The organism is Rhizobium sp. PK7-22, assembly GCF_056530405.1.
Window position 1 is genome coordinate 845,263 of the sequence record NZ_CP096513.1, and the last position, 57,671, is coordinate 902,933.

Annotated in this window: 50 protein-coding genes and 7 pseudogenes (1 of these 57 running past the window's edge); 27 read left to right on the forward strand and 30 right to left on the reverse strand. The window is 57.5% G+C overall.

Annotation, left to right across the window (positions count from 1 at the left end; all coding sequences use genetic code 11):
* Nucleotides 1–485: 485 nt before the first annotated feature.
* The 3 genes from M1E10_RS04280 (at nt 486) to M1E10_RS04290 (ending at nt 2,071) form a co-directional block, all read left to right on the forward strand.
* Complete coding sequence (locus M1E10_RS04280; RefSeq protein WP_499172886.1) at nt 486–788, forward strand: DUF982 domain-containing protein; 303 nt, start codon at nt 486–488, stop codon at nt 786–788.
* Between the two features lie 268 nt (nt 789–1,056).
* A complete protein-coding gene (locus M1E10_RS04285) occupies nt 1,057–1,503 on the forward strand; it encodes a MerR family transcriptional regulator (protein ID WP_499172887.1) in 447 nt (148 codons plus the stop codon).
* Nucleotides 1,493–2,071: a PIN domain-containing protein gene (locus tag M1E10_RS04290; protein ID WP_499172888.1), complete on the forward strand. Its 579-nt coding sequence runs from the start codon at nt 1,493–1,495 to the stop codon at nt 2,069–2,071. Before M1E10_RS04285 ends, M1E10_RS04290 begins: the two co-directional genes overlap by 11 nt.
* A 569-nt stretch (nt 2,072–2,640) precedes the next feature.
* On the opposite strand, the gene M1E10_RS04295 is transcribed toward M1E10_RS04290, so the two are convergent.
* Nucleotides 2,641–3,681, reverse strand: a complete 1,041-nt coding sequence (locus M1E10_RS04295; RefSeq protein WP_499172889.1) for an IS110 family RNA-guided transposase — start codon at nt 3,679–3,681, stop codon at nt 2,641–2,643.
* A gap of 311 nt (nt 3,682–3,992) precedes the next feature.
* On the opposite strand from M1E10_RS04295, the gene M1E10_RS04300 reads away from it, so the two are divergent.
* The gene (locus tag M1E10_RS04300) at nt 3,993–5,030 is read left to right on the forward strand and encodes an IS110 family RNA-guided transposase (RefSeq protein WP_499172832.1); all 1,038 of its coding nucleotides are present in this window, start codon (nt 3,993–3,995) and stop codon (nt 5,028–5,030) included.
* A 265-nt stretch (nt 5,031–5,295) separates the two neighbouring features.
* On the opposite strand, the pseudogene M1E10_RS04305 reads toward M1E10_RS04300, so the two are convergent.
* From M1E10_RS04305 to M1E10_RS04350, 10 genes and pseudogenes are all read right to left on the reverse strand, one after another.
* Nucleotides 5,296–5,757: pseudogene (locus M1E10_RS04305) on the reverse strand (transposase); the annotation flags it as partial.
* Nucleotides 5,758–5,812: 55 nt separating this feature from the next.
* A pseudogene (locus tag M1E10_RS04310) lies at nt 5,813–7,135 on the reverse strand (ISL3 family transposase); the annotation flags it as partial.
* A 2,367-nt stretch (nt 7,136–9,502) separates the two neighbouring features.
* Nucleotides 9,503–10,393, reverse strand: coding sequence for a DMT family transporter (locus tag M1E10_RS04315; RefSeq protein WP_499172890.1), 891 nt, complete (start codon nt 10,391–10,393; stop codon nt 9,503–9,505).
* Between the two features lie 76 nt (nt 10,394–10,469).
* On the reverse strand, nt 10,470–11,009 hold the full coding sequence (locus tag M1E10_RS04320; RefSeq protein WP_499172891.1) for a GreA/GreB family elongation factor: 540 nt from the start codon (nt 11,007–11,009) through the stop codon (nt 10,470–10,472).
* Nucleotides 11,010–11,156: 147 nt separating this feature from the next.
* Entirely contained in the window at nt 11,157–11,606 is a 450-nt protein-coding gene (rnk, locus tag M1E10_RS04325) for a nucleoside diphosphate kinase regulator (protein WP_499172893.1), read from the reverse strand.
* Nucleotides 11,607–11,878: 272 nt separating this feature from the next.
* Nucleotides 11,879–12,315, reverse strand: a pseudogene (locus M1E10_RS04330) (group III truncated hemoglobin).
* Between the two features lie 94 nt (nt 12,316–12,409).
* Nucleotides 12,410–13,771 (reverse strand): glutamate dehydrogenase, encoded by a 1,362-nt coding sequence (gdhA, locus tag M1E10_RS04335; protein ID WP_499172894.1) that lies wholly within the window; start codon nt 13,769–13,771, stop codon nt 12,410–12,412.
* Between the two features lie 234 nt (nt 13,772–14,005).
* Nucleotides 14,006–14,760, reverse strand: a protein-coding gene (locus M1E10_RS04340) for an IS5 family transposase (protein WP_499172895.1) whose coding sequence is annotated in 2 segments (ribosomal slippage) — nt 14,006–14,427 and nt 14,427–14,760 — 756 coding nt in all. Because the reading frame shifts where the segments join, the coding sequence is not laid out codon by codon here.
* Nucleotides 14,761–15,197: 437 nt separating this feature from the next.
* The gene (locus M1E10_RS04345; protein WP_499172896.1) at nt 15,198–15,506 is read right to left on the reverse strand and encodes a hypothetical protein; all 309 of its coding nucleotides are present in this window, start codon (nt 15,504–15,506) and stop codon (nt 15,198–15,200) included.
* Nucleotides 15,507–15,514: 8 nt separating this feature from the next.
* Entirely contained in the window at nt 15,515–16,216 is a 702-nt protein-coding gene (locus tag M1E10_RS04350) for a 5-formyltetrahydrofolate cyclo-ligase (RefSeq protein ID WP_499172897.1), read from the reverse strand.
* A gap of 119 nt (nt 16,217–16,335) precedes the next feature.
* Here M1E10_RS04350 and M1E10_RS04355 point away from each other — a divergent pair, with 119 nt between their 5' ends.
* From M1E10_RS04355 to M1E10_RS04370, 4 genes are all read left to right on the forward strand, one after another.
* Entirely contained in the window at nt 16,336–17,244 is a 909-nt protein-coding gene (locus M1E10_RS04355) for a LysR family transcriptional regulator (protein ID WP_499172898.1), read from the forward strand.
* An 18-nt stretch (nt 17,245–17,262) separates the two neighbouring features.
* Entirely contained in the window at nt 17,263–18,387 is a 1,125-nt protein-coding gene (locus tag M1E10_RS04360; protein ID WP_499172899.1) for an HPP family protein, read from the forward strand.
* Nucleotides 18,388–18,485: 98 nt separating this feature from the next.
* The gene (gene metB, locus M1E10_RS04365; protein WP_499172900.1) at nt 18,486–19,658 is read left to right on the forward strand and encodes a PLP-dependent aminotransferase family protein; all 1,173 of its coding nucleotides are present in this window, start codon (nt 18,486–18,488) and stop codon (nt 19,656–19,658) included.
* Between the two features lie 24 nt (nt 19,659–19,682).
* The gene (locus M1E10_RS04370) at nt 19,683–20,027 is read left to right on the forward strand and encodes a DMT family transporter (RefSeq protein WP_499172901.1); all 345 of its coding nucleotides are present in this window, start codon (nt 19,683–19,685) and stop codon (nt 20,025–20,027) included.
* A gap of 266 nt (nt 20,028–20,293) precedes the next feature.
* On the opposite strand, the gene M1E10_RS04375 is transcribed toward M1E10_RS04370, so the two are convergent.
* Entirely contained in the window at nt 20,294–21,472 is a 1,179-nt protein-coding gene (locus M1E10_RS04375; protein WP_499172902.1) for an MFS transporter, read from the reverse strand.
* Nucleotides 21,473–22,805: 1,333 nt separating this feature from the next.
* Nucleotides 22,806–23,090 carry a helix-turn-helix transcriptional regulator gene (locus M1E10_RS04380; protein ID WP_499172904.1) on the reverse strand — a complete coding sequence of 95 codons (285 nt, stop codon included), beginning with the start codon at nt 23,088–23,090 and terminating at the stop codon, nt 22,806–22,808.
* 79 nt (nt 23,091–23,169) lie between these two features.
* Here M1E10_RS04380 and M1E10_RS04385 point away from each other — a divergent pair, with 79 nt between their 5' ends.
* Genes M1E10_RS04385 through mnhG form a run of 6 tightly spaced genes read left to right on the forward strand, consistent with a single transcriptional unit; the run spans nt 23,170 to nt 29,185 of the window.
* Nucleotides 23,170–26,091 (forward strand): monovalent cation/H+ antiporter subunit A, encoded by a 2,922-nt coding sequence (locus M1E10_RS04385; RefSeq protein WP_499173474.1) that lies wholly within the window; start codon nt 23,170–23,172, stop codon nt 26,089–26,091.
* On the forward strand, nt 26,091–26,429 hold the full coding sequence (locus M1E10_RS04390) for a Na+/H+ antiporter subunit C (RefSeq protein WP_029619844.1): 339 nt from the start codon (nt 26,091–26,093) through the stop codon (nt 26,427–26,429). Before M1E10_RS04385 ends, M1E10_RS04390 begins: the two co-directional genes overlap by 1 nt.
* Nucleotides 26,426–28,054, forward strand: a complete 1,629-nt coding sequence (locus M1E10_RS04395) for a monovalent cation/H+ antiporter subunit D (RefSeq protein WP_499172906.1) — start codon at nt 26,426–26,428, stop codon at nt 28,052–28,054. Before M1E10_RS04390 ends, M1E10_RS04395 begins: the two co-directional genes overlap by 4 nt.
* Nucleotides 28,054–28,530: a Na+/H+ antiporter subunit E gene (locus tag M1E10_RS04400; protein ID WP_499172907.1), complete on the forward strand. Its 477-nt coding sequence runs from the start codon at nt 28,054–28,056 to the stop codon at nt 28,528–28,530. Before M1E10_RS04395 ends, M1E10_RS04400 begins: the two co-directional genes overlap by 1 nt.
* Nucleotides 28,527–28,808: a cation:proton antiporter subunit F gene (locus M1E10_RS04405; RefSeq protein ID WP_499172909.1), complete on the forward strand. Its 282-nt coding sequence runs from the start codon at nt 28,527–28,529 to the stop codon at nt 28,806–28,808. The genes M1E10_RS04400 and M1E10_RS04405 overlap by 4 nt, the downstream gene beginning before the upstream one ends.
* Nucleotides 28,805–29,185, forward strand: a complete 381-nt coding sequence (gene mnhG, locus M1E10_RS04410) for a cation:proton antiporter (RefSeq protein ID WP_499172911.1) — start codon at nt 28,805–28,807, stop codon at nt 29,183–29,185. Before M1E10_RS04405 ends, mnhG begins: the two co-directional genes overlap by 4 nt.
* Nucleotides 29,186–29,213: 28 nt before the next feature.
* On the opposite strand, the gene M1E10_RS04415 is transcribed toward mnhG, so the two are convergent.
* On the reverse strand, nt 29,214–29,396 hold the full coding sequence (locus M1E10_RS04415; protein ID WP_499172912.1) for a hypothetical protein: 183 nt from the start codon (nt 29,394–29,396) through the stop codon (nt 29,214–29,216).
* Nucleotides 29,397–29,512: 116 nt separating this feature from the next.
* On the opposite strand from M1E10_RS04415, the gene M1E10_RS04420 reads away from it, so the two are divergent.
* Nucleotides 29,513–29,752, forward strand: coding sequence for a hypothetical protein (locus M1E10_RS04420; protein WP_499172913.1), 240 nt, complete (start codon nt 29,513–29,515; stop codon nt 29,750–29,752).
* 263 nt (nt 29,753–30,015) lie between these two features.
* Here the strand turns inward: M1E10_RS04420 and M1E10_RS04425 are convergent, their stop codons facing one another.
* Complete coding sequence (locus M1E10_RS04425; protein WP_499172915.1) at nt 30,016–31,470, reverse strand: TrkH family potassium uptake protein; 1,455 nt, start codon at nt 31,468–31,470, stop codon at nt 30,016–30,018.
* 692 nt (nt 31,471–32,162) lie between these two features.
* On the opposite strand from M1E10_RS04425, the gene M1E10_RS04430 reads away from it, so the two are divergent.
* Nucleotides 32,163–33,248, forward strand: coding sequence for a DUF475 domain-containing protein (locus M1E10_RS04430; RefSeq protein ID WP_499172917.1), 1,086 nt, complete (start codon nt 32,163–32,165; stop codon nt 33,246–33,248).
* Between the two features lie 257 nt (nt 33,249–33,505).
* On the opposite strand, the gene M1E10_RS04435 is transcribed toward M1E10_RS04430, so the two are convergent.
* Both M1E10_RS04435 and M1E10_RS04440 read right to left on the reverse strand, forming a co-directional pair.
* Nucleotides 33,506–33,820, reverse strand: coding sequence for a winged helix-turn-helix transcriptional regulator (locus M1E10_RS04435; RefSeq protein ID WP_499172918.1), 315 nt, complete (start codon nt 33,818–33,820; stop codon nt 33,506–33,508).
* A 147-nt stretch (nt 33,821–33,967) separates the two neighbouring features.
* On the reverse strand, nt 33,968–34,243 hold the full coding sequence (locus M1E10_RS04440; protein WP_499172919.1) for a hypothetical protein: 276 nt from the start codon (nt 34,241–34,243) through the stop codon (nt 33,968–33,970).
* A 74-nt stretch (nt 34,244–34,317) separates the two neighbouring features.
* On the opposite strand from M1E10_RS04440, the pseudogene M1E10_RS04445 reads away from it, so the two are divergent.
* A pseudogene (locus M1E10_RS04445) lies at nt 34,318–34,815 on the forward strand (helix-turn-helix domain-containing protein); the annotation flags it as partial.
* Between the two features lie 39 nt (nt 34,816–34,854).
* On the opposite strand, the pseudogene M1E10_RS04450 reads toward M1E10_RS04445, so the two are convergent.
* The 7 genes and pseudogenes from M1E10_RS04450 to M1E10_RS04480 form a co-directional block, all read right to left on the reverse strand.
* Nucleotides 34,855–34,971, reverse strand: a pseudogene (locus M1E10_RS04450) (DNA helicase); the annotation flags it as partial.
* A 248-nt stretch (nt 34,972–35,219) separates the two neighbouring features.
* Entirely contained in the window at nt 35,220–35,633 is a 414-nt protein-coding gene (locus M1E10_RS04455) for a VOC family protein (RefSeq protein WP_499172921.1), read from the reverse strand.
* A 608-nt stretch (nt 35,634–36,241) separates the two neighbouring features.
* Nucleotides 36,242–37,240, reverse strand: a complete 999-nt coding sequence (locus tag M1E10_RS04460; RefSeq protein ID WP_499172922.1) for a zinc-dependent alcohol dehydrogenase — start codon at nt 37,238–37,240, stop codon at nt 36,242–36,244.
* Nucleotides 37,241–37,419: 179 nt separating this feature from the next.
* Nucleotides 37,420–38,927: pseudogene (locus M1E10_RS04465) on the reverse strand (tripartite tricarboxylate transporter permease).
* Nucleotides 38,924–39,385 carry a tripartite tricarboxylate transporter TctB family protein gene (locus M1E10_RS04470; protein ID WP_499172923.1) on the reverse strand — a complete coding sequence of 154 codons (462 nt, stop codon included), beginning with the start codon at nt 39,383–39,385 and terminating at the stop codon, nt 38,924–38,926. Before M1E10_RS04470 ends, M1E10_RS04465 begins: the two are co-directional and overlap by 4 nt.
* 4 nt (nt 39,386–39,389) lie before the next feature.
* On the reverse strand, nt 39,390–40,367 hold the full coding sequence (locus tag M1E10_RS04475) for a tripartite tricarboxylate transporter substrate binding protein (protein WP_499172924.1): 978 nt from the start codon (nt 40,365–40,367) through the stop codon (nt 39,390–39,392).
* A gap of 26 nt (nt 40,368–40,393) precedes the next feature.
* Entirely contained in the window at nt 40,394–41,110 is a 717-nt protein-coding gene (locus M1E10_RS04480) for a FadR/GntR family transcriptional regulator (protein WP_499172925.1), read from the reverse strand.
* Between the two features lie 194 nt (nt 41,111–41,304).
* Here M1E10_RS04480 and M1E10_RS04485 point away from each other — a divergent pair, with 194 nt between their 5' ends.
* Entirely contained in the window at nt 41,305–41,847 is a 543-nt protein-coding gene (locus M1E10_RS04485) for a 2,4'-dihydroxyacetophenone dioxygenase family protein (protein WP_249407683.1), read from the forward strand.
* Nucleotides 41,848–41,942: 95 nt separating this feature from the next.
* On the forward strand, nt 41,943–42,668 hold the full coding sequence (locus tag M1E10_RS04490) for an SDR family NAD(P)-dependent oxidoreductase (protein WP_499172926.1): 726 nt from the start codon (nt 41,943–41,945) through the stop codon (nt 42,666–42,668).
* A 661-nt stretch (nt 42,669–43,329) separates the two neighbouring features.
* Here M1E10_RS04490 and M1E10_RS04495 read toward each other — a convergent pair.
* On the reverse strand, nt 43,330–43,923 hold the full coding sequence (locus M1E10_RS04495; protein WP_499172927.1) for a TetR/AcrR family transcriptional regulator: 594 nt from the start codon (nt 43,921–43,923) through the stop codon (nt 43,330–43,332).
* 144 nt (nt 43,924–44,067) lie between these two features.
* On the opposite strand from M1E10_RS04495, the gene M1E10_RS04500 reads away from it, so the two are divergent.
* From M1E10_RS04500 to M1E10_RS04520, 5 genes are all read left to right on the forward strand, one after another.
* Complete coding sequence (locus M1E10_RS04500; protein WP_499172928.1) at nt 44,068–44,481, forward strand: RidA family protein; 414 nt, start codon at nt 44,068–44,070, stop codon at nt 44,479–44,481.
* A gap of 32 nt (nt 44,482–44,513) precedes the next feature.
* On the forward strand, nt 44,514–45,122 hold the full coding sequence (locus M1E10_RS04505) for an NAD(P)H-dependent oxidoreductase (RefSeq protein ID WP_499172929.1): 609 nt from the start codon (nt 44,514–44,516) through the stop codon (nt 45,120–45,122).
* A 102-nt stretch (nt 45,123–45,224) separates the two neighbouring features.
* Nucleotides 45,225–45,401 (forward strand): hypothetical protein, encoded by a 177-nt coding sequence (locus M1E10_RS04510; RefSeq protein WP_499172930.1) that lies wholly within the window; start codon nt 45,225–45,227, stop codon nt 45,399–45,401.
* 660 nt (nt 45,402–46,061) lie between these two features.
* Nucleotides 46,062–47,882: an ABC transporter ATP-binding protein gene (locus M1E10_RS04515; RefSeq protein ID WP_499172931.1), complete on the forward strand. Its 1,821-nt coding sequence runs from the start codon at nt 46,062–46,064 to the stop codon at nt 47,880–47,882.
* Between the two features lie 276 nt (nt 47,883–48,158).
* Complete coding sequence (locus M1E10_RS04520) at nt 48,159–48,662, forward strand: GNAT family N-acetyltransferase (RefSeq protein ID WP_499172932.1); 504 nt, start codon at nt 48,159–48,161, stop codon at nt 48,660–48,662.
* 88 nt (nt 48,663–48,750) lie between these two features.
* Here the strand turns inward: M1E10_RS04520 and M1E10_RS04525 are convergent, their stop codons facing one another.
* The 4 genes from M1E10_RS04525 to M1E10_RS04540 form a co-directional block, all read right to left on the reverse strand.
* A complete protein-coding gene (locus tag M1E10_RS04525; protein ID WP_499172933.1) occupies nt 48,751–49,650 on the reverse strand; it encodes an agmatinase in 900 nt (299 codons plus the stop codon).
* Nucleotides 49,651–49,845: 195 nt separating this feature from the next.
* Nucleotides 49,846–50,940: a nucleotidyltransferase family protein gene (locus tag M1E10_RS04530; RefSeq protein ID WP_499172934.1), complete on the reverse strand. Its 1,095-nt coding sequence runs from the start codon at nt 50,938–50,940 to the stop codon at nt 49,846–49,848.
* A 306-nt stretch (nt 50,941–51,246) separates the two neighbouring features.
* Nucleotides 51,247–53,178 (reverse strand): hybrid sensor histidine kinase/response regulator, encoded by a 1,932-nt coding sequence (locus tag M1E10_RS04535; protein WP_499172935.1) that lies wholly within the window; start codon nt 53,176–53,178, stop codon nt 51,247–51,249.
* 260 nt (nt 53,179–53,438) lie between these two features.
* On the reverse strand, nt 53,439–55,367 hold the full coding sequence (locus M1E10_RS04540) for a methyl-accepting chemotaxis protein (RefSeq protein WP_499172936.1): 1,929 nt from the start codon (nt 55,365–55,367) through the stop codon (nt 53,439–53,441).
* A gap of 425 nt (nt 55,368–55,792) precedes the next feature.
* Between M1E10_RS04540 and M1E10_RS04545 the strand changes: the two genes are divergently transcribed.
* Together M1E10_RS04545 and M1E10_RS04550 are read left to right on the forward strand one after the other, a co-directional pair.
* Nucleotides 55,793–56,005, forward strand: coding sequence for a beta/alpha barrel domain-containing protein (locus tag M1E10_RS04545; RefSeq protein ID WP_499172937.1), 213 nt, complete (start codon nt 55,793–55,795; stop codon nt 56,003–56,005).
* A 15-nt stretch (nt 56,006–56,020) separates the two neighbouring features.
* A pseudogene (locus M1E10_RS04550) lies at nt 56,021–56,413 on the forward strand (beta/alpha barrel domain-containing protein); the annotation flags it as partial.
* Between the two features lie 274 nt (nt 56,414–56,687).
* Here M1E10_RS04550 and M1E10_RS04555 read toward each other — a convergent pair.
* The gene (locus M1E10_RS04555) at nt 56,688–57,233 is read right to left on the reverse strand and encodes a dihydrofolate reductase family protein (protein WP_499172938.1); all 546 of its coding nucleotides are present in this window, start codon (nt 57,231–57,233) and stop codon (nt 56,688–56,690) included.
* A 45-nt stretch (nt 57,234–57,278) separates the two neighbouring features.
* Between M1E10_RS04555 and M1E10_RS04560 the strand changes: the two genes are divergently transcribed.
* Nucleotides 57,279–57,671 carry the 5' portion of a TetR/AcrR family transcriptional regulator gene (locus M1E10_RS04560; RefSeq protein ID WP_499173475.1) on the forward strand. It continues 162 nt past the right edge of the window, so only the first 393 of its 555 coding nucleotides appear in the window; the start codon lies at nt 57,279–57,281; the stop codon falls past the right edge of the window.

Consider the following 57,671-nt stretch of genomic DNA (forward strand, 5'->3'; position numbering starts at 1 on the left):
GGAGCCACAACTTGCACGGGACGGCGAACCGGGCGTTGCGACGCGAAGGGGTTCCGCTGGTCCATCAAAACAACTCCCCTCTGGCTCTGCGCCTCGTCGAATGCTGGGCCTCGGAGGCGACGCCGGCGGAAGGGTTTTGGTCACTTGAAGGGATGAAAAAGATGAACTTCATAAACGACGCATGAGGCTGCTCCGGCGTCTTTCGCTGACAAAGCCGCTTCGAAGATCCTCGGGCCACGTTCTCCGCTTCGCTCAGAAAAGCAGGATTGCAAAAGTGAGCCAGACGCAGGATCCGGCTTGCCTTGTGGCCGCGATTTCTCTGCGAACGTGGCGCTGACCAGTTGACCATCCCTGAACAGGCGCCGCCCGTAAATATTCGAGCAAACCTCCTCTTGAATGGATCTTCAAGACACCACAGATCGGTACGTGGCGCTGACCCCAGCGCTTTCCTTGTTGATCACCAACCAAAATCAGTGAGGGTAAAAATGATCTCAACGCTGTTCGATCGACCGGTCTATCTGAAGGAGAAGAGGGACTTGGTTCGGGAGATAGCATCTTTGGAAGATGCAATTGATTATCTGGAGGATTGGCCTGAACGGGAGCGCGACATGCTCCACGATGTAACGTTGAAGACGTGCTACATGGCACATGACGGGCATAAGCCCTTGAGTGTGGCTCGGGACGCTATCCGTGCCTTCGGACAGAAGAAGGGCATCCTCGTCAAGCAGCCAGCCGTTCAGCCTTGGATGATCAAGACGCCAACTGGTGGTGGCCGAGTATCCCCTTAGATCATCAGCCGAGCAAGGGAGGCCGTGGAGGCGGCCTCTTCTTGTTTGAGGAATGGGTTGGCGTGCCATAGCTGCAGCCTGGTGAGTCCGCATCTCCGGTTTCCTCGGCCAAGGTCTTACTTTGTTCTGCAATCTGACGCCTTGATGGGAATCGAACCAGCGTTCCGAAGAACGGCCCCTCCATTCCCACCATTGCAACCAATCCGCACTTTCAGTTATTGCAGTTAGAGGCCTTGTTCGCTATATTGACGGCTAAGGAGATATCGTCATGGCCAGCCAGATTGTTCATTTCGCCAGACTGTCAGATCGCGACCGAAAAATAGCAACGCCCTTACCAAAGCTGGTTGCCGGCGACAGGCTGGAACTCCACGTTCGTGATGCAGGTGGCAAGGAGCGGACGCTCCCGATCCCGCCCTCGGCCGCCGCGGCTGTTGAAGCCCTTCTGGCGCACATGCTGCGGGGAGAGCGCGTTGCCGTGCTGGCCGAGGACCAGGAACTGAGCCCGAGCGAAATTTCAGCGATTCTCGGCATCTCCCGCCCGCTCGTCGTCTTGCGCATGGACCGGGGCGATCTGCCATTCCGCTACGTGGGCAAACACCGCCGCGCCCTCCTTAAGGATGTGCTCGCGTTGAAGTCGAATCTAGACAAACGACAGACGGCGATGGATGCGCTAGCCGAGGACACAGAGGACCTGCTCGAGACCTATGGCCTCTAATCCGCCCGTCGCGGTCTACGATGCCTGCGTCCTCTACCCCTTCCACCTGCGCAACATTCTGATCCAGTGCGCCTTCGACGGTCTCGTCGAGGCGCGCTGGACCGACGATATACATGATGAGTGGATGCGCAATCTCGCCGCCAACACTCCAGGTTTGTCCATCGACCGCCTTGAAGCCACGCGCGACCGGATGAACGCAGTCCTCCCAGAGGCAGTCGTGGCGGACTATCGCCCGTTGATGCACGAGCTCACGTTACCGGATCCCGACGATCGGCATGTTCTGGCAGCCGCCATTTCAGCGAAGGCCTCCGTTATCGTCACCTGGAACCTGAAGGACTTTCCCGCGAGAAACCTTCTCGCCCATGGTGTGACCAGCAAGTCGCCAGATGATTTCCTTACCGATCTCCATGCGGCGTTTCCGGAAGCGCTAATCTCCAGTGTCAGAAGTGCGAGGCATAATCTGCGCAAGACAATCCCATCGGTTGAGGCGTTCGTCGATGCGCTTCATCAAGGCGGGTTGAAGGAGTTTTCAGGCATGCTTCGCCGGAACATCACCGAACTGAAGTGAGCCGGCGTCAACCTATAGAAAATTCACGAGAACGTCCGACGACTTCTTTTGATTACCGGGTCGTCCTCGCCAGCTTTACGGATTCTTAACCGCCTGCCCCTAATTCCGCACGCCCTCGGTCTGAGGCCCCGAGAAAATATGGAATGACACATGCCAAACGAAGACCTTTCCAGACGCCATTTCCAGAAAAAGATCTCGACCTACTGCGATGTCCGCATTGTCCCCGTCGCACCGGATTGGGTGGTGGACAACCTCCGCCCCTATCTTCTGGCGTTGATCACATTTCGAAAGACACCCGCTCTCGCAAACAACGATCGTGTCCCGAAGCGTTCTCTAATCGCGGTTGTCAAGCTGGTCGCAGTGGGCATCGCAGGTCAGGCTCATGGTTCTCTTCGAGGTCGGCACTTTGACCGCCTCATCATGGCGTTGGATAGGCTCAGTCGACCAATGTGGTGTTCGCGGTTATCTGGACGAACCAGCACTCGCATTCGTAGGATCGGTCTCGACTGCGCCATCGTCCTGACCGGACGATCTCGCTGGTCTCAGCTAACCAGAATATTCGGTGTAGCTCATGCGACCTCGCTCGGGTCGTGCGATGACCAACGGAACGGCTCGCCGGAGACCCACATGGCATGAAGGATGACGGCGAGTTTTCGAGCCACGGCAACTTTAGCTTTGCGATAGCCGCCGCGCCGCGCGATGCGCAATCCCCAACTCTTCAAAGCGGAGAACTGCGGGATCCTTGTCAGGAGCGCGTTGGCAGCCTCAAATAGACTGCGTCGAAGAAAGTCGTCACCCCGCTTTGAGACCCGGCCGGATCTCATAGTCTCACCAGAGGCGTAGATGCGAGGTGTCAGCCCAAGATAGGCTCCGGCGCTGGATGATCGTTTGAATCGTGTCGGGTCATCAATGGTTGCGGCGAAGCCGAGCGCAGTGATTACACCGACACCAGGGACCGACATCAGCCGTCTGACGACGATGTTCTGCCGCGCTAGCGAGCGAACCTTCGCCTCGAGATGACGGATCTGCTCAAGGATGTTGGCACGTGCCCGCATCAGTGCTTCCACGACAGCCTGGATTGTCGGCGACGCATGGAGCTCGCCGTCGATGATTTCCTCGGCTCGCTTGGCGAACCCACCAACCCGTTTACCAAACAGGATACCAAAGGTGCGAAGGACACCTCTGATCTGGTTCTCCAGGTCACAGCGGGTTCGTACAAGTTGGCTACGAGTGGCAAGGAGCGCCCGAGCTTCGTGGCTTGCCGTTGACTTGACATGAACGCTCTTGCACCAACCCGTACGAACGATCTGCGCCAGGCCGATGGCGTCGTTGCGGTCCGTCTTGGCAGGCATCATCTTTAAGGCCGCATTGGCATGGCGAGCATCCATGCAGACGATGGGAACGCCGCGTTCCTTCAATCCATTCCATAGCCAGACCGACAGGGGACCGGTCTCAAGTCCTGCACGAGTTACTGCATACGGCTCCAGCGCCTCAGCAATGGCGTCCGGGCACGATGCTACCTTTCGTTCGGCAACAACAGTGCCCTCGTCATCAACGATGCAGACTGAGGTCGTTTGCTGGCTGACATCCAGTCCGGCATAATACTTCATGGCGGTTCTCCTCATAGCTTCGGCACACTGGCCACAGTTGACAAGGGACAGTGTGGAGAGCCGCCGCCTGGAAGGCTAGGCCCTGAGCGATTACGCTATGTGGTGTAGCTTCGGCGGTCGCCGTGCCTTCCGGACAGAGCCGGGATCGGATCAGCTTGCGGCTGGCAGGCTGATGAGAGGATCATCGCTCATCGTGGCGATGGTCTCAAGTGTCATGTAGCCGGATCGTTGGACCGCCCATTTGATGGTATGGACCGCTCCCTTTCCCTCAGCGAATATAGCGGTGTCTTTTAGCCAGAAGGAGCGTTTCCATGCCTGTTGTTACCGTTGGTCTCGACCTTGCAAAAACAGTCTTTCAAGCGCACGGCGTTGACGAGGCCGGTCAAACCGTTCTGCGCCGTCGCCTTGGACGAAGTGAATTGGTCGCGTATTTTGCCAAGCTGCCTCCTTGCCTGATCGCGATGGAAGCATGCTCCAGCGCCCATCACTGGGCTCGCGAGCTGGTTATTCTTGGACATGACGTTCGGCTCATTCCGCCGCAATACGTCAAACCCTATGTCAAACGGAATAAGACCGACGCGGCAGACGCAGAGGCGATATGTGAAGCGGCGGGTCGGCCAAGCATGCGTTTTGTTCCAATCAAGACCCGAGATCAGCAGGCGGTGCTTGTTCTGCACCGGTCTCGTTCATTGCTGGTTCGGCAACGAACAGCATCGATAAACGCGGCGCGGGGACTGGTTGGTGAGTTTGGGCTGATCGCATCAAAAGGCCGCTACCGCATATCAGAGTTGCGGCAGCGCATGAACGCAATGACGTCAGACCAAATACCAGCAATCGCCTGCCAAGCGATCAATACCCTATTTGATCATATCGATGTACTCGAAGAACAGATCGCTGCTGTCGAACGACAGATTGTCGAGTGGCATAGGAACAACGAAGATAGCCTTCGGCTGGCGACCGCACCAGGCGTGGGCCCGATCACTGCAAGCGCTATCGTCGCAGCTGTGGGAGACGGCCGTCAGTTCCAATCAGCACGACACTTTGCGGCCTGGCTCGGGCTGACTCCCAGGATGCATGCCAGCGGCAAGAAGGAGCGTATTGGCAGGATCAGCAAGGGAGGGGACAGATATCTGCGGGCGCTTCTTATCCATGGCGCGAGAGCGATTGTCGGAACGCTGTTCCGAAAAAACGTGACGCCTCGTCCATGGTTGCTTGCGCTCGCGGCACGCAGGCCGACCAACGTCACCGCTGTCGCCGTCGCGCACAAAACGGCACGCGCCTTGTGGGCAATGCTGACGCGTGAAGAGAAGTACCGCAAACCAATTGCTGCGGCACCGTCTGCAGCATAACAGCTCCAGCACTGTTCCTATGATCAGTGCTGGCTTGCGAGGGTAAGCGAATGTGATGGCAAACCGGTATGATCCGGGTTCGGCAAAGGCCCATGAAACGATGCGAGCCATATGAGCTCGTCCATTTGTCTGGCCGCCGATCCGCGAATACCATCAAGGCCAGCGGCCTAGCGGCTCGCACAGACAGGCCGGATACACGACCGCAAGCACCGTGTCTGCCGTGACGTTCAAATTACTCCTTGCAAACCGGGAGCGGTCCATACACGTCGTTTTGTTCGAGGAGCAAGGCACCGACCAGTCTGACGATGGCGTCATCGTTGGGAAAGATGCCGACTACCTCCGTTCGCCGTTTGATCTCGCCGTTGAGGCGCTCGATCGGGTTTGTGGAATGTAGCTTGGCCCAGTGCGGCTTGGGAAAGGTCATGTAGGCGAGCACGTCCTGCTCGGCGCTGTCCATGAGCGTGGCGAGTTTCGGCACCTTAGGCCTGATCTGATCGGCGACATTGCGCCATTGACTGCTTGCCGCCTCCGGTGTGTCCTGAGCAAAAGCCGTGGCGATAAAGGCGGAGACGACACGGCGTCCGCTTTTTCCGGCATGAGCCAGAGCGTTGCGCATGAAGTGGACTCTGCAGCGCTGCCAGGTGGCGGCAAGAACCTTGGATACAGCCGCCTTGATGCCTTCATGGGCATCGGAAACAGCCAGCTTGACGCCGCGCAGGCCTCTTCTTGTCTGTGTTTCGGCGTGCAAAATTGGCTCTGACGCACTTTTGCTGGCGTCAGACTTACGAAGCACCGATCAATCGGGCCTGCAGCAGATCGAGTTTGGCTCGCCCATACATTTGGCGTTTGATAAGCTTCAATCGCGTGATCTGACCTTCCGTTTGTCCGTTCGACCAAGGTGATATGATTGCGTTTCTCACGGCATTGAGGTCTTTCGCAACACCACCGGCGAACGATCCGACCAGGCTGTCCTTTGCAACTTCAAGCCATTCATCGAGCTTTCGCGCCGTCCTCAAGCGGATCATCGATTGGAAGTCGCCAATGGCCGTACGGGCGACTATCAGTTCCGGAACGTTCACTTCGATAGCTGCAACGAGGATCGCTTCAGGTTTCGTCAAGTCATCGCGTAAGGTTGTCATCAGCCGGGCGATGACCCGCGAGGATGGCGTTCGCACAAGCCCGCTCTGGTTGGCCTTCTCCGCAAGGCGTCGCCTCTGGGCCCATTGCGAGACGACCCCACTCTGTCCCGGAAAGCCCTTCGCTTTCATCTCCCGCCAGAGCGCCAATGCATTCCGCACGCCTTCATCCCAGCGGCTGTTGAGCCACGGCAGCCAGCTATCCAGAGAACTGGGCCGTGTCCGGAAGACATCGAGGCGCTGACCCCTCAAAACGTCGCGGACAATCTTCCGGCTATGGCCGGTTTGCCGGACGATTTGTCGAATCGACGTTCCCTTCTTCGACAGTTCCCGGATCGCCTCGTTCGTCTCCTGGCGGCGCAGATATCCCTCGTACTGCAGTTTCTCAGCATAGGTCAAAAGCTTGGGATCAACGACATTGCTGCCGACCGCCTGCCTGATCTGGCGCATCGACTTGCCGACGGCATCGAGAAAGGCCCGGCTGGAATTCTCCATCAAATGCCAACGATCAGCGACCTGCTCAGCATCAGGCAAAGCCTTCGCGATGGCCTCACCATAGCCACCGCCTCGATCGCGAGCGACGATTGATATCGACGGATGCTTGGCAAGCCAGGTCCGAGACGTATCCAGCGCACGATCCGGTAACAGGGTGACAGGCCTCCGCCGCTCCAGATCGCAAACGATCGTTCCGTAGGTTTGGCCGCGCCTGAAGGCAAAATCATCAATGCCTATGACGGTGAGTTCATTGTTCTGGTGAGCAGTGCGGCGGCGCACCACCCGCAGCAGCGTGTCGTTGCTCACTGGAACCATCAGACGAGTGGCGAAGGCCGCAGCGGGTCTGCCGCCGAGCGCCAAGCCGAGGTGGTGGACAATTGTCTCGAGCCTCTGGGTGCGCCGACCGTAACGAGCCAACACGCTACCATCGAACTGTTCGCTGAAGATGCGCCGTCCGCACAGAACGGCATCGCACCAAAGAACCTTCACTTCGTCTACGGCAAAGCCGGGCGGAGCGAGGCTCGTGCGCTGAAATCGATGTTGCATTGCTGATCCTCCGGTGAATCAGCAAAAGCGTCGCCCGCAACAGCAGCAAATGTGAGTCAGAGCCAATATTGGACGCCGATATGGGGTCAACTTTGCGCGCCGATTGACACTCCGCCTGGCACGCATGCTCCGCGCCGATCCGGCAACGATACGCCACACCACCTTCACAAATGTGGCGGAGTCGTCTCGGTGCCTGATTGCAAAGGGGGCGATACAGTCATGCTCAGCCTGTCGTCCCCCAGAGACGAAACCGAGGCTAGTTCTACGAAGTCAGCTTCTCGGCTGGCGTATCACCTGCACCCTTTGCGGTGCGTCGCTCGCTTACCTCGCCGCGCCTGGCCGCCGCTCTGCCTTCGGCAGCTACCATGCTATTGCTCTTGCGGGAGAGAGGCTGCTTCACAATGAGGCCGAACGCGGAGTCCGAACCTGGGCATCGTCAGCCAAGATCGCACAACTTCTGCTGATGCGACGAGGGACGAAACACAGCCTCGAAGACTATCAGCCCTGGCGCTACAGGGTGCTCGGCGCACTCATTCCAGATCTCGATGATGCTGTTGAACGGCAGAGCCTACAGTCGTCTGCAATCCCAATTCTGTCACTGCATCTTCGGCCGGCTCTGCTGGCCGGAGTAGCAATCGTTGAACGTTCCGGGCCCGAGATGCTTGAGTTGCTATGCGGGCAAATGATGGGGGAGAACAAAGCGCGCTTTAGGAGTGCCATCGAAGAGATCATAAGCAGCAGTACCTGCCGATCAACCGCGTCATCGCAAATGCAGTTGATTTGAGAATCTTCCTGGCACGATGCTCAAATTAACTGCCAAGCTGGATCAAAGCGACCGCATTCTCACGGTTAGGTGCCAAGCGACACATGCCGCAACGAGATAGAGTGTCAGGCCAACGAGCTAGTCGACAGACTAATGATTCCACGATTTCTTTCAGGCATTTGATCCAGCCTTTCATGGTCACAGCCTTTGCCTTTGAGTAGCCGAGTGCTACGTCCATCAGCGCTACTTACCTCGCCGGATAGCCGCTCCCCGATACCGCCAGTCCGCTCAAATCTCAACTGTTGCCATCTGTACCGACTGTTCCATGTTCTGACCCGCTAGCAAGAACGCATCGGCCATCTGTCAAGATGAAGCCCCGGTCACAAGCCCAGCTATGTCCCGCGTAGCCAAGATGGGAGTTGTCAGGCAGGATCAACCTCTGACACTGCTCACCTGACCGCCTGTAACCTCGGATGCATTCCCATACCTGCCCTCCAGGTTTCAGGAAAGCATTTCTTGGCAGCCGGATTCTTTCGCAGGTTTCGCCAGATCGCTGAAAACCCCTGCGGCACTGCCAGCCGCGCCCGCGCGTGGCTTCGACCAAATAGGCATTTTCGGGCAGCACAACCTTCTGGCAGGCCTCTCCTGCCCGCCTGAACCCGTATTTGCATCGCCAACCGGAGCCGTAAGTGGCAAAGGTTGGGAAAGCGTCATCAGGAACCACAACAGCGGCGCATGCGTTGCCGCGCGATCGAAACCCCCCTTCGCAAGACCATCCACTAGCCGCGGTGCGATCGAGAAATCCGTTAGTCGGGACCATGACCAACTCGCATCTATTGCCGTTCTGCCGAAAGCCGCGCCTGCAGTCCCAACCCGATCCCGAGGCATCAAGGTACCCGTGAGCGGGCACGGCAAGTTTTTCGCACTGATGATCAACCCGGTGGTACCCGCGGTCGCAGTCCCAACCGTCGCGGTACTGTCTTGCATGCGAGTTTTCAGGTTGCTGTAAGGTCTGAGCTCCGGAAGCTCCCGGAACAAGGACACCAAGTCCGAAGAGGAGGAAGGCCAGCGAAACGCGCTTGCCTGCTTTCGTCCACATCATGCTTGTCCTTCTCTTCAAATCATCTTGGGCTCCCACGATGATCCTCCTTTCATTCGGAGGAGACGCAGTCGCGCAACATGCCGGTGAACATAGCACCAGGCGCACGATCCGCACGCTGCCGTCTCGGCATACTGTGCTGCGCTCGCCAGCGGCCGGACGGAGACGCTTCACAGGCAGCGGACGAGCACCTTCTCGCCGCCTCTTGCAACTTGAACCTCGCTAGTAGGTGGGTCCAGGCACGCCCCGTCCAGCGGCTGCTTCAGCTGTCGAACAATGCTCCACCGGCGTTAACGAAAGGTTGGCACAAGCCGGAGGCCAAACATTTTGTAGATCGCGGGGCGCTCGCCGAAGGCCGTGCCTGCATCGATGAGAACGTCGGCTGCTCACAGTTTCGACCGTAATGCAGCGCGCCACCCGATCCTCAGGCACCTTACGTTATCGCCAACCGGCGCTCCGTCATCACCGCCTGATAATTGGAAAACAGAATTATCCCGCCGCCGAGGAAAACCCACAGATCGATGGCTTCGGCGTAGGCGTAGTAGCCGACGATCGCGGCCATCGGCACGCGCAGGAAGTCAATCGGCATGACGACGGAGGCGTCGAGACGTTTGAGTGCCTGCGCCTGGCAGTAATGGGCGGCGAGCGCACCGAGGCCGGCGAGCAGCATCCACGGGACATCCGTGAGATGGACGGCGCGCCAGTCGGTGAGCGAGGCCAGGAAACCGAGCGGCAGTTGGATGAGGATCATCCAGACGACAATGGCGCCTGGCGAAACCTGACGCGTCAGTTGTTTGACGAAGATCAGCGACAGACCGTAACCGGCAGCGGCGATCAGCACCAGCCCAGCGGCCGGATCGACCATACCGATGCCGGGGCGGACGATGACGAGGACACCGATGAAGCCGGCGACAGTGGCCATCAGCCGCGCCGTCGTCAGTCTTTCTTTGAGGAACAGAAACGCGAAAAATGCGACCCAGATCGGCATCGTGAATTCGAGCGCAAAGACGGAGGCGAGCGGCAGCAGGACAACCCCGATCGTCCACAGATACTGGGCAAAGAAATGCACGATATTGCGCATGAAATGCAGCCGGATCAGCTTTCCGTTGCGAAGCTCCGGGAGGAGGGCGCGGCCAAACAGCAAGATGACAAAGAGCCCCACGAGTGCGCGGAAGAACAGCACCTGCTGGATGGACAGCGTCGCCGCCAGTTCGCGTGAGCCAACCGACATGCCGATGAAGGATACCATGCTGAGCCCCATCCAGAAGAGGCCATGAGCGAACGCTGTGCGACGCACGTCCGGCGCAGGGAAGTTATTTGACATGCTCGATTGTCTTTCTTTTCTGGCGCAGTCGCGCGCCCTGTGCCGGGCACGCAACTTCCTATGTTGACCGGGCGGCTCAGGCAGCCGAGGGACCCGGATCGTCATGCCCATCCGACGAGACGGGGATCGGACCGTGCGCCTGGCTGATCCCGCCAGGCACGATGCGCAGCATGGGCTTATGCTTTAGGGGGACGGTTTGCCGGCCGAAAGCTTGGCGTTCGCGCCGCGACGCCTCCGGCTGGTATTCCACCTTGTGGAGCAGGATGCGCTCCTCGACGCCGTCGACGTTGGTCCAGACAATCTCCTGTCCTTCGCCAAGACCGAGAAGAGCCAGACCACGCACGGTCGTGATGGGGAGCACCATGCCGACCGAAGCGGCCAGCTGACCGGTTGAAAGCACTCGGGTGTCGCTTTCACCGCCGTTGACGCTGAAAGCGACCCGGCTGTTGATACTGGCAATCTCACGCGGGAGATCGTCCCGGAACACGACGATGGCCCTGTCGATCTTGCGGCGGATGAGCGGCACAAGCAGGTCGTAACGACCGAACGGATTGTCGCCCATCGCCTCGAGAATAGTAAAATCCTTTGTCGAAAGGATGAAGTTGTCGTTAGACATATCGCAGTTCTCCTTCGCTCCGATGCGGGAGCATGCACATGAACATGACCGGGAGATCCCCTGCCCGCGCGAGGCGGTGCAGGGGCAATTATCCTGCGATAAGGCAGCCTCCATATAGCGAAAGCCGGCAAGGCAGCGGACAAGCCATCATGATGCAGCCCGAAATTCCGCGCCGGCCGGCAAGGATGCAGAGCTTGCGGGCGCCTCAACGCTTTCTACGGTGAGGCGATGGGCGCGCCCGTCTCGGGCGATCCAGTCGATCGACTGCCCGGTAGAAAGGCCGATCAGCGCTGCGCCAATGGGAGTGAGGATCGAAACCTTGCCGGCGGCAATATCGGCCTCGCCGGGAAAGACGAGGGTTACGGTGCGGTCTTCACCGAGATCGCTGGTAAAACGGAGGGTGGAGCCCATTCGGACCACGCCGACCCCAATCTTGCCATCCTGAACAATACGGGCTCGGTCGAGCTCTGCCAGGAGTTCTTCAGAGACTGCCGGATTCCGCGCAGCATGCGCCTCCGCAAGCCGCGCGAGACGCTCGTGGTCGGATTGAGTGACCGTGATGGCCGGCTTGCGATGAGATATCTTTTCGGGAGCCATTGCTGGTGTCCTCGCTGAGCGCGGCTGCGTCATAGCAACTGCGGTGTCGGATGTGATGTGAGATGAGATGACTGTCGCTTCTGTGCCTGCTTCAACCACACTGCGGAAAGCAAGCCTGCCCCGCGACCAGGGCGCGACGCGACCTGGCCGGGGTCATATGCCTGCGATAAGGCATGCCCGCTTAGAATTGTTATGGCGCTTGGTCAACATAGATTGAACATGGCCTCGATAGGCGGCGAAGTCAAGCAAGGCAGGCTGCGGCCAATTTGGCGTTAGCTGCCGCGCAAGAGCGGATCGTCAAGCGCAGGGTTGTAGAACAGCGAGAGCATCAGGCTTTTGGCGATGCGCTCGGCGGTTGCCATGAACCTGGTCTTGGTTTCCGGCCGCGAGCAATGGCGTCGAGGGCTTCGGAAGCCAGCGCCAGCCATTGATGAAAGAGGTCCGCCGTCATCTGGACAATGCCGAGGTGCGCCTGGAACGGCTAGGCGCCGGAGGACCAGAAGGCGGTCATCTTTCCATGTTCTGCGGCCAGCGCCCGGCAGCCGTGCGTCAAACAGAAACCGAGTTCGGCGCGTGCGCGCACGCGCTGATAAAGTGCTTTGGCGAGGCGTGCTATGAAAGCCTCGACGCCGATCGCCCTCATCTCAGCGCTCGCATGTTCGTGGATGGTGGCGGAGTGTGCTGCTCTGGCGGTGAGATCGGAATGCATGGCGTCGGCCCTGTTAGATCCGCCCAAGAAATAATGGAGGTTCGCAAGCGCACTGGCTAATCTCTCGGCGGCTCAGATCATTCTTGCGGATTCATCAAATCACGCCGAGTGCATCCATAGCCTGAGCAACGCGAACGAAGCCTGCGATGTTCGCCCCGAGCACATAATCACCGGGCGCGCCGTATTCCTCAGCTGTCCCGGCGCACGTGTCGTGAATGTTGCGCATGATGTTGGCAAGCCGCGCCTCGGTTTGCTCGAATGTCCAACTGTCGCGGGACGCATTCTGCTGCATCTCAAGAGCAGAGGTCGCCACACCGCCGGCGTTGGCGGCCTTGCCTGGCGCAAAGAGGACGCCGGCCTCCTGGAAGAGGCGGATCGCGTCAGGCGTGGAGGGCATGTTCGCACCCTCGCCGACGGCGATTACGCCGTTCTCGACGAGCGTCTTGGCATCCTTGCCAGTCAGCTCATTCTGGGTAGCCGATGGCATAGCCACGTCACATGCGACATCCCAAATCGATCCTGCGTCCGCATTGACAAAGTAAACACCCTTACCCTCCCCCTTGGCGCGGAGGTAGTCGGAAATACGGGCGCGACGAACTTCCTTGATCTCCTTGAGGAGCTTCAGGTCGATACCATTCTCGTCCACGACGTACCCGGAACTGTCGGACACTGCCAGGACCTTGCCGCCGAAGGACTGCACCTTTTCAATTGTGTAGACCGCGACATTGCCTGAGCCTGAAACGACGACCCGCTTGCCGTCGAAGCTCTGCCCCTTCGTCGCCAGCATGGACTGAACGAAATAGGTGTTGCCGTAGCCTGTCGCTTCGGTTCGGGCGCGTGAGCCGCCGTAGAACAGCGCCTTCCCTGTCAGGACGCCCGCCTCATATCGGTTGGTCAGCCGCTTGTACTGGCCAAACATGTATCCGATTTCCCGCCCGCCCACGCCGATGTCGCCGGCCGGGACGTCGGTATATTCCCCAATATGACGATGAAGTTCCGTCATAAAGGATTGGCAGAAGCGCATGATTTCACCATCGGTGCGGCCTCGCGGGTTGAAGTCAGAGCCACCCTTACCGCCGCCGATCGGCAGACCGGTCAAAGCATTCTTGAAGGTCTGCTCGAAGCCGAGAAATTTGATGATACCGACATTGACGGACGGATGAAACCGAATGCCGCCCTTATATGGGCCAAGCGCCGAGTTGAACTGCACCCGGAAGCCGCGGTTGATCTGGACCTGCCCCTGGTCATCGACCCATGGGACCCGGAAAATGATCTGCCGTTCCGGCTCGCAGATACGTTCGATGAGAGCGTTCTCAAGGTAGCGAGGATGCTTGGCTATGACGCGCCCCAGGCTCTCCAGTACCTCTCGCACGGCCTGGTGGAACTCCTGCTCACCCGCATTTCGCCTCAGGACCTCCTGAAGGATCGGCTCGAGCTTTTCATCGACGTTGACCATTACTTGCACCACCTCTTGCCGCCATCTGATCCCAACGCGCAGGACGACGACGAATTAAGTTCTGGCTTCTCGATACCTACAGGAAGAATCGATCCGCTCAACTTCCTGCCCCATACAATGCATCTGATCGTTACGAAACCACAAAGAAGACCGCTCGTTCTTGTTCCCTCTGCAGTACCTCTGTTGCGACGACCTGTTACGTGAATTGGCTAGCCTAGGCTCAGGACTCATTGATCACAGCCAGAAGATTACGGTTGCAGTGATGCATATTGCCGAGAAGAAGGTGTGGGCGCATCGGTCGTAGCGTGTTGCGATGCGCCTCCAATCCTTAAGCTTTGCGAACAAGTTCTCGACCTTGTGGCGCTGTCGGTAGAGCGTCTTGTCGTAGGGATATGGCACCTTACGGCTGCGGCTGGACGGGATGCAGGGCTCACTCCCCTTCTGTTGCAATGCCTCCCTGAATTTCGTGCTGTCATAGCCTCGATCGCCAATCAGCGTTTTAGCTGACGGCAAGGCATCCAGCACGAGGCCTGCACCTTTGTGGTCACTCATCTGCCCCTCGCTCAAGAGCATGATGATGGGACGGCCGTCACCGTCGCAGACGGTGTGAAGCTTTGAGTTTAATCCGCCTTTGGTGCGCCCGATGCGGCGGGGAACAGCCCCTTTTTTAGCAGACTGGCTGCTGTCCGGTGGGCTTTCAGATGGGCGGCATCAATCATGATACGGTCGGGCCTGGGTCCTTCGCTGGCCAAGGCCGCGAAGATGCGATCGAAGACGCCGAGCCTGCTCCAGCGGATGAAGCGGTTGTAAAGCGTCTTGTGCGGACCGTATTCCCTGTGCGCATCCTTCCATTGCAGGCCATGCTTGATAACGTAAACGATGCCACTGACGACGCGCCGATCATCAACGCGTGGGACGCCGTGTGTCAAAGGGAAATACGGCTTAATCCGCGCCATCTGGCGCTCGCTCAATAGAAACAAATCAGTCATCACGGCCTCCTTCTGGAGACCGTGAATCACATCTCAAGCCAAATTAATAGGTCCTGAGCCTAGATGTACCGTGCCGCAGGTTGCCGCGGCAGATGCCTTCGTTACATCGAAATTCCAGGCAACGTGCCCTGCGCCACCACCAGCAGCCGCTCACCCATCGATCTCGGTTCAGGTGAACAACTAGCCAAATTCCATTCCGCGTGGTAGATATCCCCTAGCAGCCCTCGCAGATTGGGATGCCTGCGTCGCTAACCTGTCGTTCGCTCAGAAACCCATGATTCCTATAGTGCCAGCGACCACATTCGATCTGCTTGTGGCGCCAGACAAGCTCGAGCCAGAAAATTCCTTCACCAGCGACAAGAACGGGATGCCACGCGAACCAAGGGTTCCACCGGTCCGGCAGGTCTGGAAGGTACAACATGATCTGCTCCGATCATCTAGACTTGCTGATAAAACAGGGCGGTTGCCGCGATTGAAAGCGCCAAACTCTTCTTCACGTGAGACTCGCACAGGGCTGCGGCTAGGCAGCCCGTGGTGGTGATCAGGGTACCGATCAAAGGGCCATGTTGCCTATAGGCTGTCGACAGTGCGGTGAGAGCAACGGAGGTCGCAACAGTAGCAACAGCGAGAGGCGGCGGCTCCATCTTCAGGCGCGGATCGAAGATCGCAACGAAGTGAGCCCAGGTGAGGCCAATTGCGGTGACAAGCAGCAGCGGTTGAATCAGAGATATCATCCAGACGTCCACGGCCTGCCTCACACCTCAAGGAACCGGGAGACGAAACTGCGTGACTTCTCTCTCACACAGCTGCTCTTGTCGGATATGATGACATCCATCGGAATGTCGTGTGCCTGAGGGTAGATCGTGTCCATCTTCTGAAACTCAAACCCAACACCTATGACAAGAGTCCTGGAGTCAAGCGCTGCAAGAGTGCGGTCAAAGTAGCCGCCGCCAAAGCCAAGCCTGTAGCCGTTGCCATCGAAACCCACGACAGGAGCGATTATAATCTCCGGCCGTCGTTCTTCGATGCGTACCGGAACCGGGATGTTGAAGAGGCCAGGCTCTAGCGGATCGCCTTTCAGCCAGTGGCGGAAGACCAACGGATACCCTTTCTTGAGGACTACAGGCAAGAGAGGGATCGCTCCCCCAGCCTGCAGCAGCGACATCCATTCGCGCAGATCAGGCTCACCCATGATTGGCCAAAACGAACTGACCGTCTTCTGCAAGGGGCGAGGCAGCAGAGCGTCCAGTCTACGACAGATCGCTTGTGTTCGCTGCGCCCGCTCCGCCAGTGGCCACTGCGCCCTCATTTCGATCAGTCGACGCCGCTCCACCCGCCGCCATGCGACGATATCGACGGGGACCGGATCGACCCCCATGTAGACTGGATCCACCTCGTGCATCAGACACGCAGGCGAAGCATACTCTGGATGGGGATCCTCGGGACGGTCGGACATAGAGAAAACCAATCCTTCTAGAGTACCCTTTTTCGAACGGGAGCCTTCATCAGGCCCTTGCTCGATTCATGCATTCGGAGAATAATAACCGATCTTAATTCCTGAATCGAGAGCAATAATTGCAACTGACATCACTCGACATCTTCCTAGCGGTTGCGGAACAGACGAGCGTCACGCGTGGCGCCCGTCAGCTCGGACGCGCCTCCTCCAACGTCACGACGCGAATCCAACAACTGGAAGAAGAGCTTGGAGTGCTTCTGTTCAGTCGTGAGGGGAAGAAAATGACACTGACGCGCGAGGGGCACCTGTTCTTGTCGTACGCCAAGCGCATTGCCGCGCTCGCTGCCGAAGCACGGCTGGCAGTAAAGCCGTCTGCAGGCGCAGGCGTCTTGAGGATTGGCACGATGGAAAGCACGGCTGCCAGCCGATTGCCTCCCGTTCTCAGACAGTTCGCCGATACATACCCGTCGGCCTATCTGCCGCTGACCATTGCAGCGACTCGAGAGCTAATCGACGGGGTGTTGTCGCAGGATCTGGACTGCGCCTTCATCGCGAGACCACCCATGGAAATGCAGCCGGATTGGCAAAAAAACGTCGACTTGAGCGGCCTTCGCGCAATTCCGGTCTATGAGGAGCGCCTTCTTCTTATTATGCCCGCGAACCATCCGGCCCTTGGTGGGCCGGATGAAGTTCAGTTTGACGTCTTGGCGGCGCTGGAGCCGGGCTGCACCTATCGCATCGTTGCGGAGAAGTGGCTTAGGCGAGCACGGTACGTGCAAACGCTTGAGATGACATCCTATCATTCGATTCTTGCCACCGTTCTAAGTGGCAACGCAGTGGGCGTCGTTCCAGAAAGCGTCTTGAACATGTTGAACTGGGCTTCCGACGTTACAAAACATGAGATCGCTCGTATCGAGACCGTCCTCGTAAGCAGGCCCGAACAACCCAGCGAGTTGTACGGGATGTTTGAACAGGTTGTTGTCTCGCAATCCTCAATCGGTCCGTCAGCACCCGTTCTTCCCCACTAGTTCCAGGTCTCTCCGCTGATGTCATTTTTCAAGTCACAGAAGAACCGAACGCGCTATCACCGTCGGATATTTCAACCAATCCTTTTGGGCGCGACGCTAAAGGATCGGCTTCTTGGCTGCCTCGGCGCCCTCACTGCGATTGCGCTAACAGGTTTGCTTTCGGGCTGGTTGTTCGGCGACAGTCCCAACCATCTGCCTTTGCTTGTTGCCCCGATGGGCGCTTCTGCAGTGTTACTTTTCGCAGTTCCTTCCAGCCCATTGGCCCAGCCGTGGCCGATCGTCGGAGGAAACACCATTTCGGCTTTGATCGGAGTGATTTCAGGCATGCTGATCGACGACCCAGTCATGGCAACGGGCGTCGGCGTCTCTCTGGCTATTGCCGCCATGTCGTTTACCCGTTGCCTTCATCCCCCAGGAGGTGCGGCGGCGTTGACTGCCGTTATCGGCGGATCGGCTGTCGCCAAGTGGGGACTTCTCTTTCCGTTCGTTCCAGTCGCCCTAAACTCGTGTATCCTCGTTGCATTGGGGATCCTCTTCCACAAGCTTTCTCGTCACAACTATCCGCACCTTGCCGCGCCTGTCGTGAATGTTCATCAAACCAGGGACGCGCCTTCGGATCAACGCCTGGGATTCGATGAGACGGATATCGATGCTGCCTTAAACAAGCTGAACGAGGCATTCGACATCGACCGCGAGGACCTCAGCAGATTGCTTCGGCAGGTGGAACTCGAGGCCACGGCACGATCGAACGATCACATCCGCTGCGAAGACATTATGTCGAGAGACGTTATTTCAGTCAGAATAGATCGCACCGCTGATCAGGCCCGTTGGCTGCTGCTCAAGCACAATGTCCGAACACTGCCTGTAGTCGGCGCAGATGGGCGACTGGCGGGAACAGTTGGCCTACGGGAGATTGCGACCAGGAACGGCACATTGGCAGAAATCGTCATGCCCGCTATCACGGCCTCCCCAGCAGATCCTGCTCTCGGCCTGGCCTCCGCACTGACTGATGGTCAGCGCCATGCAGTCATCGTTGTAGATGAACTGGAACACGTAGTCGGTCTCATTTCGCAGACTGATCTCCTCGCCGCAACGCTAAAGCAACTTCCTGTTCGCCAGTCGAGTGGCGAGAGGGCGGCCTAGCACGCATCACCGGGCCCTACGCCCGTCATGATGCATTTCGCATCGTGGTAAGAAGGCCGGCAACACCATATCATTCGAAGAACGCGAAAGAGATTTCAATGTCAAAAGTGATGTCACCGCGAACGATCTCGGTAGCTCAGGGTATCGCAGAAGACACGGCCTTCGGAGCGGTGACATCTCCCATCTATCTGTCGAGCACCTACACCTTTGAAGAATTTGGGCGGGCACGGCTCCACGAATACTCCCGCACCAGGAATCCCACCCGGGATCAGCTCGCCAGGACCCTCGCCACTCTTGAGGGAGGAACGTCCGCAATCGTGACCGCATCAGGTATGTCTGCCTTGGACCTGGTGCTCTCGATACTGCGGCCAAACGATCTGCTGCTGGCACCACACGACTGCTATGGCGGCAGTTACAGGCTGATCCAACAGAGATCCGAGCGCGGCCACTTCAAGGCCGTCTTCGTCGACCAGAACAACAACACCGCTCTTCAGGAAGCCATGGAGCACCGGCCTCGGCTGGTTCTTGCCGAAACTCCGTCGAATCCGTTGATGAGAATCGTCGACATTGCAGCCATAGCCGCCATGGCAAAAGCTGCCGGAGCCAAGCTAGCAGTCGACAATACATTTCTTTCCCCGGCGCTGCAGACCCCTCTTCTCCTGGGCGCAGACTTTGTCATTCACTCGACCACCAAATATCTCAACGGTCATTCAGATGTCGTCGGCGGCGCACTGGTAGCAGCGGATGGCGGAGACGGCGAAGAGCTTGCCGCCTGGGCCAATATCACAGGCGTGACGGGATCCCCTTTTGACGCGTATCTCACCATGCGAGGGCTAAGAACACTGTTAGCGCGGATGGAAGCACAGCAGCGCTCCGCGGAAGCCATTGCCAATCTATTGGCAGCTCATCCCGCCGTAGCGAAAGTCAATTATCCCGGCCTTGCGACCGATGCGGGCCACACACTCGCGTCATCACAGCAAAAGGGCTTTGGCGCGATGCTGAGCTTCGAAATCAATCTTGGGGAGGCTGGTTTGCGCGCTTTTATTAGCTCCCTGAGCCTGTTTACCCTGGCGGAATCCCTCGGCGGCGTCGAAAGTCTGATAGCGCATCCTGCGACGATGACGCACTTGGGAATGGGCGCGTCGGCGCGCTCTACAGCCGGAATATCAGACCGTCTGCTCCGGCTATCAGTGGGACTTGAAGATCCTCACGATCTTATGGAAGACCTTCTGCAAGCCATTGATGCCGGCCTGGTGGAATACGCAAGATAGAAGATCAGCCGGGAGGAACCATCTTTGAAAGCCGAAACTGCAACATATCTGGCCTTGGCTGCGGCAATCCTTCTGGAGGTCGTCGGGACGACCTATCTGCAAAAGTCAGAGCAGTTCACCAAACTCATGCCAACGCTGATCATGGGGCTGTGCTACGGAGGCGCCTTTTACTTGCTGTCTCATGCGCTTAAGACCATGCCCGTCGGCATCGTCTATGCCGTCTGGAGTGGCCTGGGCATTGTTTTCATATCATTGATTGGTCTGCTGGTCTTCAATCAGAAGCTCGACGTCCCGGCAGTTGTGGGTCTAGCGCTCATTATTGCTGGCGTCGTTATCATCAATGTTTTCTCGCACTCGGCAGCGCATTGACCACGGTTCTCATCATCTCCAACGTTCGCAGAACGCACGACGGTGCGGGTGAGGCACCAAGTTAAAGCGGCTGTGTATGAAGGTAGCACTAGCCCGGCCTTCGCAGCTAGCGGCGTTTTGCTTGTTCCTACCGCCCTGCGAGCCGCCCAGCCGTATAAATGTCTGGGCGTAGTCATGATGTCTAGCAGGTGTGGATGCTCGGGATATCGCGCTGCAGGGCTTTCGAAGGTGGTGCTGCCTAGATTTGACGACGTCGCTGCTGCAACCTACTTTCGCGCCGGGCCATCGTCCTCAATCCTGGGCAGGAACCAAGCAAGAAGCCCTGCGAGCGGCAGGAACGAGCAGATGCGATAGACGGTTGCGATATCATAGCTGTCTGCCAACCCTCCTAGAATGGCCGCAGCAATTCCACCGAGCCCGAAATTTAGCCCATAGAAAAGGCCACCAATCAACCCGACGCGGTTTGGCAACAGATCCATCGCGTAGATCAAGATCGAGGCGAAGGCGCTGGCCATGATCAGGTTGATGAGAACGGTTAGGGCTCCCGTCCAGAAAAGATCTGCATAGGGTAAGAGCAGGGTCAGTGGCAGCGGGCCCAAGACCGATATCCAGATGATTCGGTAGCGACCAATCCTGTCACCCAAGACGCCTCCGATCAGCACCCCGGCTGCTGCGGCGATGAGAAAGATGAACAACATCATCTGGGATTCTGGAATTGACAGATCGAAGCGGTCCATCAGATAGAAGGTGTAGAAGGAACGAAAGCTCTCGCTGTAGGCATTCTTGGAAAACATAAGAAGCGTAAGGACCAGCAGGCCAAGCCCGATGGTGAATGGAGCCAACGGGTGAGTGCCAGGAGCTCCTGCAGTGGATGATGCTCTCAAAGCAGCAAATTGCCGGCTAATTAAGTTATGCTGCGCCCCAATCCAAATCATCAGCGACATCGCGGCAAGGGTTGCCGCCGTGAACCAAGCAAGGCTTGATTGCCCAAATGGCACAATGACTAGGGCAGCAAACACAGGTCCGAGTGCGCCGCCTGCTTGTCCTCCAACCTGGAAAACACCTTGTGCCAATCCCTGCCGCCCGCCCGAGGCGTAGCGTGCCATTCGGGTCGCCTCAGGATGAAAAATCGACGATCCGATCCCGATCAGCGCAACGGAAACAAGTATCAGAGCGTAGCTTGAGGCGAAGGCCAGGCTGAGCAAGCCTGAGAGCGTGAATACCATCCCCAAGACCGGCGAATAAGGGGCCGGAGTGCGGTCCGTGTAATAGCCTACAACAGGCTGCAAGAGAGAGCCCGCGATCTGGAAGGTCAGTGTGATCAAGCCGATTTGCACGAAGTCGAGCTGATAAGCATCTTTGATGATTGGATAAACCGCCGGAATCAGCGACTGGATCAGATCGTTTAACAAATGTGTGGAGCCGAGAGCGAAGAGGACGGCCATGTGGGTCTTTGGCCTACTCGTTATCAAAGACATTGTTAAACCATTTCAGCGACAAGGGAAAGTTGGTGGGCATCATAGCTATACTCGCTCCGTCAAGCAGTCCATCCTCTTACGCAACGACCGAAAGAACAGGCTGCGATGGTGTAGCCGACTTTGTTCGTCGTCCTCGACACCTGAAGGACCTCAACATATGGAACACTGGCATTTTGGGCTTGTCAGAGCAAGAAAGCCCGTCCCTCCATCCGGTTCGAATGAACGCCGCTCAACTTGAAGTCGCCTGATCTGTTCATTGATTGTTGCGACCGGGAGCCAACTATCGGCGTCGGCCATAGCCGCCTTGAAGGGGATCCAAACCTACAACCCCTGCCCTTGGTACCACCGTGCAACAGGTTCCGTCGGTGAGCAGGGAACTTAGGCTGCCGGGGCTGGACGATGTGGAGCCGGCTGGCTGCTATACCTTCTGAGCAAACTGCGAATGCAGATACCTGATCAGATAGTCCGGAGGCGGCCCCAAGCCCTCATTGAGACGGGAAGCCGCCGTTGAGGTTGAACGAGATGGCATCTCGCTATGCGGCAGGACGAGCTTCTTCGCCTTTAACTGACACGGACCGGCGCCGCGACGTCGTACCGAATCCGCAATTCGAAGCCCATGGAGCCTTGAAAGTATCCATCCTCAGCAGCTTTCGACACAGTTCCTATCCTCGGAGATTTCCGTCTTTGTCTGGAGCTTCATTCTCAGGTGCCCCGGGGCCATTCTGGCTCACGTCCTTCCCTCCCAAGGAGGTATCTCTCCCCTTTTCCCTTTTCTTCAGTAGCGTCCTCGGCACCTCTATATAGGCAATCGCCCATAGAGCCGCAGCGAGAAAAGCAATCAAAAAGAAGCCGAAGAACAACGTGGAGACCACGGTCGCATCCTTCTATCTAGGCCAGCTTCTCCTCCGGTCAGAAGCTGTACCAGTTCAGATTATTTCTCGTTCCGCCCATGCCCCGAGCCGGCCCGCGCCTACAATTCTCGGCTAGGGCCACGAGTAGCCGTCCGGAACCACTTGCCCTGAGAACGCCGTTTCGGTCAGACAGAAGCCGGCAATTCCCGTCACAACCGTTAGAACGATTGGCGGGCGACGAGACAGCCTTCCAGCACGTCGAGCTACCGCGAGAGGATCTTCCGCCTCAAGCTTCGTCCGATGCGTCGCACACGACTGCGTCGCTCGCCGATCACCGCTCCGATGGTGAGGCCTGTTACTATTCCAATAACGAGACTGATGACGACCTCTGCGCTCCCAAGATCATGGATTTCCATGCTGCGTCCTTGCATTGATCGCAGGTCGTTCCGTCACACCGCTTCGTGCGTATGAGAAGAGGGTGTCGAAGCTGCACTGCAGAGGCCGGGGCCACATCCTTCTATCGACGTGAACATCACACCGGCATCCTCAAAGGTGCGACGCAATTGCGCCGCCGTCGACCTATGCATGCCATGCCGGGCGCCTTCGAAGTCGCGGATGGTGCTTCGCGACACAGAAGATGCATCTGAGAGCTGCTGCTGCGTCCAGTCGAGCAGTCCCCTGGCCGCTCGGCACAGAGCCGGCGTCAAAAATAAATCTTTAGCAGCTTGACCCATTGCAGCTCCACATCCAATGTAGGATATAAACCAAATTGGGTGATTTGCGAAGCCCCCTGAAAGGACTGACGGCATTGGGATAACCACCGAACCTGACCTCCTTGCATTGGTGATCCTTCTCCCCTTCGTCGGCAGTGTCGTTATCGGTCTGTCGCTACGTACAGACTCAAAGCTCTTTCCCGCTTCAGTTTCTGCATTTGTGGCCGCAACAGTGTTGATTGCCACTGCGGCTCTCTATCCTTACGTTACCCAGGGGGGCGTGGTTCGCTTCGAGCTGGAATGGCTGCCTCAGTTGGGCGTCAATCTAACTCTGCGGATGGATGGCCTGGCCTGGCTGTTCACCATGCTGGTGGCCGGCATCGGACTGCTGGTGGTACTGTATGCGCGGTACTACATGTCCACCAACGATCCTATCCCGCGCTTTTTCTCGTTCTTCCTAGCGTTTATGGGCTCAATGCTCGGGATCATCCTTTCCGGCAATGTCATCTTGCTTTCGATCTTTTGGGAACTGACAAGTCTGTCGTCTTTCCTGTTGATCAGCTACTGGCACCATAATTCGGCGGCCCGCGATGGGGCCAGGATGGCCCTCACGATCACTGCGGCAGGAGGCTTCAGCCTGCTGGTCGGATTGTTGATCCTCGGCTCCATCGTCGGTAGCTACGATCTCGACGCAATCCTGGCAGCGAGCGACAAGATCAAGGCGCATCCGCTTTACCTAACAAGCCTGGTCTTGATCCTTATCGGTGCCTTCACCAAGAGCGCCCAGTTTCCCTTCCACTTCTGGCTTCCAGCGGCAATGGCCGCGCCGACGCCGGTCTCGGCATACCTCCATTCCGCGACGATGGTGAAAGCCGGGGTCTTTCTCCTGGTGCGCCTTTCACCTGCCCTGTCGGGCACCTACGAGTGGTTCATGCTGGTCGGGCTTGCAGGGATCTCAACCATGGTTCTGGGTGCCTATTTCGCGATGTTCCAGCGGGATCTGAAAGGCCTGCTGGCCTATTCCACCATAAGCCACCTTGGTCTCATCACCACGCTCTTGAGCCTGGGGAGCCCCTTGGCGACTGTCGCGGCAATTTTCCACATGGTGAACCATGCGACGTTCAAAGCTTCCTTGTTCATGGCCGCAGGTATCATCGATCATGAAACGGGCACGCGTGACATGCGCCGGCTCAGTGGACTTTTGAAGTTTCTACCGATCACCGGACGGCTCGCCATGGTGGCCAGTGCGGCCATGGCCGGCGTGCCGCTTCTGAATGGCTTCTTGTCGAAGGAGATGTTCTTCGCTGAGGCGATGGAAATGCATGCCTACTCCTGGCTGGATACCGCGCTTCCCTACATGGCTGTTCTGGCGAGTGCCTTCAGCGTCACCTATTCCTTGCGCTTCATCCACTCCGTCTTCTTCGGGCCACCACCTGTCGACCTGCCAGAGGCTACGCCACATGAACCACCGCGTTGGATGCGCTTCCCCATTGAGTTCCTCGTCCTCGCGTGCCTGGTGATAGGGATTGTGCCCAACCTGACGATCGGTCCGTTCCTGCGGGTGGCGGCGTTGAGCGTTCTGGGCCAGTCGATGCCCGACTACAGCCTGTCTGTCTGGCATGGGTTCAACACACCGCTGCTGATGAGCCTTCTGGCGCTGGTGCTTGGGTGCGCCATCTACTTTGTGTTTCGCAAAACCTTCATCAGATACGAGGATGGCCCCCCGATATTCAGGCATCTGCGTGGCCAGCGCTTATTCGAACGTTTCCTTGTAACCGTTTCCTGGCGCTGGGCGCGGTATCTGGAGTCTCGGTTTGGCACCAGAAATCTCCAGCCTCAACTGCGATGGGTTGTTTTCCTGGGTTTCTGCGCAGCACTTGGACCCTTGTACGCATCTGGGTTTCAACCCCGAATGGTGGCTCCCTCTGGTGTAGATATTCCTTTTTCAGGGATGTGGATACTTGGATCCTGCCTGGCCGTCGGCACTGCCTATCTCGCAAAATACCATCGACTGGCTGCGCTGGTGATGCTGGGTGGCGTGGGACTAATCGTATGTGCAACCTTCCTCTGGCTATCTGCGCCGGATCTAGCTCTTACCCAGTTGTTGGTTGAGGTGGTGACAACCGTGCTCATTCTGCTCGGACTGCGCTGGCTGCCGAAGCGGACGGAGGAACTCAAGGACGATTTGACATTTCGGGCAAGGTTTCGGCGGTTTCGGGATTTCGTCTTGGCAGGAGCTTGCGGCGTCGGCATGGCTTTTGTCGCCTACGCTGTGATGACGATGACGGTGCCCGATGCTATTGCCGCCTACTTTGTGCAAAACGCCTATACGCTGGGCGGTGGCCGAAACATCGTCAATGTCATCCTCGTCGATTTCCGTGGTTTCGATACCTTCGGCGAGATAACGGTTCTCGGCATTGTTGCTCTCACGGTCTATGCGCTCCTGCGTCGCTTCCGTCCCGCACCTGACAGCATAGACCCCCCTGAACAGCAAACCGTGCAGAGCGTGTTCGATCAACAGCAGCCAGATCGTTCGGTGGGCGACACAGCGCGAGACTATCTGCGCGTACCGTCAGTGATTATGCAGTGGCTGTTCCCCGTGGTGGTCACCTTCGCCATCTATATCTTCATCCGCGGTCACGACCTCCCTGGCGGGGGCTTTTCAGCGGGGCTCACCATGTCCCTTGCGTTTTTGCTCCAGTATCTCGCTGGTGGGACAAAGTGGGCGGAGGAGCGTGTGCGTATACTTCCTCTCCGCTGGATGGGATCCGGCTTGATCGTCGCAGCGCTCACGGGCATTGGGGCATGGCTTCTCGGATATCCCTTCCTGACATCGCACTCCCGGTACCTGGACTTGCCACTGATCGGCAAGGTGCCAGCGGCGACCGCAATGCTCTTTGACCTGGGCGTTTTTCTTCTGGTGGTCGGATCCACTGTGCTGATCTTGATCGCTCTCGCCCACCAGTCCATCCGGATCAGGCGGCAGCGGCCGCTCGATCCGACACACGAGGCAGATGGCTAATGGAACTGGTCTTGTCCATCGCGATCGGAATTATGACGGGATGCGGCGTCTGGCTGCTTCTTCGCCCGCGAACCTACCAGGTCATCATCGGCCTTTCATTGCTTTCCTACGCGGTCAACCTCTTCATATTTGGCGTCGGCGGCGTGAAATCGGATGAGCCGCCGCTGCTGGTCGATGGCACCTGGAACTTCAGCATCAGTGATCCGGTTCCGCAGGCGCTGGTTCTCACAGCCATTGTGATAGGGTTTGCGACGACTGCATTGTTCCTTGTGGTCCTTCTGGCCGCCCGCGGGATGACCGGCAGTGACCATGTTGACGGCAGGAACGATTCAAGATGATCGCCTGGTCGCAACACCTCATCATCCTGCCGATCCTTCTTCCGCTCCTCACGGGCGCAGCTTTGTTGTTCATTGCGGAGCGACAGCGCGTCGTCAAAGCAATGGTCAGCCTAGCGAGCACAATCGCTCTTGCAACCCTTTCGCTGCTGCTGCTCGGGATCTCTGCGAACGAGGGGAATTTTGACGGGGTCTACCTCGTGGGCAACTGGGCGGCCCCGTTCGGTATCGTTCTTGTCCTCGACAGGCTATCGGCTCTCATGGTCGCTTTAGCGGCAGTGCTGTCGGTTCCGGTCCTGGCGTTCACTCTTGCACGCTGGCATTCAGCTGGTGCCCATTTCCACAGCCTCTATCAGTTCCTTCTCATGGGGTTGAACGGCGCCTTCCTGACAGGCGATCTGTTCAATCTGTTTGTCTTTTTCGAAGTCATGCTTGCGGCTTCGTACGGGCTGCTGTTGCATGGCTCCGGCCCGCTTCGCGTCAAGGCTGGCCTCCATTACATCGCAGTAAACCTGGCAGCCGCGCTGCTTTTTCTGATTGGCGTGAGCCTGATTTATGGCACGGCAGGGACGCTGAATATGGCAGACCTTGCAGACCGGATTCCAACGATCGAACCAGACCGCCGCATGCTGATGGAGGCTGGTGTCGCCGTTCTCGGCGTCGCATTTCTGGTCAAGGCCGGCATGTGGCCTCTCTGCTTCTGGTTGCCGAGTGCCTACAGCGTCGCCGTCGCTCCCGTGGCTGCTATTTTCACTTTGATGAGCAAGGTCGGGATCTACATTATACTGAGACTGACGATGCTGCTGTTTTCCGACGGTCCGTCCGTTGGCTTCGGCTTGAACGTCCTGCTCTACGGCGGAATGGCTACAATTGCGTTCGGCACCATAGGGGTCTTGGCTTCGCAGGGGCTTGCTCGGATTGGATCATATTCCGTGCTGGTTTCTACCGGCACATTGCTCGCTGTCATTGGGTTAAATGATGCCGCGGCCACCTCCGGCGCTTTGCTCTACCTGGTCAGCTCGACACTGGCGCTGGCTGCTTTCTTTCTGCTCGTGGAACTGGTCGAACGATGTCAGGTCGCCGGTGCTACTGTCCTGGCAGTGACCATGGAGGCTTACGGAGATGCAGATGAAGACGCTGAAGAGGAGCTAGAGGGCGTCACCATGCCCGCGACCTTGGCCATGCTCGGCGTCTGCTTCGCCGCCTCCACATTGCTGCTGTCGGGCCTGCCCCCGCTTTCAGGTTTTGTAGCCAAATTCGCTATGTTGTCGGCAATGATCGGGACGGGTTCCATCGGCGTTCCACCGACAGGCGCTACTCTGGCTGTGGCGGCCCTTACCATTCTGGGCGGCTTGGCGACCCTTATTGCGCTGACGCGAGCCGGCATCAGGACGTTCTGGAGCGCGATTGAGATCACGGTTCCACGCGTACTTGTGGTCGAGGTGGTTCCGGTGATGGTGATCCTGGTGTTGCTTGCCGGCCTCAGCGTCTACGCAGGACCGGCTCTCAACTACATGGAGGCTACGGTCCGCGCTTCAGGCAAACTGCAAACCTATATTGATAACGTGATCAACAAAGAGCCCTTGGCGTCGCAGGCTCATGGCGCTCTTGAGGAGGGTGGAGGCTAGTGTTTCCCTATCCAGTTCTCACCGCTTGTCTGCTAATCATGTGGCTGCTGCTCAGTGGGTGGAGCCTGGGACAGTTTCTGCTCGGGGGAACTGTGGCTGTTTTCGCGTCATGGACGATGGCCTCTCTGAGGCCGGACAAGCCGAAACTACGCAAGTGGTACCTGCTGCCGAAACTATTCGGCATAGTGATGTTTGACGTTATCAGGTCCAATTTGGCGGTGAGCTGGATCATTTTGAGGGGACGTGCCAGCGGCCATCGGTCGGCGTTTATCAATCTCCCCCTTGAAATCGATGATCCAACCGCACTGGCGCTTCTGGCCATCATTTTGACCAGCACCCCGGGCTCGGCATGGTTGGAGTACGACTCCCGTCAGCGCTCTGTCCTTATTCATGTTCTCGACATGGTCGATGAGGATCAGTGGCGCCACCTCATTAAAGACCGCTACGAAAGACTGCTGCTGGAGATCTTCTCATGAGCGCTATCATCATTTTTACGGCCGTCAGCCTCGCTCAAATCATGCTGATGATCGCAATGGCTATTGCGTCGGGACGTATGTTTTACGGACCGCGGGCGCAGGACAGGATCATTGGGCTTGATGCACTCTACGTAAACGCAATGCTGCTTCTGGTTACATTCGGGATCGGGACCGGGCGGACGGTGTACTTCGAAGCCTCGTTCGTGATCGGGCTCCTGGGGTTCGTCGCAACCGTCTCACTTGCGAAGTTCCTGATGCGAGGAGAGGTGATCGAATGATCTATTCTGCCAGCGATATTCCTGTGTGGGCCGCACTCGTGATCGCCTTTTTCCTGCTCGGCGGGGCCGCGCTGGTATTGATTGGCGCGATCGGCTTCCTGCGTATGGCCACTTTCTACGAACGCCTGCATCCACCCACTTTGTCGACCAGTTGGGGCACGGGCGCGATCATGCTCGCTTCGATCCTCTTTTTCAGCATCAGCGGCGGGCGACTGGTCGCACATGAGGTCCTGGTCGGCATTTTCATCACCGTGACAACGCCCGTGACGTTCATGCTTCTGGCACGGGCTGCCCTGCACCGGGATCGGTTCGAGAGGAACCCGAACGTCCCCGGCAAGCACAGCAGCGACACCGGCAAACCAGAAGTTGAGCCATAGGGTACTGCTGGATGCCTTGGTGACGGAATTATTTCATTCGCAAACCATAACCTGCAACAAGGAAACCAGTGCCCACGACGATGTAGAACGGGGAGCCGTTTTGATACACCAGATAGCTCCCCCAAATCGCGATCATCAATCCCATAAGAGCCACGGCCACTGCTAGTATCTGACGGGTGGCAATCGTCGTTCGCAATTTATTCCAGTTCATGCTTAGATCCTAAGGCAAATCAAAGAGGGTGGGCCACCTTCCAGGGCTGAACGCGAATTTTGAGTGGACGGTGCCGAGGCGCCGACCAGAACGAACCGCTCCACAGGAACGTATGCATGATAAAACTGCCGCAGACGCGACTCCAAATTTCAATTGGTCTAACCGCGTGCGCGGCCATGTCTTTCCTACTCAAGTTGATGCGTGCCATCACGTCGGATGAAATAGCAGCTGAACAAAAGGTTTCCGTGATGGTTCCCGCAGAGACTTTCTTTCCAGCGACGACGGAGTTCGTGCGGCTAACTGGTTGCTTGCTACTTCTGCTTATCTTGCTGGTGCGGCTGCGCCAGCACCGGTAATAGGTGAGACATCGGCTATACGAACTGAGGCCGATTTACGCGAAAATGCAATAAACAGCGGGTGACTGTCCAGCTGATGCCGTGAAGACCGGCGGCTTCTGAACTACTGCGGGGCGAGTGACTTTTGCTCTGCGTGATGTCGTAGCCGAGAAGCTGACACCTTTCGTGGATGCACTCAGGTTCTGGCGAACGTCACTCTGGCACATTGCCATGCCGTCGGAAGGCGGCGTGACTCCATCAGCTCACAGTGAGAATCTCCATCGCTACTGCCGCCAGAACAGCGGCGTCAATAGTACCAGGACAGTGAGGATCTCTAGCCGGCCGAGCAGCATCAGCAGTGAGAGGAGGTACAGTGCCGGATCGCTTATGGTGGAGAAATTGCCGACCGGTCCGATGATCGGGCCGACTCCGGGCCCAACATTAGCAAGGCAGGTGAGTACGGCTGAAGTCGCGGTCAAGAAGTCGTAGCCAAGCGCGCTCATGATCAGACTGCCGACGGCCCAAAGCGCGAGGAAGAGGCCGACGAAGAGGAATACTCCACGCTGAGCGTCGGCATCGACGGTGATTGCGCCATAGCGCACCCGATAAATCGCGTTCGGATAGATCAAGCCTTTAAGTCCGCTCCGGATCATGTTGAACATGATGACGAAGCGGTAGGTCTTGATGCCGCCAGCGGTTGAGCCGGAGCAGCCGCCAATTGCCGTGGCGAAGAAGGCGACGGCGACGGCAAATGGCCCCCACAGCGTATAGTCGTCACTCGCAAAGCCGCCAGTAGAAAGGATGGATGCCATGTTGAAGAAGGAATGGATTAGGGCGCTGCCGAGATCCACATCATTGCGCAGGTGGTGGTAGACAGCCAAGACGATTGAGATCACCACGAGGTATCCGACGAAGACGATGATCTGAGGATCGCCGAATGCATTCCGCCGCTGGCGTATAGCCAACAGGATCATTACCGAAAAGGGCAGGCTGCCAAGCGTCAGGAAGATCGTGCCAATGACAAGTATCCACTCGTTGTCGAAAAAGGCGAAGGACATGTCATGCGTGGAGAAGCCGGCAGTTGCCACCGTCGACATGGCATGGTTCAGCGCATCGAAATGGCCCATGCCGGCGAAGTCATAAGCGATCATGCAGACGAGGGTCAACAGGACATAAATGCCGAAGAAGGCACGCGTAAAGCTCGCCAGCCGTGCAAATGGCTTCTCGCTGCGGTCGGACGATTCCATCTTGAAGATGGACATGCCACCGACCTTGAGGAACGGCAGGACGAAAAGGCCCAGCGCAACGATACCGATGCCGCCGAACCATGCCAATAGCGACCGCCACAGAAGGATGCCGCGCGGCAGCGTGTCCAGACCGACGATCACGGTCGAGCCGGTGGTTGTAATTCCCGAGACAGATTCGAACAAGGCCTGCGCGAAGCTCAGTCCGTAATCTGCTAGGTAGAGCGGAATGGCACCCACCAAAGAAAACAGGGCCCACAGGAGGTTGACCATGAGATATGCTAGACGTTTGGTGAAGACAGGCGGCGCGCCGCGTGTCGCCAGCGCCGTCATCAGTGACAAGCCACCGACAATGCATGCCGAAAGCGCAAAAATTTGCCAGTCCTCGTGCCCATAATAGAGATCCACGACCGCCGGTAGGAACATAGCAGTTGCGAGATAGAGACCGCAAAGGGCTGCCAGGTAGATCGCGGGCCGAAGAACACTTGCGTTCAAGATGGTGTTTCCCGAAATTTCTTATGGCGCTGAGATTTTTCATCTTGCAACCGCTATTGCATAGCGGGAGGGCTTATCGATATCAATGAGGATAAAGCGCTGGGTCGCTAATGGTGGAGTAGTTGCCGGCTGGACCAACGATAGATCCGAGGCCGTGGCCTACATATGTTTCTTGAGACCGCTCCGGATCTGTCACTAATGATGCTGTTAGGCCGTGTTGAGATCCTTGACCGTGTTGGTGCTTGTGACTCCGCTCTTCTGGCGTCGCTAAGCTTTGCCGGGCTCGCCGGAGCACAGCGGGGCGTAGAACCGCCTCATATCTACTGCCCACAAAACGGACGCTGGCGGTTACTACGGCACTCGCTAACGCCGTAATGCGGCTCGATCGCAGTGAGGTGCGGGTGGACGGGAGAACACCGCTCCTCCAATCTATCGAAGATGAAAAGTCTGCTTGTCTGAGTTGAAATCGACAAGTACATTTCGTCTCCGCGCCGCAAACCGCGTGGATCAGATACTGGTGCCGGGCCCCTCTGGCGAGAGTTTATCGGCTCTCTCGCGATGTCGGTACCGCCTGCAAGAAAGCCGGCGGACTTCGAACTCATGATAATCAACCTATTGGTCTGCAGCGAAGCCAAGGATGGCGTCGCTGGAAACGTCTTGTCGCATCAGTTTCTCTCCCCGGAGGCACGGGCATGAACCAACCCCAAACACACACCTCGCTCTTTGGCTACCTGAAGTGGTCGATCGTCGTCACGGTGATCGGCCTTCTGCTGGGAGCCCTGCTCGGATGGCAGACCACCGGCACGATCGGCGGCATGCTGACCATCTTCTTCATCTGCGCGGTGCTGGCCGTGCTGGAGATCTCGCTCTCCTTCGACAACGCCATCGTCAACGCGAACAAGCTGAAGGACATGACACCGGTCTGGCAGAAGCGCTTCCTCACCTGGGGCATTCTGATCGCCGTCTTCGGCATGCGGATCGTGTTCCCCCTGCTGATCGTCGTGGTGGCTGCATCGATCGGCCCGATCGACGCAATCGTGCTCGCCGCCAGCCGGCCGGACGAATATGCCCGCATCATGAACGAGGCGCATCTGCCGATCGCTGCCTTCGGCGGCACCTTCCTGATGATGGTCGGCCTTACCTACTTCTTCAACCACGAGAAGGACGTCCACTGGCTGTCCTTCATCGAGAAGCACATGTCGCGCTACTCGACGATCAAGGGCATCGAAATCGCCTTCGTCCTGCTTCTGGTGCTGCTCTTCTCCAGAATGCTTGACGGAGACGATGCATCGACCTTCGTGATGTCGGCGATCTATGGCCTGCTCACCTTCCTGGCAGTGGAAGTGGTCGGGGGATTGCTGGACGCGTCGCAGCGGACGATGACGGAAGCTGCCCGCGGCGGTCTCGGCGCCTTCATCTATCTCGAAGTGCTGGATGCCAGCTTCTCCTTCGACGGTGTCATCGGTGCCTTCGCCCTGACGCAGAACCTCTTCGTGATCGCCATCGGTCTCGGCATCGGCGCCATGTACGTCCGCTCGATGACCATCATGCTGGTGGAGAAGGAAACGCTGACGCACTATCGCTACCTGGAGCACGGCGCCTTCTACGCGATCCTGATCCTGTCGGTGATCATGTATGTCCAGACGCTCTATCACATCCCGGAAGTCATCACCGGGCTTGGTGGCGCTACCCTGATCGGCATCTCGCTGTGGTCCTCGATCCGCTACAACCGTCAGGAACTGCAGAGGGAAACGGATCTCGCTCGCAGCCAGATCTGACGTCAAAGAGGGCCTTCGGGATCCTCGGATCCGCAAACAACCCGCCGAATGTTCGGCGGGTTTCATTTGGACCTGGTCCGCGTCTCGAAGAACGAGCGCGGTTGTGGTCGGTACAGGGTTCTGTAAATTAACGGCCTTTGTCCGTCTCGATTTCGGCGTTAAATTGCTTATCAAGCCCGTAGTTGCGCTCTGGTATAGACGTGAGATCGGCGTGAGGCCGCCACGGGCGCCCAGTTCAACACAGCAAACCAGATGGTTTAGGCTGAGGAAATCATCGCCGAGGATGAACCGTGTTCGGTTGCTCCGCAGTGCTTACGCCCAACATCCACAATCGCGCTTAATGCCGGCAAGAGCTTTTGACCGAGCGGCGTCAAAAGATACCTTCCGGACATCGACGGGCTCGCCTCGAAGGTGCGGGAGACAACTCCTCGGGCCTCCAGATCCTTCAGCCGCTGCGAGAGAACCCGGTTCGACAAGCCCGGAATATCAAGGCGCAACTCGCCGAATCGCTGGGGGCCGCTGCGAAGGTGCCAGATGATGTGCGGCGTCCATGCCCCGCCGATCATCGACATGCAGGTCGTCAGCTCCGTGGTTTCGGCAAGCCGCTCGCTTCGATCAATGCTATGTATTCGACCCAAGTGTACGCCAGTCATAGTGCAAAATCCTACTGAGGTATTTGTCTTTCGATCGGGCAATTTGCAGCACAACTGCATCAGGGTTCAACGCACCCTTCTCCAGGTTGCCCAGGATACCAGGAAGACCGAAAGGATGAGCGTGTTCGTTGCTATCCCGACTGCCACGACCGTCGCGAAATCGCTGGCTGCAGGTGCAGCCTTCGCTGTCGTCAGCGGCAGCAGTATCGCGATGAACATCACGCCGAGGCCCAAGGGGACTGCCATGCCCGTCGCAGCGCGTGTCCTGAGCGCGGTCAATAAAAGGAAGAAGATCAGCCCGATGCGGAACGGATCCATCAGTTGCGACGTAAAGATTTCCACGGCTTTCAGATCTCCATGGCCTGGAGGAGCTCCAGAACCTGCAAAGACGAGGCATGGCGGCCTACGAGCCGCCATGCCCTTTGTGCCTTGTGCGAATGACGCAGACGCCCAAGGCCATTCCGGTCCTGGCATCGTCCGTCATGCGCGAGATTTGCTACTGGTTACTGAGCGGTCCGCACGGTGGCGAGCTCTGCAAGCTGGCTTTGCCGGAATCGAACACTGAACGCGTGGTCAAGGCCATCTCGATGCTCCATACCAACTACTGCCAGACATTGCGTGTGGAGCAGTTGGCAGACGTTGCGCGCATGAGCCCATCGTCGTTTCATGCGCACTTCAAGGCGCTGACTTCAATGACGCCTTTGCAGTTCCAGAAACAGCTTCGGCTCCTGGAGGCGCGGCGCCTTATGGTCTCCGAAGCCGCCAACGTAGCCGAAGCTTCCTACAGGGTGGGTTATGAAAGTGCCTCGCAGTTCAGCCGCGAATACTCGCGCAACTTCGGCATCCCGCCAAAACAAGATGTGTTGAATCAGCAGCGACTCTACCGCGAGTATGCAAGTCGGACAGTCCGGTGATCCAGCTTCAGGTTCTTCACGCGACGCCGATCACGCGATCGAGAATCCCTCCTCGCGGGCGATCTGATCTAGTGCTTCGTTCAGGCCGACGCTGTTATTACGAGCCATCAACTTGGCTCGGCGTTTGAGCTGGAATATTGGTGCAGAAAGCTTCATCAAAAACCTCCATTGCGAGCCAGACCGCAACCCCTCCTAATGCGACGCTCGAACAGATGGTTCGACGAGATATGGTCACCCTACATGTGAAATGCTTCCCCGAAAGGAGGGGGGAGGCTTGGGTCTAGCCTGTGCCTGACTTTTAATAAGTTGCGCGATTCGTGGCAAGCGCTGATGACGCAACGGGGCCGACTGCCGTCATGGCTCAAAAGCGCCAACAGCCGACAAGTTAGATTTGTACGATCTTCCTAAACCTCAGGACGTTCCGGCGACAGTTTGTAGCAAAGCTGCCACGAAATACCGAAACGGTCTTCAACGAAGGCGAATCTTTCGCTGAAGCCGTAGTTGTCGGCAGGCATCATTTTCTTTCCATCAACGGATAGGGCTTCCGCCAGATGCGCCACCTGATCGCTCTCGGTGCAATCGATCCAGAACGAAAAGGACGGCGTGAAAGTGAATTGGTGGACCGGAGGGCTGTCATTGGCCATCACGGTTTGGCCTGCGATGCGTATGAGGGATGTAAAAACCTTACCTGCCATCTGATCGTGCTCATCGCCATAACGGGTTAACTGCTCGATCTCTGATCCGGGAATCGTGTTCACATAGAAGTTGATAGCCTCCTCGCAGCGACCCTGGAACATAAGAAAAGGTGTGGCCTTCATTGCCTCTCTCCAAAGCTTTTGCGGTCAAACGTCACATGCAAAGTAAGGCCGACGTTCAGGAATTGAAAGCACCGTGGGCCGCCACTGTGGGATTCGGGCGGCAACCCTTCGTCCGCTTCGGGCCGACTTCGGTCAAATGTCAAATCTGCGTTGTTATGTCTCTGGGAGCTGTCTAATCTTCGAGAGATGTGGGCACACTTCTTGGCAACGAGCGTAGTAGCCGTCGGACTTTTGATACCCGAGCTGCGACGCCTCGGCAAAAAGTACGGTGTTATCTTTTCCGCAGCAGTTGGCGGCTGTGCAGTGTTGCTCGTGTCTGGGTGGCTTCTTGCATCGTTCCTGACCGCTTCCGGCCTAACCGGGATTTTTCCCACCCTCAGATCATGGCAGCTCGCCTTGACTTTCATCCTACCGTTGTCTTCCTTCTTGTATGCACGGCGTTACTACTCAGTCACCCCCATTCTCTTCCCATCCGGGATCGTTTTCGCGGCGGTGAGCATGGTCTTCGCTGGGATCGAGTTTAGCTACGCCTACTAAGGAAAGCCCCTCGACCTGAATCGCCCCTAACCCGGTCGCCTCTGCGCCATGTGTGGACGGCTACAAATGGATCACAGGCCGCAACGGACTATAATTTTGAGGTCGGGAGCCCCGCCCATGAGCTTCTCGAAAGCGGCCTGCGCGCCGCCTAGCGGCACTGTCGAAGATACGATCCGCTCGAGATCAGCAGCCAGGGCCGGAAGCATTGATACGGCCTCCTGAAACTCCGTCTTCGTATAGACCCGGGTACCGAGGATATGCAACTCGCGAAACGACAGCACCTGTAGATCGATGGGCTGGGGTGCCTTGTGTATGGAAACAATGACGACCTTTCCGCCGACCCTGACATTCGCCACCGCAGCACTGACGGCGGCGCCGACGCCCGCACATTCGAAAACGATGTCGAAACCCGCCTTGCCGTGGAGCGGCGCCGTTAGATCTTCGCCTGCCCCTACTGTTTCAAAACCCAAGGCTCGTGCCGCTGCGAGCCGTTCATGGTTGGTATCGGAAACCACAATCCGAGCGACAGACTGGCTCCTTAGCAGGATGGCAAGGGTTATGCCGATAGGCCCAGCCCCAATTATTGCAACGCTCTCGCCCCCCTCGATGCTGGCGATATTCGCTGCATGAACACAAACAGCGACGGGTTCCGCCTGGGCTGCAATCTTGGCCGGTAGATCCTCTGCCACAGGGTAGAGCAGATCCGGGGCCAAGCGAACCGACTGGGCCATGCCGCCCGGACTGTCGATGCCGACAAGGCGAAGGGTCTCGCAGATGTGCTCGAGACCGCTGGTGCATGCGTAGCAATGACCGCAGGAGAGAAGCGGGTAGCAGACGATCCTCGTGCCGACAGGCAGCCCGCCGTCGCTTGCCGCCTCTTTAACACGGCCGACGAACTCATGCCCGACGACGAGAGATGGCCTGGAGCGCGGATGCTTGCCGGCATAGATCGTAAGATCGGTACCGCAGATGCCACAGGCTTCGACCTCGACCAGAGCCCCCTCGCCCTTCGGCATGGGGACGTCTTCGAGGCCGATCCTGCCTGCACCCTGGTAGACAACTGCGCGCATGTTTTTACACCGTGTTTGATTTGTACCGTCCACCAGCGGTCGAGACGGGATGAAACGCTGGGCCGAGCGCGGCTATTTCATTCTTCAACAGATATCTCGTAGATAAAGCCATTTGGCGGCACTGTAGACACCGTGCCCGCGTTCGGACACCGTGCTTCTGGACAAAACCGTTGCGATACTTACGAACCGCTCCCATTTGCAGCGCGACCTGAGCGGCGCCTGACAATCGCGGCAATTAGCGGATACGACCATACGATTAGCGTCACGACACCGAGCGTCCCTGAAATCGGACGGTTGAAGAAGTTGATGTAGTTGCCGTTCGCTTTGATGATCGAAGACATGAAGTTCTGCTCGACCACCTGCCCCAACACGAGTCCGAGAATTAGCGGTGCCGCCGGATACTCGTTTTCCTGCATGATCCAGACGAGAAGGCCGATAGCGAGAACCACCCACAACTCGAATATATTGTTACTAACGGCATAGGTGCCGTAGATGCAAAGCAATAGGATCAGCGGATAAAGGATCTGCTCACGGACAGAAATGACGAACCGGCCAAGATAGATGGAGGCGATGCCGAGCGGGATCAAAATGATATTTGCCAGCAAGAAGATGATGTAGATCGCGTTGACCATGTCAGCCGAATTGACGAAGACAAGAGGCCCCGGTTGTATTCCCTTGAGGATCAGCACACCGACGACGATTGCCGTAATCGAATCTCCCGGAATGCCAAACACCAAAGTTGGCACATAAGAGCCAGACAGAGCGGCGTTATTTGCTGAAGCAGCCCCCGCCACGCCTTCGGAAGACCCCTTGCCGAATAGCTTCGGTTCACGGGCGAAGCGTTTCGATACCGCATAAGTCACCCAAGCCGCAATGTCGGCTCCGGCGCCTGGCAGAGCACCGAGAGAGTGCCTATAACGCCACCCCGGGCGATATGTTTACGCTCGCGCCAAAGCGATGCCGCGCTTGGATATGGCCGACCCGTAATTTTAATCGAAGCATCAAGGCTGCTACCATCGAAGCCTGAGGCCTTTCGGAAAATTTCGGCCAACGCGAAGGCGCCGATCATCACCGGAATAAATCCAATACCCCCTTGGAGGTTCATGTTACCGAACGTGTACCGCTGGGTTCCGGTGACGAAATCAAGGCCGACGACGGACAGAAACAGACCTAGCATCAGCGAGATCCAGCCTTTGAGCGCGTCATCGCCTGCCACAAGAGTGGCGCAGGACAGACCAAGCAATGCGAGCCAGAAATATTCGTAGCTCGAGAAGTTCATAGCGAAATCTGCCAGGAACGGCGCGCCGAACATCAGCACGATCGTGCCCATGATGCCGCCGATGGCAGAGGACATCACCGACATCCCGAGCGCATCGCCCAGACGGCCAGAGCGCGTTAAGTCATTCATGTCGCTGGTATACGCAGCAGATGCTGGCGTTCCAGGAATGCGCAGGAAGGCGGCGGGAATGTCGCCCGCGAACATCGCCATACCGGAGCAGGTAATGATCGTGGCGAGTGCAGCTACCGGCGAAAGCGTAAATGCTACAGGCACCAGCAATGCTACGGCCATGGTCGCACTGAGCCCTGGAATCATGCCGACGAAGAGCCCAAACATGGCCGAGACGAGCATTGTCACGAGCACATCGACCTGCATCACGAGGGCAAGCCCATCAAGAAAACCCGTCATCCGATCATCTCCTCTAGAATGCCCTGGGGCAATGGTATTCCGAGCAGGTGACTGAACAGGATTGAGACAACCAACCCCGCTGCGACGCCGACAATCGCTGCGGTGAGCGGCTTAACTCCGTAGAGTAGACAATGCGCGGTCACGATGACAACCGCTATAATCATTGAGCCCAGCACCGGTGCAAGTACTGCATACGCGATAATAGCAACCGGTATAAACGCGATCAGCGCTATCTGTGGCGGTGAAGAAACCCATGCAGGCATTGCAACGTCCCCTGCGTTGCGCCAGCCGCGCAACGCGATCACGCCGCCCAAAACGGCCATGATGCTTCCGATAATCGTTGGAAGAAGTTTTGGGGAGGCCGCGCCTGCCGAAACGTGAAAGCCTTGTGCCAGCAATGCAATGGTGACGCCAAAGATTGCAAAGGCCAGGCCCGTCCAGAAGTCGGGCAGGCGCATTGTATTACTCCTTGCGCTGGGCGATGCCCAAATCGTTCATGATTGTACCAACCTGAGTGTATTGCTCGGTCAGAAACCGTCCGAAGCCCGCTGTATCAAGAACGCGGATGCCAAATCCTTTATCGTTCATGAACTTCACGAAGTCTTCGGAGCTGGCCACCTTGACGACAGCATCGCTGAGTTTCTTCTGGACGTCCGCAGGAAGCTTTTGAGGTCCAACCACCCCACGCCAGGTGCCACCGCTGAACGCTACGCCCGTTGCCTCTTCGGCAGTCGGTACGTCCGGAAACGCTGCGATGCGCTTTTCGGCAAACACGGTCAGCGGCTTTGTCTTCCCCGCCTGCATCATCGCGATGCCTTCAGGTAGCGAAGACAAAACGACATTTGAGCCCCCTGCCGCCAGTTCCTGGAAACCGGGTGCAGCACCTTGCGACGGCACGAGCGTAACCGAAAGCGGATCGACTCCATTTGCTTTCAGGAACCCGGCAAATGCCAGGTGGTAGGCTGCGCCTGTGCTCGTGCCGGTCACGGTGTAGGTGCCGGTCGGCTTCGACTTGATATCCGCGAGAGCGGATTTGACATCCTTCCAGTCACCAGACGTCGATACGTGGAAGGCGCCAGAGTCAAAGTTCACAAGAGCGATTGGATTGAAATCTGTCGCCTTGTACTGGCTCTGGCCAGCCCAATAGAAACTTGCGAGCTCAGCTGTCGCGAATCCCAACGTATAGCCATCAGGTTTAGTCGACAGCATTTCCGAATGGCCGATTACGGAACCGCCGCCGGGCTTGTTGACGACGTTGACCGAAACACCGAGTTCCTTCTCCATACCGCCGGCAAGAAGGCGTGCAATCGCATCCGTACCGCCGCCAGCGGCCCAAGGAACGATGAGCGTGATTGCCTTCTCCGGATATTCCGCAAGAACTGTACTTGCGGATACGCCGAGGACGGCGGCCGATATGATCAGTGATTTCATAAATGGCATTGGTTTCTCCTCCTGTATGCCTTGGTCTATTCGATCAGCTTCGCGACCTTCATTTTCTCCGTCGTGAACTGGATCGTATCGAGCATTGCGCGCTCGGCGGCCGTTGGATCACGAAGCCGTATGGCTTCAAGAACCGCCAGGTGATTACTGAGATTGGCGCGAAAATTTTGCATGTGGTTGGCGGTGACCCCGAACAGCACCCCGAGGATGCTATCAATCGCACTATCGAACGCCTGCAGGATCGGGTTGCCGGTTGCCTTTAGTATGGCGAGATGGAACTCACGGTCGGCTAGTACCGCTGCCTCCGCGTCGCCACGAAGGGCTGCGTCCTCCATTTGTGCGTAGGCAGTCTCGATGTCGATGATCTGCAACCGCGTCGCCCGTTTCGCCACAAGAGCGGCCGACGCCGGCTCGAAGACTCGCCGTGCCTCGTCTATCGCTTCAAGAATGCCCGGGGTCATGACCTTGCTGTCGATCAACCAGCGAAGCACATCACGACTGAGCGTATTCCACTCCGAGCGATTGGTGACGGTCGTTCCACGGCGGGGTGCGGTCGTGACCATGCCGAGGCCGGCCAGTGTCGAGACCGCTTCGCGCACCGAAGACCGTCCCACGGAGTATAGCTCCATCAGTTCAGTCTCGGTCGGTATCGTCTGTCCGGTTGTAAGACGGCCGGCCGCAATATCGGCGCCGAGCCGATCAAGAACATTATCCGAGCGACGTATCCGCGCGGTTACGGTCATATCAGACGTATCCTCCCAATTATGAGATGATTTTTCACATTCATCTGATGATTGTCAACTTCTTTTGTGTTAGCGTTCGTCATTGCTGGAAAAAGAGCCGACAGACGAAGGCGTCGGTCTCTCTGTTTTCAGCTTCTATGAAATTGTTGGGGTCGCACTGAAGCAATCGACCCGACAGCACCAAGGAGGAAATCATGGAGAATCTGACCCCGGAACAGATGGATGCGGAAACCATCCGTCGGATGCCGTATCAGAAGCCGCAACCTGAGGGCATGCTCCCTGACCTGGTCGTTCCGGACGCAATTCCCAAGGATGATCGCATCTGGGTTCCGCAGTCCGAAAACGTGTGGTTTCGCCCGCTCTGTCTGAACCGCTCCGCCGGTTACTGGATGAACCTGCTCAAGGTCCGCAAATCCGGCGTGCTCAGCCGACATCGTCATCCAGGCCCGGTTCACGCCCTGGTACTAAAGGGAAGCTGGCGCTATCTCGAACATGACTGGGTCGCGACAGAAGGTTCGTACGCATTCGAACCCCCGGGCGAGATCCATACGTTGGTAGTCGACGAGGGCGTTGAGGAGATGATCACTTATTTCCAAGTAAACGGCTGCATGTATTACGTTGACCCGTGGGGTAACAACAACGGCTACGAGGACGTCTTCACCAAGATCGACATGTGCCGAGCACATTACGAGTCCGTCGGGCTGGGACGCGACTATGTTGAGCAGTTCATTCGCTGATTGGTCTTCTGCCCTGTCCATTCCGGGCTCTGCAAGGTCACGGATGGCAGGTGCTCTCATCGACGCATTCTGTTTTCATTGCACGAGAAATTACCATGACATTCCAAACGGATCTCTTCTCCGGAAAGGTCGCCCTCGTCACCGGCGCCACCACGGGCATTGGCGCAGCAATTGCCACCCATTTAGCCGAACTGGGGGCGACCGTGGTTGCCGCGGGGCTAGGCGCCAACAAGTTTGAGGGCCGGTCGGAGCTAAAACTCTCCGCACAGGAACTGGACGTGTGCGATCAAGCTGCCGTCACATCTCTGGTTGAGGACCTCGATCGTATTGATATCGTCGTCAACTGCGCGGGCGTTATCCGACGCGCCGAAGAGCATCAGATTGACGTCTTCGAAGAGGTATTGTCGATCAACCTAACGGGAACGATGCGCGTCTGCTCGGCTGCAAGATCCAAACTTGCAGCCTCCGGCGGAAGCATCGTTAACACAGCGTCGATGCTGTCCTTTTTCGGTGGTGGGCTGGTTCCTGCATATAGCGCCAGTAAAGGCGGAGTTGCGCAGCTGACAAAGTCTCTTGCAATTGCCTATGCAGCGGAAAAGATCCGAGTAAACGCGGTCGCCCCGGGCTGGATCGCAACTCCGTTGACCAAGGCCCTGCAGGATGACGCCGCTCGTTCGAAACCCATTATCGACAGAACGCCCCTAGCAAGGTGGGGCCGACCAGAGGATATCGCAGGCGCTGTTGCATTTCTTTGCAGTCCCGCAGCATCCTTCGTTACCGGCGTAGTCTTGCCCATCGACGGCGGATATCTAATCAGCTGAGGTAAGTGCAGTCTCGCCTAAGGAATGCGGGTCAGCACCTTCCCGTGCTGGTTCGGTTCATCCGGCACATTCAGCGTCGAGCGGGCGGCTATCCCAGGTGCCGATGCATGACACCTAAGGCGCGGAAACGCCATGAAGTCGCCGGTCAAAAGAGGGCTGTGACGAAACTGGGGTGCTCTCGTTCTGACACAAGGATCCGCCGAGGAGCAGGAGCGGCCCTCGATCGTTTCTGGCGTAAACCCGCCATCGAGCTTTGACCCGACTTTGGCTTAGGCGTCTCGATGCTTCTTCGCCTTGAACGGAATCGAACCATCGACCCCTGCCTCGGATTCTCTAGCAATTGAAATTTCGACGATTTGATGCACGCGGAACGCTGGTCATGGCATTAGCCGCCCTCTTATTCAACTTACCGAGGTGGCGCCGAAAACGCTCGCGACAGCGATATCATTGTAGGCTTCTTCATCCAGCATCCCTGGGCCTTTCGCCGCCGGCAACAACCCATTCCATCCGGAAGCATTCCTATCAAGGCCAACAAGGAGGACGTCTCGCACCTGGTGCCGGCGGGCGAGCTCGGGCTTGGCGACGCCTTGAAGACGGGAAGCGATCGCGTTGTACCTTGGAGATGGCTTCTGGAGGCTTCCGTTGCTTCCTTGCGACAAAGTCAGTAGCGCGGGGCAAGAAGCCCGCTCGCCATTGCACGGAAAGCCTCAACGGCCTTCGGAAGCACGGCTGCAGCATCGTCGCTCGCTGCAACCCAGAGTGCCGCGTTAAGCGCCGCCCCACTGATTAGTCTGGCAGCGGCCTCGGCATCGAGCGGCTTCATGATGCCACTTGCCACCAACCTCTCGACGGCTTGCTTGGTAACCTGGAGGCAGTTGTCCTGGCTTGGCCACTTCGAAGGGTCACCAAGTACGGCTGGCCCATCGAGCAGAACGATGCGCTGAACTTTGGGATCAAGCGCCATCTCGATATACGCTTCTCCTTCCGCAAGTAGACCCTTCCACTCGTCAGGCTCGGATGCGCCGATGTGCATCGCACGAGCAGCCATTTCAGAGTCGATCTGATTGACAACAGCGGCCAAAAGCCCCCGTTTGTCTCCGAAGTTATGGTAGAGAGCGCCCCGCGTCAGACCCGCCTCGGCTGTCAGTTCATCCATGGAGGCGGCGGCATAACCTTTCTCGGCAAATGCCTTGCGTCCAGCCGCAATGAGCTTTCTCCTGTTCTCCTCCATGGTTTCCGCACGCTTCTTCGCCATCACATCCTCATTCACATACAACGCGTATTAAGTTTGACATACGGTTCGTATCTGTATATTTAACATACTGATCGTATCTGAACCGTCGCAACTTTGGAAGTCGCCCTAGCTCGGCCTTTCCATTAGCGGCATGAGAGGAAGACTATGAACGAGCGTAAAGCAATTTTTCCCGCCAACAGGCATGCACTTTATGAGCAGCACGGATATTCAGCCGCAATCCAATCCGGTGATCTGCTGTTCGTATCGGGCCAGGTGGGCAGCCGCGAAGATGGGACGGCGGAGCCTGATTTCTCCAGGCAAGTCCGGCTCGCATTCAGGAACCTTGAAGCGACGCTCGAAGCTGCAGGCTGCACCTTCCAAGACATTGTCGACGTTACTACGTTCCACACGGACCCGCAGAAGCAGTTCGACGTCTTGATGCCCATCAAGGAGGAGTACTTCGGGATGCCCCCCTACCCGAACTGGACGGCCATCGGTGTCACCTGGCTCGCTGGCTTCGACTTCGAGATCAAGGTCATCGCCCGCATGCCAACAGCATCTCCGGGTAAGAACGGCTAACTCGCATAGTCCCTCTAGACGGAGTCTCTCTCATGCATTCTCTCATCGTTGTTGCTCATCCCGAACCGGCGTCCTACACCCAAGCCCTGGTCGAACAGGTTATCGCTGGGCTGAAGGAAGACCCGGAGAATACCTTTGAAGTTGCCGATCTGACCGCTGAGGGCTTTGACCCTCGATATTCGCCAGCCGATTATTCTGCGTTTCGTGGAGGTTCACCTCCTCCCGCTGATGCTGTCGCCGAGCAGGCAAGGATAGATCGGGCTGACCTCCTGATCATGATCTTCCCCGTCTACTGGTGGTCCATGCCAGCCATCCTAAAGGGTTGGATCGACCGCGTGTTCACTCAAGGCTGGGCCTATGTCGATGCCGATGGTGAAGAAACGACGCGTCTTCTTGGTCGACTGTCGATCCAGACAATCGCTATCGGGGGAGCGACGCGGCGAACCTACGAACATCGAGGATACGCACAGGCAATCCAGACACAGATCAACGAGGGCATCTTTGGCTATGTCGGCGCTCGCATGGTCGGATCAGAGCTACTGCTGCCGCTAGACACAGCGTCCTCCAAGGCTGCGCTCCAACGGGCTCGAGAGATCGGGGCAAGCCTCAGCTCCGCTATACAAGACGCGGCACTCATTTAGCAGATGCAGGGGATAAATCGAGACCGGTGATTTCTCTGAGATCGGACACGGGTTGTTAGGTCAGTGCAGTCCATCAGCATCGCTATGTTCGGAGAGGCAGCGATGGCGGTGGAATGGACGATCACGATCGAGGGGAAGAACGAGTTCGGCGACGTTTGCAAGAAGGCCGTTTGTATTGACAAGAGTTGGGAACGTCTGTTTGACGGCGGCATTAGCCTGTCGATTGAGGACGGCAAGACGATCATGACGGCGCTGCAAAGCGCAGTCGTAGCCCCATGAGGCAGAGACCTACTCCCTCTTTCGTCGTGTCTGCCCGGATTGCCACACATTTTGGCCGGTAAGGACTACACATCACGCCGGATCCGAAGCGTCTTCGGCACAGTGGCGGTTCGCAATCCTCGCTGGATGCTGTGCCGGGATTGCCATCCGGGTGTCGCTTTGCAGTTAACCGTAAGAATCTTGCCCCAACATTTTCAATGAGGTAGCGCGGCATCTAATCTGAGACGCGGCAGTTAATTTGAGATTGTTACAGGTATTTTGGCACTTAACTTGCGAATTTAGTCGCCTGCGATATCTGTGACGTATTCGATGATTTCCCGATCGCTGCGGCGTAAACAGGAATCCGTATTAGCCATGTCTTCAATAGCTTAGCAGCTAGCGCAAGCAAACCAGGATTGCCTGAAACTAGCAACTAATTTGCCACGGCGCTTGCCGAAAGTCTCAGATTAAGTGCCAAACGAAATCCAAACGCCCGCATTCTTGCGGTTAACTGACAAACGACAACTGGCCTTTGAAGCAAACTGTATGCTTGGGCCGAATGTCATTAAATAGTTAGGATGTGCGGTTAGGACAGGTCGCGGTTAAAGCCTATGGAGAGACCGATGAAAACGATCCTGAGAACCAAAATAACAAACATCAACACTCAGGATTTTGAGCTTCATGTCTATTTCGTCTCCACGCGCGAGGAAAAGCTCGCCGCGTCATAAAGCAGCCTTCACCGCAAATCACGCACATCAAGACGGGCGCAAAAAGCGTCTGAACAAGTTTCTATCCTATTATCGGCCGCATCTGCCGCTGCTGATGGCTGATATGGTGTGCGCGATTATCGTCGCGGCGGCTGCCGTCGCGCTGCCAGTCTGCGCCAACATCGTGATCGGACATCTTGTCGAGATGCAAGATGCGGCATCCGCCCGCTGGCAAATCCTGGCCATGGGGGGCGTCATGCTGTGCATCGTCGCGACCCAAATGGCCGCGACCTTCTTTGTCGACTATCGGGGCCATCTGATGGGTGCCCGGATCGAGGCAGATATCCGCCAGGAGCTTTTCGATCACTGCCAGAGGCTCTCGTTCAGTTTCTATGACCGACAGCGTGTCGGTCAACTGATGAGCCGGATTACCGGGGACTCGCTCTGGCTGGGCGAACTGTTCCACCACGGGCCGGAAGACTTGTTCATCGCCATTCTAAAATATGGCGGCGCCATGCTAGTGCTTTTCTTCATCGATCCGCCATTGGCGTTCGTGATCCTTGTCCTCACTCCGTTCGCGGTCCTGTATTCCCTTTATTTCAATCGGCGCATGCAGCACGCCGTCGAGGCAAGCAAGCGGGTAATTGCCAAGGTGAATGAAAGGGTGGAGGATTCGCTAGCAGGCATTCGTGTCGTTCAGTCCTTTTCCAACGAGGAGATCGAACGCGCACGTTTCTCCAAGCTCAACCGGCGATTTCTCGACAGCAGGGCAGACGGTTATCGCAGCGAGGCGTGGTTTTCGGTTGGGACCGAGGGCTTTGCGGCATTGCTGCTGCTTCTGGTCGTCCTGTTCGGCGGACTGCGCATCCTTGCGGCGGAACTGACGATCGCCGAGCTTCTCACCTTCCTTCTGTGCGTCGGCGTCCTCGTTGATCCCGTCAAACGGTTGGCGAATGTCGTACGGCTCTGGCAGGAAGGCTACACGAGTTTCGTTCGGGCGATGGAAATCCTGGAGGTTGCGCCGGAGATAACCGATCAGCCTTCAGCCCTTGCGCTGAAGGAACCGAAGGGCGAAATCCAGCTTCTGGATGTCGGTTTCGGATATGGTGACGGGCCGGATGTGCTCAATTCTGTCTCGCTCACCATCCGCCCGGGGGAATTCGTTGCCTTGGTCGGCCCCTCCGGCGTCGGGAAGTCCACCCTATGCGCACTGCTGCCGCGCTTTTACGATGTGAGACTAGGATCGGTCCGGATAGATGGCCATGACGTACGTGATCTGACGCAGGCGTCGTTGCGGCAGAATATCGGCGTGGTCCAGCAGGATGTTTATCTGTTTGCTGGTTCCGTCGCCGACAACCTCCGTTACGGCAAGCCGGGCGCGACGGATGAGGAGGTCGAGGCTGCGGCTCGCGCCGCTTACGCACATGACTTCATCATCGCTCTGCCGGACGGCTACAATACGGATATCGGACAACGCGGTGTAAAGCTGTCGGGAGGGCAAAGGCAGCGATTGACGATTGCCCGTGCACTCCTCAAGAACCCTCCCATTCTAATCTTCGATGAAGCGACAAGCGCGCTCGATAATGAAAGCGAAAGAGCCGTGCAACAGGCTTTGCTGAAGCTTTCGAACGGGAGAACAACGGTGGTGATTGCTCACAGGCTTTCAACGATCCGACATGCACACCGTATTCTCGTCCTCACTCATGAAGGGATTGTCGAAGAGGGAACACACGATACGCTGATGGCCAGCGGTGGCATTTATGCCGGCCTGCATGGTCTACATGCCAGTATTTGATGGCTAAGTTGGAGCGGCAGGAATGCCGCTCCAACTGCGCTGGCCGCAGTGGCACCGAACCCGGACCCACGCAGTTGTCGCGAAACTCCCGATTGGAGCGAGACTTGTTTTCCTGACTTTTGCAACGTCGCAAATTATGGAATTTTGCGGCAGCCGCAATGTCCGGTGTTGGCGCTTCCGTGCCATTCGGCAGTCGGCCTCAGCCGGACAATGGCCTGTTCATCAAATCATCAATTGTATGAGGCATGAACGAGCCGACAAAGGTGGATGAACCGAATGCTGATCAGAGACGGAACTCACGGTGACTTCGAGAAGCTGCAAGCTATAGAATTGGCCTGTTTTGAAACTCTGCGACAGGCTGGTGCGGTTGGCGGGGACGCCGCTGCCACTAGTGTCGAGGAGTTGCAGCGTTTCCTTGATGAAGACATGCTGCATGTCGCGTGCGATGAAGATGGTGCTGCCGTCGGCTATTCGGGAGGATATGTTGTTGACGGATACCTTTACATTGCGGAGGTGGATGTTCTACCCGCGTGGCAAGGAAGGGGTCTCGGTCGAAGCCTCATTCTGACCTTGATCGAGGATGGTCGGCGTCGACCACTTGCGGGTGCGACATTGACCACAGACCGCTTTGCGCCCTTTATCGCTCCCTTCTATGCGAGGCTGGGCTTCCAGCTTCTAGAAGGCGATGCTGTTCCTCGGCACCTTAGGAGCAATCTCGACCGACAGGTTGCAAACGGGCTTGATCCTCTCCGTCGAGTAGCGATGGCTTTGCTGTTCTAGCTGTACTGGGCACACGGCCGGTATTGGCGCTTCTGCGCCATGACGGCCGTCGGCGCATCATTGGCATGGCGGTGCATGTCGGAATGGCTCAGGGCCTGGCGACCTGCCCTATCACATTGACGAGGAATCGAGCGGCGGTGAGGGCGGTGAGGCTCCCAAGGTCCGCTGGCGGATAGAATTCCACCACATCGAACCCAGCTATTCTCGCACGGTTCCCCACCCCGGCGATAATATCGATTATCTGGGTGTAGGTGAGCCCGCCCGGTGAAGGCGCTATCACACCAGGCATGATGCTTGGATCCAGGCCGTCGCAGTCCAGGGTGATGACGACGTTTGCACCCTTGGGGATATGTCGAAGAGCGGCTTCAACACCTTGCGAATGAACTTCTCTTGCAGTCACAATTCGACTGCCATAAACGACCGCTGCTTCAAGTTCTGCGAGACGAGCACTTCCCACCCCGCGCATCCCGACCTGAACGATCCCCGCAACGTGCGGCATCTCGCTTGCCCGGCGCATCGGGCTGGAATAGCCGTAACGTTCACCGCCTAGTTCGTCACGCCAGTCGATATGAGCATCGATCTGCAGTACCCAGATCGGTCCATGATCAGTGAAGCCAGCTAAGAAAGGTATCGGAGTGGAATCGTCTCCGCCGAGGAGAATGGGTACAGCTGGTAGCGCCAAGATCTCGCGCGTCTTCCGCTCGATCTGGGCTCGGTTCCCCTCATTGTCTTCCATAGTCGTGCCGAGGTTTCCGAGGTCGATGCATGAGTTAGGATATCCGTTGAAGAGCGGACCTCCTAAATCGAAATCCCAATGCTCAACCAGTTCGGCGTCCTCTTGGCTAGCCGCCCTGATCAAGTCGGGAGCCAAGGCGAACGCGCTGCTGTCCTTTCCGGGGTAGGTGCTGCCATGACCAGCACCGAACATCACCGCCTTGGGCAGACGACCGTCGGGAAAGTGCTCAGGAAAGCCAAGGAAGCCGGACATGTTTTCTCCTCATCGCCCGCACAGCACGTACAACCGATGTGCCATTGCGGATCTGCATCGAGGATAGGAGGAAGACCCCATCAGTCAATGAGGATGAGCTTCTTCGCTCTTGAGCGGAATCGAACTCTCGACACCATGTTTGTCTTCGCCACTTCGAATCAGATCAACTCCTTGGCTTTCGAAGCGGACGACAGCCTATTCTCCAAACGGAAGTTCAATTTCTTCGCGGTTCTTCTTTGCTCCCTCGATCAGGGCCGTCTTGAATCGCTCGGCATCTTGTGCCGGCAGTATTCCCGCCCCGGTTCGTATACCTTCCTGCCACGCAGGTCCGCGCTCCCAAGCTTCGTTGTAGACTAGCGCCAGGTCGGCGGATCGCCTCGTCTGCTGCAGGGCTTCAAAGAGCAGCGCAGCTTGACGAATGTCCTTGTCTCGCTTCGCCGGCCCCTGCCCGTCAGTGTGTCGGCGGCTGGCGACGATGAGCTTGTGGACCGCATACCGGGACGGATCAGGGACGACGACTGGGACACCGCTTCGGTGGAGCAGCATCGTTCTGACTGGATCCCTGATGAGGAAGTCGAGAAAGCGCAGCGGATCCGCGCTGGCCCCGCCGAGGGCGGGCATCTTCGCCGGCTGGTCGATGTAGTCGTCCGAACCACGGTTCGACGTCAGGAATTCAACCCGGTAGCCCTCGGCATTCTGAAACGCTGACGAGGCCGCGGATCCTGATCGATGGGGAACTGGCCGGAAGCTGGCGTCGACGCCCTGCAGCAGTTCGATGATCGGAGGCAGGCTGTCTTCAACCTCCCGGCTGATGGCGTAGTCCTGAGCGATGTCCGCGTCGCCGGTCAGGATCGCAGCCATGGGAAGGCGGACGCCCAGCAGTCCTGAATAGCACTGGAAGGCCACCGTGCCGATGAGAACACCCCGGAGTCGAAAGAGACCGCCGTCGGCGAGGGCCTCGACGATGTCACCCGACATGGCGTCAGGGGCGATCATCCCGCCTTCGCGGGTCAGGGTATTTACCAAGCGCCTGCGAGCGCGTAAATCGTCCTTGTCCCGCTTATGATCAGCGACGCGCTGCGATATATCCGGATCGTCGGCAGGACCGACGTAACGACGTTTCGTACCACCGTGTCCATCCGGAATGTCGAAGTACCAGTATTTGCGACCCTTGATGTTTGCGGGGGTGAACCGACCCTCCGGAGGGAAATCGGCCGTCCAAGCGGCGTCGAGCGAGCGTTGACCTAGCTCGGCAAGCATCGTCTGGTACATGAGGTCAACAGACTTCATAAGCTCGATTCCATCGTTATACTGTTTTTCAAAACCAGTATAACCGGCGATAGGATAGCGGGCAAGGTGGGATGGTAGCGATCGCCTTGAAAGGAATCGAACCTGCGACCCCGATCATGGCCTGTCCATTACGAGTCAACGTGGAAAACCATTTCAGACGCTTAGAGGCAGCGCCGCCAAGCGTAGTCGCAGATCTGCATGTGGCGGCGGCTCCAAGGGCATCGGATCGACCCATGGCGCCGTGTACCCGCGACCTCGGACCTCAGCACCAACTGTCCCCCCAAAGAACTCTCCTTAAGGTCATCATTAGGTGGATACGGCTCCCCAGATGGCGTTCTCGAGTTCCAACTGGGTAAAAGGCTTTGCGAGCCGCGGCAGTTCAGCTCCAGGCGAATTAGCCGCGAGTTCGGCATAACCGGTGGCCAGCAAGATAGGTAGATCGGGCTTCAGCTCACGAACCCGTGCTGCAAGTTGAGCGCCTGTCATTTTGGGCATCGAATGATCTGTGAGCACCAGATCAAATTCCTCATCTCTGGACAGGGCTCGAAGTGCTTCCTCACCTGAGTGCGCTTGAACCACCTCATGCCCAAGGTCTTCCAGCATCAATATCGTATTCGTGATGACCAATGGATCATCATCAACCACCAGCACTGTCAGGGCCCGATCAGGGTGCGAAACCACCTGGGGGACCTCCACCGCCGGTTGTTCGACAACTTCAGCCACTGGAAGCCACATCTCGGCCGTTGTTCCTTCACCCTTCGCTGAACGAAGGCGAAGCTTCCCCCCTGACTGCGCCATGAGCCCCTGAACCATCGGAAGGCCAAGCCCGGTGCCCTTGCCGATGCCTTTCGTGGTAAAGAACGGTGCCATCGAATTTTCTAGGGTCTCGGCGTCCATTCCCTCCCCCTCATCGGTGACGGAAAGACATACATAGTCGCCTGCAGCAAGCTCCTGGATCTCCCCTTTCCGCACCGAACGTTTACGAGCGGAGATGGTTATCATACCTCCATCCGCCATAGCGTCGCGCGCATTGACTGCAAGATTGAGCAGCGCACTCGCAAGCTGGTTAGGGTCGGACTGCACTGGCGGCAGCCTCAGTGGGAAGTTTAGGGATATTTCAACAGTGGGGCCGATCGATCGTTGAAGGAGTTCAGCCATGCCCCTTACGAGATCTGGGACATCAACCGTCTCCAACTTCAGTTCTTGCTTGCGGGAAAAAGCAAGCAGCCTTTGCGTAAGCGAGGCGCCGCGCTGCGCGCCCTTGATGGCGTTGTCGATCATTTCGATGACATCTTGACCAGCCAGTGCTCGCTTACGAGCAATTTCCAGGCTCCCAAGAATGGCCATCAAGAGATTGTTGAAGTCGTGCGCTACGCCACCGGTCAGTTGCCCAACAGCCTCCATCTTCTGCGCCTGGAACAGTTCCTGCTGTGCTTGCTGGAGCGCTTCCTGCGCCTTCCGTTTCTCAGTGATATCGCGCGTTATCTTCGCAAAGCCGAGCAGCGATCCATCATCGGCGTAGATGGCATCGATGATAACGTTGGCCCAGAACCTCGTACCGTCTTTGCGGACGCGCCAACCTTCCTTCTCGAAACGCCCCTCTTTTGCCGCCGTTTCCAGCGCTGTGCGAGGAAGATCGATTGCCCGATCCTCCTCCGTGTAGAACTCGGAGAAATGCTGGCCGATAATCTCTTCAGGCGTGTAGCCCTTGATGCGCTCGGCACCAGCGTTCCAGCTTGATACCTTGCCTTCCGGATCAAGCATGTAGATGGCGTAGTCCGTTACGCCTTGAACCAGAAGACGAAACTGCTCTTCGCTTCGTTTTAGGATTTGCTCCGCGTGCTTCCGCTCAGTGAGGTCGCGGGTAATCTTGGCGAAGCCGAGGAGCTGACCATGGGGATCTCTGATCGCGTCAATGATGACATGCGCCCAAAAGCGCTCGCCGTCCTTACGCACCCGCCAGCCCTCGGCCTCAAAGCGCCCAACTGATGCAGCCGTAGAAAGCGCCTTCTCTGGCACCCCCGCTTCCCGATCCTCAGGCGTATAGAAACGTGAGAAGTGTTCGCCAAGGATCTCTTCTTCCGTGTAACCCTTGAACCGGTTGGCCCCGGCGTTCCAGCTGCTGACATGCCCGGCCGTATCCAGCATGTAGATCGCATAGTCAGTGATGGCGTCGACAAGCAACCGATACCGGCCGTCCAAGGCGTGATCCATTAGACCCGGTACGTATGCTGTCATTGCTGCCCCTCTCCGCGTCAAGCTTCATCAGCTTCAGCAGCGGGATGTAGCAGGGCAGTCACGTAGGGCAAGGCCTCAAACGCGCCGCAGCCCAACGAAGCGGTTGTGAACCTCTTCCGGGCCACGGCCCACGTAACCTACGTCAGCTTTGGTTTCTGTGGCGCCTCCAGCGGACAATCACACTTTGCATCGGCCCGCAAAAGAAAAGGCGGGCTGTGATGCCCGCCTTCGATCCATCTGGTGTTGGCTGTCTAGAGGCCTCAGAACTCCTCCCAGCTGTCGTTGCTAACGGCTGCGGCTGTTGCGCTCTTGCCGGTAAAGGCGCGGGCGATCTTGTTCACCATCCCGCGGGCAGGTGAGTGTGCCGGTGCCGCCTGCATGCTTGCTGCGACCGGAGCTGTGCGACGTGGCGCACGGCTGGACGACGCGCCGCCCATCTGGAACTGTGAAACGAGTTCGCGCAGACGTCCTGCCTCGTTAGCGAGCGTGGCGCCGGCGGCATTTGCTTCTTCCACCATAGCGGCGTTCTGCTGGGTCACCTGGTCCATCTGGTTGACGGCCGTATTGACCTCGTTGAGGCCGACCGACTGCTCGCGCGACGAGGTGGCGATCGCGTCCATGTGCTGGTTGATGGTGACGATATAGGCCTCGATCGTCTTCAGCGCTTCGCCGGTGTCGCTAACCAGCTTGACGCCGCTGCCGACCTGCACCGAGGAATTGCGGATGAGTTCCTTGATCTCCTTGGCAGCCGTTGCCGATCGCTGGGCAAGTTCGCGCACTTCCTGGGCGACGACGGCAAAGCCCTTACCGGCTTCTCCGGCACGGGCGGCTTCGACACCTGCGTTGAGTGCGAGCAAGTTGGTCTGGAACGCGATATCGTCGATGACCCCGATGATGTTAGAAATTTGGTTCGAGGACTGCTCGATCTTGCCCATGGCATCGACTGCGTTGGCAACAACGGCGCCGGACTGGCGGGCGCTTTCGTTCGCCTGAATGGCCACAGTGCGAGCCTCTTCCGCACGCTTGGAGGAATTGGCGACGTTTGTCGTGATTTGATCTAGCGCCGCTGCGGTTTCTTCAAGCGATGCCGCTTGCTGTTCCGTCCGCTTAGACAGGTCCTCTGCACTTTGGCTGATTTCGCGCGAGCCGCTATCGATCGAGCTAGTCGATCCAGCAACTGAGGTCATCGTCTCGCAAAGCTGAGCTACCGCCTGATTGAAGTCTGACCGGAGGCTCTCGAACTCTTCAGCGAAGGACTGCGACAGCTGGAAGGTCAGGTTGCCAGAGGCAAGCTGCTTAAGACCATCGGCTAGCCCTGATGTCGCCTGTGCCATGGCTTCGGCACGCACGTGCTCCTCTTCCGCAGTACGGCGGCGCTGCTCTTCGGACTGCGTCCGCTGAGCGTTGGCCTCCTGCTCCAATCGGCGGTTTTCGATGGCATTGGCGCGAAACACTTCAACCGCTGCCGCCATCTCGCCTATCTCATCTGTGCGACCCGCATAGGGAATGGCCGTATCGGCATCGCCGCCAGCAAGCCGTTTCATTGAGGCTGTGATCGCCTGAATTGGCCGGATCATGGTGGCGGATAGCATGCCGAGCGAAGTCGCTATGATAACCACGGTGGCACCAAGACCGATGATGATGCTCCAAAACGTCCAATTGGCGGCATCTGCAGATGCCGCAGCACGTTCATCGAGTAGCGACGCCTCGTCGCTCGAAATTTCCGCTGCGATCGCACGGATGGAATCCATGTAGCTCTTGCCAGCGCCCGAAATCTCCATGGCCCGAGCCTGCTCAATAGTCGCGGCATCACGCATCAACGCGATCTCCTTGCTCATGACTTCGTTGCTCCAGGCATTCACCTGAGCGTCGAGATCTGCAAGCCTCTTCTGTTGCTGTGCGTTATCCGCAGTAAGGCCTTTCGTCAGGTCAAAGGCAGCCCGGAATTGCACTTTGCCCGCCCTTTGAGGCTCAAGGAAAGCCTCGTCCCCTGATAGCAGATAGCCCCGCACGCCGGTTTCTTGATTGACCATTCCCGCGATCATGTCGTCGACTGCTCGAAGGACCTTATATGTATGCTCGGTCCAGCGAGTCGCTTCCTGTTGAGTGCTCGATGACTTGATGCTGATCAAGTTGACCGCAAGGCCAACGAGAAGGATTAGGCTGAACGCAACGACAAGCTTCGTCATCGTCCGTAGATTTGCGATTAGACCGAGCACTGCACGTTTTCTCCTGTATCTGCATGATGCTCTTTCAAAAGCATCAGGAGAGCTGGGGCGCACGACTGCGGATCCAATCTCTCTTCGCTTTCGAAGACAATTACCTGTAGCTCGGGCGCATTAATTTAGCGTTTAGTGTAGCAAGATGTAAACGCGGCGCGGCGTTGGGCGATTATCTTAGACCGGCGATTTCATCCCTCCTTGGAAGCCTGGCAATTGTCAGCATGTTCAGCTTCCGGAACTCGACTGCTATAAGTTGAAGCGGGCAAAACGGCCCGCTGGCTCGCGGAGGGCCTATCAGAACAACGGAAGATCGCTTGGGTATTGGTAGCCGACCGCGTTTCCAGAGATCGTTCCAGGTGCATGATTAACCGGCGCGAGTCGGAGAGTTCGACATGAACCTGGAACAGGCCCTAGCCGCCTGCAATCTCGTCGCCATCCTGCGCGGCATAACCCCCGATGAAGTCGAAGAGGTGGGCGAGGTTCTCGTCGAGGCCGGCTGGCGCATCATGGAAGTGCCGCTCAACCCACCGGATCCGCTAAAGAGCATCGAGATACTGGTGCGGCGGTTTGGCGATCAGGCTGTCATTGGTGCCGGTACTATATAGTCGCCGGCACAGGTTGCCGATGTTGCCACCACGGGGGCCAAGGTCAGCATCTCGCCCAACGCCAATCCCGCCGCCATAGAGGCCTCGCGACGCGCGAATATGATCAGCCTGCCGGGCGCCGCCATCCCGACGGAAGCTTTTGCAGCCATTGAGGCCGGCGCGAGCGGCATCAAGGCCTTTCCGGCGGAGGCGATCCCGCCGCACGTGATCAAGACATGGAAGGCGGTTCTACCCAAGGACATTCCGGTTCTTGCCGTTGGAGGCGTCACGCCAGACAACATAGCAGACTTCTTGAAGGCGGGCGCGGCCGGATTTGGCATCGGCGGGTCCCTCTACAAGCCGGGAGATGATGCGGCGAGTGTCGCTGCCAAGGCGCGGCGGTTCATCGAGGCAGTACACAGTCGATAGTAGTCTTCGCTTGATAGAAATCGACCTACGACCCTGCCCCAATATACCTTCTGCGTAACAGATGCCGTTGGTGAGCAAGGAACTTATGCTGTCGGAGTTGGACAAACTGGGGCTAGCTGGCTGCCCTGCCTCCTGTCCCATCTGCGGATGCGGAACCTGACCCAGTAGCCCGGAGTCGGCTCAAGCCGGACAAAAAAGCCATCATGTTGGGCAATTGCGAAAGTATCGAAGGCCCCAGCGAGCGTTGTTTAACTAGATTTGCAAAGCAACAGCCTCAGGAGGCTTCCAAGGTTGGCGAGAATCGGTAGTGCAGCCGGACACATCCTTTGTCGAGCGCCTTCGCGCTGATCAAGTTCGGACTTGTTCTAAAGCCAGTCAATGGAAATAGAGGCCGACCCCCACCGAGCAGTTCTGGGATGATGTAAATCTCGATTTCATCGAGCGCGTCACGTTCCATAAATGCCATCTGAAGCATCCCTCCGCCAAGCATCCACACGTCACCATCCTCGAGCGCGCGAAGCTCAACTATGAGCTCATCCACATTCGTTCTGACCTCAACTGCGCCTCTAGGATCTTCGATAGGGCGTGAGGTAACGACAATGACGCGTTGCTCCCCGTAGGCCCAGGGCGTGCTTTGGTTAGCAATGAAATCATACGTGCTACGGCCCATGACCACTGTTCGGATGCCCTTGATGAAGGTGCGGTAGTCATGCTCGCTTAGATCCATCTCGTCGTACTTGTAGAGCCAGTCCAGGTCATCGTTCTGTCCCGCGATCAGGCCATCCAGACTGGCGGCTATATAACCCACGATCTTAGCCATCGACGTCTCCTTGATTTATAAATGAATATGCGTTTATATAAAGCGATGGCTAGGCACAAGACAATCCCTGACGAACAGGTCCTCGGCACGTTGTTCGAGCTGATGATGCACACAGGACCCGACGGGCTGACGTTCGTACGCGCGGCACAGGCCTCAGGCCTGGCAGCGGCAACCTTAATGCAGCGTTATGGAAAACGTGAGCGCCTGGTTGAGGCGGTCCTGCTTCAGGCGTGGGACCGCCTGGACGCGGAAACGGTGGCGGCGGACAACGAAGAGGCCCTAACACCTGAGGGCGCAATCAAGCTTCTGTTGCGGCTGATGCCTCCAGACACGGCAGAACGCAATGCCACTGATGGACTTCTTCTTCTGCGTGAGGACATCCGCAACCCCAAGCTTCGTGCAAGGGGTGCTGCATGGGGTGGCATGCTTGCATCGGCG

Excerpts from the sequence above, each read along its gene's own strand:
- metB (WP_499172900.1), top strand. The coding sequence starts at position 18,486 with ATGTCAAAAGTGATGTCACCGCGAACGATCTCGGTAGCTCAGGGTATC.
- M1E10_RS04315 (WP_499172890.1), bottom strand. The coding sequence starts at position 10,393 with ATGTCAAATAACTTCCCTGCGCCGGACGTGCGTCGCACAGCGTTCGCT.
- M1E10_RS04460 (WP_499172922.1), bottom strand. The coding sequence starts at position 37,240 with ATGCGCGCAGTTGTCTACCAGGGTGCAGGCAGGATCGGCCTCGAAGAC.
- M1E10_RS04500 (WP_499172928.1), top strand. The coding sequence starts at position 44,068 with ATGAACGAGCGTAAAGCAATTTTTCCCGCCAACAGGCATGCACTTTAT.
- M1E10_RS04350 (WP_499172897.1), bottom strand. The coding sequence starts at position 16,216 with ATGTCCGACCGTCCCGAGGATCCCCATCCAGAGTATGCTTCGCCTGCG.
- gdhA (WP_499172894.1), bottom strand. The coding sequence starts at position 13,771 with ATGGTCAACGTCGATGAAAAGCTCGAGCCGATCCTTCAGGAGGTCCTG.
- M1E10_RS04405 (WP_499172909.1), top strand. The coding sequence starts at position 28,527 with ATGAGCGCTATCATCATTTTTACGGCCGTCAGCCTCGCTCAAATCATG.
- mnhG (WP_499172911.1), top strand. The coding sequence starts at position 28,805 with ATGATCTATTCTGCCAGCGATATTCCTGTGTGGGCCGCACTCGTGATC.
- M1E10_RS04420 (WP_499172913.1), top strand. The coding sequence starts at position 29,513 with ATGATAAAACTGCCGCAGACGCGACTCCAAATTTCAATTGGTCTAACC.
- rnk (WP_499172893.1), bottom strand. The coding sequence starts at position 11,606 with ATGGCTCCCGAAAAGATATCTCATCGCAAGCCGGCCATCACGGTCACT.
- M1E10_RS04455 (WP_499172921.1), bottom strand. The coding sequence starts at position 35,633 with ATGAAGGCCACACCTTTTCTTATGTTCCAGGGTCGCTGCGAGGAGGCT.
- M1E10_RS04300 (WP_499172832.1), top strand. The coding sequence starts at position 3,993 with ATGCCTGTTGTTACCGTTGGTCTCGACCTTGCAAAAACAGTCTTTCAA.
- M1E10_RS04510 (WP_499172930.1), top strand. The coding sequence starts at position 45,225 with ATGGCGGTGGAATGGACGATCACGATCGAGGGGAAGAACGAGTTCGGC.
- M1E10_RS04375 (WP_499172902.1), bottom strand. The coding sequence starts at position 21,472 with ATGGCCGTCCTCTTCGCTCTCGGCTCCACACATTTGTTAAACGATCTG.
- M1E10_RS04505 (WP_499172929.1), top strand. The coding sequence starts at position 44,514 with ATGCATTCTCTCATCGTTGTTGCTCATCCCGAACCGGCGTCCTACACC.
- M1E10_RS04295 (WP_499172889.1), bottom strand. The coding sequence starts at position 3,681 with ATGAAGTATTATGCCGGACTGGATGTCAGCCAGCAAACGACCTCAGTC.
- M1E10_RS04475 (WP_499172924.1), bottom strand. The coding sequence starts at position 40,367 with ATGCCATTTATGAAATCACTGATCATATCGGCCGCCGTCCTCGGCGTA.
- M1E10_RS04390 (WP_029619844.1), top strand. The coding sequence starts at position 26,091 with ATGGAACTGGTCTTGTCCATCGCGATCGGAATTATGACGGGATGCGGC.
- M1E10_RS04290 (WP_499172888.1), top strand. The coding sequence starts at position 1,493 with ATGGCCTCTAATCCGCCCGTCGCGGTCTACGATGCCTGCGTCCTCTAC.
- M1E10_RS04535 (WP_499172935.1), bottom strand. The coding sequence starts at position 53,178 with ATGACAGCATACGTACCGGGTCTAATGGATCACGCCTTGGACGGCCGG.
- M1E10_RS04360 (WP_499172899.1), top strand. The coding sequence starts at position 17,263 with ATGTCATTTTTCAAGTCACAGAAGAACCGAACGCGCTATCACCGTCGG.
- M1E10_RS04415 (WP_499172912.1), bottom strand. The coding sequence starts at position 29,396 with ATGAACTGGAATAAATTGCGAACGACGATTGCCACCCGTCAGATACTA.
- M1E10_RS04320 (WP_499172891.1), bottom strand. The coding sequence starts at position 11,009 with ATGTCTAACGACAACTTCATCCTTTCGACAAAGGATTTTACTATTCTC.
- M1E10_RS04485 (WP_249407683.1), top strand. The coding sequence starts at position 41,305 with ATGGAGAATCTGACCCCGGAACAGATGGATGCGGAAACCATCCGTCGG.
- M1E10_RS04530 (WP_499172934.1), bottom strand. The coding sequence starts at position 50,940 with ATGAAGTCTGTTGACCTCATGTACCAGACGATGCTTGCCGAGCTAGGT.
- M1E10_RS04555 (WP_499172938.1), bottom strand. The coding sequence starts at position 57,233 with ATGGCTAAGATCGTGGGTTATATAGCCGCCAGTCTGGATGGCCTGATC.
- M1E10_RS04545 (WP_499172937.1), top strand. The coding sequence starts at position 55,793 with ATGAACCTGGAACAGGCCCTAGCCGCCTGCAATCTCGTCGCCATCCTG.
- M1E10_RS04435 (WP_499172918.1), bottom strand. The coding sequence starts at position 33,820 with ATGTCGATGATCGGCGGGGCATGGACGCCGCACATCATCTGGCACCTT.
- M1E10_RS04515 (WP_499172931.1), top strand. The coding sequence starts at position 46,062 with ATGTCTATTTCGTCTCCACGCGCGAGGAAAAGCTCGCCGCGTCATAAA.
- M1E10_RS04495 (WP_499172927.1), bottom strand. The coding sequence starts at position 43,923 with ATGGCGAAGAAGCGTGCGGAAACCATGGAGGAGAACAGGAGAAAGCTC.
- M1E10_RS04520 (WP_499172932.1), top strand. The coding sequence starts at position 48,159 with ATGCTGATCAGAGACGGAACTCACGGTGACTTCGAGAAGCTGCAAGCT.
- M1E10_RS04280 (WP_499172886.1), top strand. The coding sequence starts at position 486 with ATGATCTCAACGCTGTTCGATCGACCGGTCTATCTGAAGGAGAAGAGG.
- M1E10_RS04525 (WP_499172933.1), bottom strand. The coding sequence starts at position 49,650 with ATGTCCGGCTTCCTTGGCTTTCCTGAGCACTTTCCCGACGGTCGTCTG.
- M1E10_RS04380 (WP_499172904.1), bottom strand. The coding sequence starts at position 23,090 with ATGGGTCAAGCTGCTAAAGATTTATTTTTGACGCCGGCTCTGTGCCGA.
- M1E10_RS04480 (WP_499172925.1), bottom strand. The coding sequence starts at position 41,110 with ATGACCGTAACCGCGCGGATACGTCGCTCGGATAATGTTCTTGATCGG.
- M1E10_RS04430 (WP_499172917.1), top strand. The coding sequence starts at position 32,163 with ATGAACCAACCCCAAACACACACCTCGCTCTTTGGCTACCTGAAGTGG.
- M1E10_RS04470 (WP_499172923.1), bottom strand. The coding sequence starts at position 39,385 with ATGCGCCTGCCCGACTTCTGGACGGGCCTGGCCTTTGCAATCTTTGGC.
- M1E10_RS04540 (WP_499172936.1), bottom strand. The coding sequence starts at position 55,367 with ATGACGAAGCTTGTCGTTGCGTTCAGCCTAATCCTTCTCGTTGGCCTT.
- M1E10_RS04285 (WP_499172887.1), top strand. The coding sequence starts at position 1,057 with ATGGCCAGCCAGATTGTTCATTTCGCCAGACTGTCAGATCGCGACCGA.
- M1E10_RS04490 (WP_499172926.1), top strand. The coding sequence starts at position 41,943 with ATGACATTCCAAACGGATCTCTTCTCCGGAAAGGTCGCCCTCGTCACC.
- M1E10_RS04395 (WP_499172906.1), top strand. The coding sequence starts at position 26,426 with ATGATCGCCTGGTCGCAACACCTCATCATCCTGCCGATCCTTCTTCCG.